The 42,698-nt window shown below is 70.7% G+C and carries 42 protein-coding genes and 7 pseudogenes (1 of these 49 cut by a window edge); 25 read left to right on the top strand and 24 right to left on the bottom strand.

Annotated features, from left to right (window positions below; translation table 11 throughout):
- Positions 1 to 470: 470 nt before the first annotated feature.
- The 3 genes and pseudogenes from ACZ6ZT_RS30485 to ACZ6ZT_RS30475 all read right to left on the bottom strand — a co-directional run bounded on the left by ACZ6ZT_RS30485 (position 471) and on the right by ACZ6ZT_RS30475 (position 3,003).
- Entirely contained in the window at positions 471 to 602 is a 132-nt protein-coding gene (locus ACZ6ZT_RS30485) for a hypothetical protein (protein ID WP_469723365.1), read from the bottom strand.
- Positions 603 to 700: 98 nt separating this feature from the next.
- Entirely contained in the window at positions 701 to 2,272 is a 1,572-nt protein-coding gene (locus tag ACZ6ZT_RS30480; RefSeq protein WP_469723364.1) for an alpha/beta hydrolase, read from the bottom strand.
- A gap of 354 nt (positions 2,273 to 2,626) precedes the next feature.
- Positions 2,627 to 3,003, bottom strand: a pseudogene (locus ACZ6ZT_RS30475) (hypothetical protein).
- A 170-nt stretch (positions 3,004 to 3,173) separates the two neighbouring features.
- Here ACZ6ZT_RS30475 and ACZ6ZT_RS30470 point away from each other — a divergent pair.
- Positions 3,174 to 3,272, top strand: a pseudogene (locus ACZ6ZT_RS30470) (RNA polymerase subunit sigma-24); the annotation flags it as partial.
- 237 nt (positions 3,273 to 3,509) lie between these two features.
- Here ACZ6ZT_RS30470 and ACZ6ZT_RS30465 read toward each other — a convergent pair.
- Positions 3,510 to 3,733: pseudogene (locus ACZ6ZT_RS30465) on the bottom strand (IS5/IS1182 family transposase); the annotation flags it as partial.
- Between the two features lie 154 nt (positions 3,734 to 3,887).
- Between ACZ6ZT_RS30465 and ACZ6ZT_RS30460 the strand changes: the two are divergent.
- The 7 genes from ACZ6ZT_RS30460 (at position 3,888) to ACZ6ZT_RS30430 (ending at position 12,988) form a co-directional block, all read left to right on the top strand.
- Complete coding sequence (locus tag ACZ6ZT_RS30460; RefSeq protein WP_469723363.1) at positions 3,888 to 4,628, top strand: DUF4097 family beta strand repeat-containing protein; 741 nt, start codon at positions 3,888 to 3,890, stop codon at positions 4,626 to 4,628.
- 46 nt (positions 4,629 to 4,674) lie between these two features.
- Complete coding sequence (locus tag ACZ6ZT_RS30455) at positions 4,675 to 4,842, top strand: hypothetical protein (RefSeq protein ID WP_469723362.1); 168 nt, start codon at positions 4,675 to 4,677, stop codon at positions 4,840 to 4,842.
- A gap of 824 nt (positions 4,843 to 5,666) precedes the next feature.
- Positions 5,667 to 7,649 (top strand): APC family permease, encoded by a 1,983-nt coding sequence (locus tag ACZ6ZT_RS30450; protein WP_469723361.1) that lies wholly within the window; start codon positions 5,667 to 5,669, stop codon positions 7,647 to 7,649.
- A 95-nt stretch (positions 7,650 to 7,744) separates the two neighbouring features.
- Positions 7,745 to 8,149 carry a LysE family translocator gene (locus tag ACZ6ZT_RS30445; RefSeq protein ID WP_469723360.1) on the top strand — a complete coding sequence of 135 codons (405 nt, stop codon included), beginning with the start codon at positions 7,745 to 7,747 and terminating at the stop codon, positions 8,147 to 8,149.
- 279 nt (positions 8,150 to 8,428) lie between these two features.
- Positions 8,429 to 9,988, top strand: a complete 1,560-nt coding sequence (locus ACZ6ZT_RS30440) for a tetratricopeptide repeat protein (protein ID WP_469723358.1) — start codon at positions 8,429 to 8,431, stop codon at positions 9,986 to 9,988.
- On the top strand, positions 9,985 to 11,229 hold the full coding sequence (locus ACZ6ZT_RS30435) for an MFS transporter (RefSeq protein WP_469723357.1): 1,245 nt from the start codon (positions 9,985 to 9,987) through the stop codon (positions 11,227 to 11,229). Before ACZ6ZT_RS30440 ends, ACZ6ZT_RS30435 begins: the two co-directional genes overlap by 4 nt.
- Complete coding sequence (locus tag ACZ6ZT_RS30430) at positions 11,216 to 12,988, top strand: alpha/beta hydrolase family protein (protein ID WP_469723356.1); 1,773 nt, start codon at positions 11,216 to 11,218, stop codon at positions 12,986 to 12,988. The genes ACZ6ZT_RS30435 and ACZ6ZT_RS30430 overlap by 14 nt, the downstream gene beginning before the upstream one ends.
- 238 nt (positions 12,989 to 13,226) lie before the next feature.
- On the opposite strand, the gene ACZ6ZT_RS30425 is transcribed toward ACZ6ZT_RS30430, so the two are convergent.
- On the bottom strand, positions 13,227 to 13,607 hold the full coding sequence (locus ACZ6ZT_RS30425; protein ID WP_469723355.1) for a hypothetical protein: 381 nt from the start codon (positions 13,605 to 13,607) through the stop codon (positions 13,227 to 13,229).
- Between the two features lie 59 nt (positions 13,608 to 13,666).
- A complete protein-coding gene (locus ACZ6ZT_RS30420; protein WP_469723354.1) occupies positions 13,667 to 14,653 on the bottom strand; it encodes a helix-turn-helix transcriptional regulator in 987 nt (328 codons plus the stop codon).
- A gap of 265 nt (positions 14,654 to 14,918) precedes the next feature.
- Here ACZ6ZT_RS30420 and ACZ6ZT_RS30415 point away from each other — a divergent pair, with 265 nt between their 5' ends.
- The 5 genes from ACZ6ZT_RS30415 to ACZ6ZT_RS30395 all read left to right on the top strand — a co-directional run bounded on the left by ACZ6ZT_RS30415 (position 14,919) and on the right by ACZ6ZT_RS30395 (position 18,377).
- A complete protein-coding gene (locus ACZ6ZT_RS30415; RefSeq protein WP_469723353.1) occupies positions 14,919 to 15,110 on the top strand; it encodes a hypothetical protein in 192 nt (63 codons plus the stop codon).
- A gap of 62 nt (positions 15,111 to 15,172) precedes the next feature.
- Positions 15,173 to 15,391 (top strand): hypothetical protein, encoded by a 219-nt coding sequence (locus tag ACZ6ZT_RS30410; protein WP_469723352.1) that lies wholly within the window; start codon positions 15,173 to 15,175, stop codon positions 15,389 to 15,391.
- Between the two features lie 68 nt (positions 15,392 to 15,459).
- A complete protein-coding gene (locus tag ACZ6ZT_RS30405; RefSeq protein WP_469723351.1) occupies positions 15,460 to 16,665 on the top strand; it encodes an aggregation-promoting factor C-terminal-like domain-containing protein in 1,206 nt (401 codons plus the stop codon).
- Between the two features lie 110 nt (positions 16,666 to 16,775).
- Positions 16,776 to 18,089, top strand: a complete 1,314-nt coding sequence (locus ACZ6ZT_RS30400) for a tachylectin-related carbohydrate-binding protein (RefSeq protein WP_469723349.1) — start codon at positions 16,776 to 16,778, stop codon at positions 18,087 to 18,089.
- A gap of 51 nt (positions 18,090 to 18,140) precedes the next feature.
- Positions 18,141 to 18,377, top strand: coding sequence for a hypothetical protein (locus tag ACZ6ZT_RS30395; RefSeq protein ID WP_469723348.1), 237 nt, complete (start codon positions 18,141 to 18,143; stop codon positions 18,375 to 18,377).
- A gap of 80 nt (positions 18,378 to 18,457) precedes the next feature.
- Here ACZ6ZT_RS30395 and ACZ6ZT_RS30390 read toward each other — a convergent pair whose 3' ends face one another.
- A complete protein-coding gene (locus tag ACZ6ZT_RS30390; RefSeq protein WP_469723347.1) occupies positions 18,458 to 18,709 on the bottom strand; it encodes a hypothetical protein in 252 nt (83 codons plus the stop codon).
- A gap of 262 nt (positions 18,710 to 18,971) precedes the next feature.
- On the opposite strand from ACZ6ZT_RS30390, the gene ACZ6ZT_RS30385 reads away from it, so the two are divergent.
- Entirely contained in the window at positions 18,972 to 20,222 is a 1,251-nt protein-coding gene (locus ACZ6ZT_RS30385; protein ID WP_469723345.1) for a glycosyltransferase, read from the top strand.
- Positions 20,223 to 20,464: 242 nt separating this feature from the next.
- On the opposite strand, the gene ACZ6ZT_RS30380 is transcribed toward ACZ6ZT_RS30385, so the two are convergent.
- Entirely contained in the window at positions 20,465 to 21,415 is a 951-nt protein-coding gene (locus ACZ6ZT_RS30380; protein WP_469723344.1) for an alpha/beta hydrolase, read from the bottom strand.
- Positions 21,416 to 21,555: 140 nt separating this feature from the next.
- Positions 21,556 to 21,921 (bottom strand): nuclear transport factor 2 family protein, encoded by a 366-nt coding sequence (locus ACZ6ZT_RS30375; RefSeq protein WP_469723343.1) that lies wholly within the window; start codon positions 21,919 to 21,921, stop codon positions 21,556 to 21,558.
- Positions 21,922 to 22,052: 131 nt separating this feature from the next.
- Here ACZ6ZT_RS30375 and ACZ6ZT_RS30370 point away from each other — a divergent pair, with 131 nt between their 5' ends.
- Positions 22,053 to 22,922 (top strand): MerR family transcriptional regulator, encoded by an 870-nt coding sequence (locus tag ACZ6ZT_RS30370; protein ID WP_469723342.1) that lies wholly within the window; start codon positions 22,053 to 22,055, stop codon positions 22,920 to 22,922.
- A 285-nt stretch (positions 22,923 to 23,207) separates the two neighbouring features.
- Here the strand turns inward: ACZ6ZT_RS30370 and ACZ6ZT_RS30365 are convergent, their stop codons facing one another.
- Complete coding sequence (locus ACZ6ZT_RS30365) at positions 23,208 to 24,044, bottom strand: helix-turn-helix domain-containing protein (RefSeq protein ID WP_469723341.1); 837 nt, start codon at positions 24,042 to 24,044, stop codon at positions 23,208 to 23,210.
- Between the two features lie 281 nt (positions 24,045 to 24,325).
- A complete protein-coding gene (locus ACZ6ZT_RS30360) occupies positions 24,326 to 24,469 on the bottom strand; it encodes a hypothetical protein (protein WP_469723340.1) in 144 nt (47 codons plus the stop codon).
- A 7-nt stretch (positions 24,470 to 24,476) separates the two neighbouring features.
- Here ACZ6ZT_RS30360 and ACZ6ZT_RS30355 point away from each other — a divergent pair, with 7 nt between their 5' ends.
- Positions 24,477 to 25,538, top strand: a complete 1,062-nt coding sequence (locus ACZ6ZT_RS30355; protein ID WP_469723339.1) for an MFS transporter — start codon at positions 24,477 to 24,479, stop codon at positions 25,536 to 25,538.
- Between the two features lie 390 nt (positions 25,539 to 25,928).
- Here ACZ6ZT_RS30355 and ACZ6ZT_RS30350 read toward each other — a convergent pair whose 3' ends face one another.
- Complete coding sequence (locus ACZ6ZT_RS30350) at positions 25,929 to 26,573, bottom strand: NADPH-dependent F420 reductase (RefSeq protein ID WP_469723338.1); 645 nt, start codon at positions 26,571 to 26,573, stop codon at positions 25,929 to 25,931.
- 103 nt (positions 26,574 to 26,676) lie between these two features.
- On the opposite strand from ACZ6ZT_RS30350, the gene ACZ6ZT_RS30345 reads away from it, so the two are divergent.
- Positions 26,677 to 27,063, top strand: a complete 387-nt coding sequence (locus ACZ6ZT_RS30345; protein ID WP_469723337.1) for a winged helix-turn-helix transcriptional regulator — start codon at positions 26,677 to 26,679, stop codon at positions 27,061 to 27,063.
- A gap of 257 nt (positions 27,064 to 27,320) precedes the next feature.
- On the opposite strand, the gene ACZ6ZT_RS30340 is transcribed toward ACZ6ZT_RS30345, so the two are convergent.
- Entirely contained in the window at positions 27,321 to 27,824 is a 504-nt protein-coding gene (locus ACZ6ZT_RS30340; protein WP_469723336.1) for a DUF1203 domain-containing protein, read from the bottom strand.
- Between the two features lie 887 nt (positions 27,825 to 28,711).
- Here ACZ6ZT_RS30340 and ACZ6ZT_RS30335 point away from each other — a divergent pair.
- Genes ACZ6ZT_RS30335 through ACZ6ZT_RS30325 form a run of 3 tightly spaced genes read left to right on the top strand, consistent with a single transcriptional unit; the run spans position 28,712 to position 30,687 of the window.
- A complete protein-coding gene (locus ACZ6ZT_RS30335) occupies positions 28,712 to 29,278 on the top strand; it encodes a CorA family divalent cation transporter (protein ID WP_469723335.1) in 567 nt (188 codons plus the stop codon).
- 38 nt (positions 29,279 to 29,316) lie between these two features.
- A complete protein-coding gene (locus ACZ6ZT_RS30330) occupies positions 29,317 to 29,667 on the top strand; it encodes a CorA family divalent cation transporter (RefSeq protein WP_469723334.1) in 351 nt (116 codons plus the stop codon).
- A gap of 39 nt (positions 29,668 to 29,706) precedes the next feature.
- Complete coding sequence (locus tag ACZ6ZT_RS30325; protein ID WP_469723332.1) at positions 29,707 to 30,687, top strand: endonuclease/exonuclease/phosphatase family protein; 981 nt, start codon at positions 29,707 to 29,709, stop codon at positions 30,685 to 30,687.
- A 667-nt stretch (positions 30,688 to 31,354) separates the two neighbouring features.
- Here the strand turns inward: ACZ6ZT_RS30325 and ACZ6ZT_RS30320 are convergent.
- Both ACZ6ZT_RS30320 and ACZ6ZT_RS30315 read right to left on the bottom strand, forming a co-directional pair.
- The gene (locus ACZ6ZT_RS30320) at positions 31,355 to 31,513 is read right to left on the bottom strand and encodes a hypothetical protein (protein ID WP_469723331.1); all 159 of its coding nucleotides are present in this window, start codon (positions 31,511 to 31,513) and stop codon (positions 31,355 to 31,357) included.
- Positions 31,514 to 32,159: 646 nt separating this feature from the next.
- Positions 32,160 to 32,750, bottom strand: a complete 591-nt coding sequence (locus ACZ6ZT_RS30315; RefSeq protein WP_469723330.1) for a YbhB/YbcL family Raf kinase inhibitor-like protein — start codon at positions 32,748 to 32,750, stop codon at positions 32,160 to 32,162.
- Between the two features lie 163 nt (positions 32,751 to 32,913).
- Here ACZ6ZT_RS30315 and ACZ6ZT_RS30310 point away from each other — a divergent pair, with 163 nt between their 5' ends.
- Both ACZ6ZT_RS30310 and ACZ6ZT_RS30305 read left to right on the top strand, forming a co-directional pair.
- The gene (locus ACZ6ZT_RS30310) at positions 32,914 to 33,618 is read left to right on the top strand and encodes a GntR family transcriptional regulator (protein ID WP_469723329.1); all 705 of its coding nucleotides are present in this window, start codon (positions 32,914 to 32,916) and stop codon (positions 33,616 to 33,618) included.
- A 58-nt stretch (positions 33,619 to 33,676) separates the two neighbouring features.
- Entirely contained in the window at positions 33,677 to 34,540 is an 864-nt protein-coding gene (locus tag ACZ6ZT_RS30305) for an SCO6745 family protein (RefSeq protein ID WP_469723327.1), read from the top strand.
- A gap of 88 nt (positions 34,541 to 34,628) precedes the next feature.
- On the opposite strand, the gene ACZ6ZT_RS30300 is transcribed toward ACZ6ZT_RS30305, so the two are convergent.
- From ACZ6ZT_RS30300 to ACZ6ZT_RS30280, 5 genes and pseudogenes are all read right to left on the bottom strand, one after another.
- On the bottom strand, positions 34,629 to 35,162 hold the full coding sequence (locus tag ACZ6ZT_RS30300) for a VOC family protein (protein ID WP_469723326.1): 534 nt from the start codon (positions 35,160 to 35,162) through the stop codon (positions 34,629 to 34,631).
- Between the two features lie 568 nt (positions 35,163 to 35,730).
- Positions 35,731 to 35,999 (bottom strand): annotated as a pseudogene (locus ACZ6ZT_RS30295) (helix-turn-helix domain-containing protein); the annotation flags it as partial.
- Positions 36,000 to 36,072: 73 nt separating this feature from the next.
- A complete protein-coding gene (locus ACZ6ZT_RS30290; RefSeq protein WP_469723325.1) occupies positions 36,073 to 36,801 on the bottom strand; it encodes an alpha/beta hydrolase family protein in 729 nt (242 codons plus the stop codon).
- A gap of 193 nt (positions 36,802 to 36,994) precedes the next feature.
- Positions 36,995 to 37,342, bottom strand: coding sequence for a VOC family protein (locus ACZ6ZT_RS30285; RefSeq protein WP_469723324.1), 348 nt, complete (start codon positions 37,340 to 37,342; stop codon positions 36,995 to 36,997).
- Positions 37,343 to 37,461: 119 nt separating this feature from the next.
- Positions 37,462 to 37,872: a VOC family protein gene (locus ACZ6ZT_RS30280; RefSeq protein ID WP_469723323.1), complete on the bottom strand. Its 411-nt coding sequence runs from the start codon at positions 37,870 to 37,872 to the stop codon at positions 37,462 to 37,464.
- A 79-nt stretch (positions 37,873 to 37,951) separates the two neighbouring features.
- Here ACZ6ZT_RS30280 and ACZ6ZT_RS30275 point away from each other — a divergent pair, with 79 nt between their 5' ends.
- Positions 37,952 to 38,830, top strand: coding sequence for a sigma-70 family RNA polymerase sigma factor (locus ACZ6ZT_RS30275; RefSeq protein ID WP_469723322.1), 879 nt, complete (start codon positions 37,952 to 37,954; stop codon positions 38,828 to 38,830).
- Between the two features lie 210 nt (positions 38,831 to 39,040).
- On the opposite strand, the pseudogene ACZ6ZT_RS30270 reads toward ACZ6ZT_RS30275, so the two are convergent.
- Both ACZ6ZT_RS30270 and ACZ6ZT_RS30265 read right to left on the bottom strand, forming a co-directional pair.
- Positions 39,041 to 39,157: pseudogene (locus tag ACZ6ZT_RS30270) on the bottom strand (IS5-like element ISMra2 family transposase); the annotation flags it as partial.
- Between the two features lie 37 nt (positions 39,158 to 39,194).
- Positions 39,195 to 40,133, bottom strand: a complete 939-nt coding sequence (locus ACZ6ZT_RS30265; RefSeq protein ID WP_469723321.1) for an NADP-dependent oxidoreductase — start codon at positions 40,131 to 40,133, stop codon at positions 39,195 to 39,197.
- 134 nt (positions 40,134 to 40,267) lie between these two features.
- Between ACZ6ZT_RS30265 and ACZ6ZT_RS30260 the strand changes: the two genes are divergently transcribed.
- Both ACZ6ZT_RS30260 and ACZ6ZT_RS30255 read left to right on the top strand, forming a co-directional pair.
- Entirely contained in the window at positions 40,268 to 40,570 is a 303-nt protein-coding gene (locus ACZ6ZT_RS30260) for a hypothetical protein (protein WP_469723319.1), read from the top strand.
- A 279-nt stretch (positions 40,571 to 40,849) separates the two neighbouring features.
- Positions 40,850 to 41,129 (top strand): annotated as a pseudogene (locus ACZ6ZT_RS30255) (transposase); the annotation flags it as partial.
- 188 nt (positions 41,130 to 41,317) lie between these two features.
- On the opposite strand, the gene ACZ6ZT_RS30250 reads toward ACZ6ZT_RS30255, so the two are convergent.
- Together ACZ6ZT_RS30250 and ACZ6ZT_RS30245 are read right to left on the bottom strand one after the other, a co-directional pair.
- Entirely contained in the window at positions 41,318 to 42,049 is a 732-nt protein-coding gene (locus ACZ6ZT_RS30250; protein ID WP_469723318.1) for an SDR family oxidoreductase, read from the bottom strand.
- Between the two features lie 460 nt (positions 42,050 to 42,509).
- A pseudogene (locus tag ACZ6ZT_RS30245) lies at positions 42,510 to 42,698 on the bottom strand (NF041680 family putative transposase); its annotated part runs 96 nt beyond the window's last position; the annotation flags it as partial.

Genomic DNA, 42,698 nt, shown 5'->3' with positions numbered 1-42,698 from the left:
GTGCTGGTTTCCGCCGCCCCCCCCCCGGGCGCCCGCGCCGGTGGGTCCCGGTGGTCCCCCGGGAACCGGGGGGGGGGGGGGGGGGTGGGCCCCCCCCCCGGGGGGGGCGCCCCAACGCCCATTCCCGTTCCCGTTTCCGTCCGCGGTCGCCGGAGCTGCCCGTGCTCCCGCACGGCGGTGTCCAGTGGTGGGAACCATTTGGATGAAGGGGTGTGCCGGGGGCACGGGGGAGTCAGCCGGGCTGGTCGTCGTGCCGCAGCAGGGAAACTGCTCACCTCCACGATCGGCGGCCGACCCGGTCCCGCACAACACCGACGGGTACTGGAACGGCCCTAGGCTCCGAGCGGGAGTGCGCCCTCCTTGTCAGCACCCGGGCCGCATGGTCGGCGCCACGCTGCGCGCCCTGACCACCCCGCCCAGCGCCCCGGTTCCCGACGGCCCCCACGTCTCAGCGGCCACGGCTCGCTCCGTCACCGCTCCCACCCGAGCAGCAGGCCATCGGGGCGCGGGCGGACCGCGTACCGGCGCGGGCGGCCGGTGGAGCTGACGGGCCGGGACCGGATCAGCACACCGGGGCCGGCCAGCTGTTCGCCTCCGAGCACACCGTGCAGGATCACCACAAGTCGGTGTTCACCGAGACCGCGACGAGCAACCGCAGAATGCTGCTGGCCCGCGCACCAGGAACGTGCAGCCTAGACCGCTACCCCGCCTGCTTGACGCAGGTCCGGTCCCTCGCCGGCAGCTTGCCGGTGGCCAGGTACCGGTTGACCTGGTCGTCCACGCACGCGTTGCCGTAGCGCCCGAAGAGGGCGTGCCGGTTGGCGCCCTCGAGGGTGACCAGCCTGGAGCTCGGCAGCTGCTTGTGCAGCTCGACGCTTCCCTTGTACGTCGTACGGGGATCACCGGTGGCGGCGACGATCAGGGCAGGGGCATCGCGCCGCACCCGGGTGGGCTCTTCGCGCGGCGCGTCCCAGAAGGCGCACGGGTTGATGTTGTTGGTCAGAGCCCCGAACAGCGGGTGCGCGACGCGGTTGCGCTCGATGTCCCGCCAGTAGAGCTCGGGATCGCGCGCGGCGGCCACGTCCCCGCAGATGACGGCGGACTGCGCGCCGGTGGGCTCGCCCTCACCGCGCAGCACGTACCGGAGCTCCGGGACGAGCATCGGCGGCACCGTCGTCGGCCGGCCCTCCGCGGCTTTGACCAGTACGGAAACCAGCTCGCCGAACGACGCCCGCGCCGGGGCACTGTCGTCCGCGATGCCCGAGAAGAGGAGGAGCGGCACCTGGCTGTCATCGATCCGGAAGGCATCGGCGCCGGCGCCGATGGTCAGCGGACCGCGCGCGGCCGCCGCGGCGGTGCGGTCGACGGCGGCGAGCACCTCGGCGCGGCTGCGGCCGAGACCGTAGGTGTCGTGGCGCTCCGCGGCCCAGGCGGCCCAGTCGGACAACGCCTTCTCGTTCTCGCGCTCGGTGCCCTTCAGCAGCCGGGGGCGGTAGTCGCTCGGGTTGATCGCCCCGTCCAGCACCATCCGGTCGTGCCGGCCGGGGAACATCTGCGTGTAGACCGTGCCCAGGTAGGTGCCGTACGAGTAGCCCAGGAACGAGATCTTCCGCTCGCCGAGCGTGCCGCGGATGACGTCCATGTCGCGGGCCGTGTTGCGGGTGGTGATGTGCGGGAGCGCCGCGGCGTCGGTGGCCCGGCACTTGTCGGCCAGGCTCTTCTGCAGGGCGACCTGGCGGTCGAAGCCCGCCCGGCCGGTGCCGGCCGACAGCCAGGTCATGCCGACGGGCAGGCCGCAGTCCAGCGCGGTGCTGCGCCCGATGAAACGCGGGTCGAAGCCGACGATGTCGTAGCGCGCGCCGACCTCCTTCATCGACGCCCGGGCCTGCGGCGGGGACTGGAGCGCGGGACCGCCCGGACCGCCGTTGTTGAGGAGGATCGCGCCGATGCGGTGGCGGGTGTCGGTGGCCTTGAGCCGGGAGACCGCCACGGTGATCGTGCGCCCCCGGGGGGCGGCGTAGTCCAGGGGCACGGTCACGTCGGCGCACTGCACGCCTGCCCGGTCCAGATCGCGGCCCGTGGTGTCGTCGGGGCCCTTGATGCAGCTGCCCCAGCCGAGGTGCTGGCGGTAGTACCGGTCCAGTCCGGCCCCGGAGCTGTCCTGGGCGGGGGCCTCGGCGGCCGTGGCCAGGACGGGGGAGGACGTGAGGCATGCGGCGAGGGTGAGGCCTACGGCCAAGGCGCGGCGTGCGGCGGGGCTGACAGTGGTCATGGGGGCTTCTTGAGCAGCGTCCGCTTCGTGTGATCGCATGATCCGAGGCTAGGAACCCGCCCTGGTACGGCACATCGCCCAAGGGCACGAGGACCCCGGCCCCGTCCACCCCCTGGTCCGGGACCTGCGGCCCGGCCCTGCCTCCTCCTCCGGAAGGAGACCGTCGGCCTTGGCACCTCCTACTCGGGGACGAATCGAGAAGCATGCGCGGTCGAGACCTGGACCCGGCAGCGTCGACGCGCTCCGCTGACGACTGGGCAACAGGGCAGCTTGTCCTTCTCCCCGCCAGGTCAAGCGAGTGCGGCGGCCGGCCCGCGGCCGGGGTGGCAGGTCACATGGGCGGCGCCTCGGACCTCAGCGCCGGGCCGGCGCCAGCATGCTCAGGCCGAACATCAGCACGCCCAGGGGGAGATGGACCGACGGGACGTGTGCGATGCCGAACACGGCCTGGACCGAGGCGAGCACCAGGAACCCCGCCGCGCACCCGACGGGCCGGGCCGAGCCGCCGCCGGGCTTCCGTGCCAGTACGGCCGCGAGCAGGTACAGAGCATCGACACCCCGTACATCACGCGGGCCCCGACATCGTGCAGCGTCGCTCCGTAGGATTCGGTCAGCAGCAGTCCGGCGGAGACCGCCTGGAGGAAGATGGTCAGGGTCTGCAGGGCGATCGCGATCCGCAGGAACGAGGAGCCGCGGTGTGCGGTCGCCGTCGCCGTCATCTGAGTGGCCATGTCACAGTCCCCATTTCCGCCCTCGGGCAGCAGGTCGACAAGGTCTCACCAGGCCGACGACACAGGGCTGCGAAAGGTAAGGCGGGGGGCACCGGAGGCATGGGACTGTCGGGGGCGGCACGGACGGGATAGCCGGCGAGCGCGGCCGACTGATCAACGTGGCCTACCGGATGCTCGGCTCGGTGACCGAGGCCGAGGACGCCGTGCAGGACGCCTACGCACGCTGGTACGGGCTGCCCCGGAGCCGGCAGGAGGAGATCCTTTTCCCCGGCGCCTGGCTGACGACGGTGACCGGCCGCATCTGTCTGGACCTGCTCGGCTCGGCGCGGGCCCGCCGGGAACGCTACGTCGGCGCGTGGCTGCCCGAGCCGCTGCCCGACCGCTCCGAGTGGGACCACGCTGGCGGCGGTACCGCCGGACCCGGCAGCCCCGCGGACCCCGCCCACCAGATCGTGCTGGGCGAGTCGGTGGCCATGGCCTTCCTCGTCGTCCTGGAGTCGATGACGCCGGCCGAGCGGGTCGTCGGAGCGGTGCTGCCGCGGAGTCGATCTCCGTTTCGGGATCGGCGGTGTTCTGCGCGGTGCACCAGCGGCGTGCTGGTGGGCCCGGCACGAGGCGGAGTCGACGCTCACCATGCTCCAGTCGATGCGCCCCTGGGAGTCGGCCTTGGCCTGGACGGCCCGGAAGATCTTTCCCAGGTGCCGTCCGCCGACCACCGGCGATGTCTCTCCAAGTCACGCGAGCTCCTCACGGCGGCTGTGGCCGCCGTGAGGGTCGTCCCAGTCCCGGCATTGGGGGGTTTTCCCCATCGTGGGCGGGGCTGTGGCTGCATAAATTCGCAGTGACTGATCACCGATCCAACTCGCTCCATACGGGGGAACTTCATGCGACGCCTACAGACGCGCCTCCTTGCAGCAGGGGCTCTGGCTGCTCTCACCGTCGGCGGGCTCTCCGCGTGCTCGGCCCTCGGCCAGAAGACCTTCGAGGACGACGCCAAGATGCCCCAGAAAATCACCTCGATCCGTCTCGACAGCGGGAACGGCGGGGTGAAGGTGGACGCCTCGACGGACACCTCAACGACCTCCGTGCACCGCAAGGTCAACTATCGTGGCGCCAAGCCGACTGGCACGTCCTTCAGCGTCGAGAACGGCGTCCTGACGCTCTCCGGCTGCGGCAAGAACTGCGGGGTCGACTACGTCGTCAAGGTGCCCGCCGGTCTTCCGGTGACGGGAGGCACGTCCGACGGCAGCCTCACACTGACCGATGTCGGCACGGTCGACGTGCACACAAGCAACGGCAAGATCGTAGTGAACAGCCCGACGGGCCCGGTGAAGCTGCGCACGTCCAACGGTGACGTCAACGTCAAGGACGCCAAGGGCGGCGACATCGACACGCAGACGTCGAACGGCGAGGTGACGATCCGGACGGCCACCCCACAGAACATCAAGGCCCGCACGACCAGCGGCAGCCTCACGATCACGGCCCCGCCCGCCAAGTACCAGATCTCGGCGAACGACTCCCACGGCGACAAGAAGGTGGCGTTCAAGAACGACCCGTCGGGCGAGTACCACTTGGATCTGTCCACAACCAATGGTGACCTGACCGTGGAGTCGGCAGGCTCATGACCTTCTTCAGAGCGGCCACTGATCAGGCAGCTTGGAGGTTCCCGCGGTGTACGGGATGAAGGGCGACGCCACCCACGAGGCCGACGTGACGCTGACCGCCGAGGGCAGCAAGCAGAACGTGACGGTAGCCCCGAACGAGTGGAAGGGCGGGGGAGAAGCAGCCGACCCCGAGCGCCGCGATCACGTCCTCGTCGAGATCACCGTCTCCTCCTAGCCCTGCGCCGACGGCCGGTGGGGAGATCCCGCCGGACCGCCGCATTCGACCACCTTTCCGTCCGCCGTGTCGCGCGGCCGGAACATCCTGACTCGATTTTCGGAGAACGTCAGTCGAACGTACGTAGAGGCAGAGCATGGATCGGCAGCGCCGCCGACGTCGCAGCAGTGGCCGGAGACCTGCTGGCGTCGCCTGCGCATGCCCTCCAGAGAACCCCGACCGACGCGGCCGCCCACTCCCACACCGCCAGCATCGTCATCGGCAACGCCGAACGCGCCTGCACGGGCACCCTCGTCGCCCCCCCAGTGGGTCCTGTCCGCCGCGAGCTGTTTCGCCGACGCGACCGGAGCCGTTCAGGCCGGCGCTCCCAAGACCGCCACCACGGTCACCGTCGGCAGGACGGTCAGTCCACGCGAGTCAGTCCGATGGTCGGCGCCGGCGCGGTGTGATGAGCATGCCGTCGATCCTGCCAGCGCGGCCCCCGGGTATGCCGCCGGATTCCCGGCGTCGCTGCCCTCCAACCGCATGGCGGCCCGCCGGTGCACCATGCGGCAGCCGCCTCCGCCGGCACCGCCCAAGCCGGGCCTGGCTCTGTCCACCCGGCACGGACATCGTGACGGGCGCGGGGCCAGCACTGCCCGGGGCGGGAATGGCGGTCCTTCGGACCGCACCACTCCGCCCGCGCTCCGGAATTCCCGGAGAAGTGACGCCCCCGGCGGGGCCGTCGAGGGCGGCAGGCCGCATACTCGGTGATCGTCGTCGTGGGTACGTGGCCGCGACGACGGTCACGCCCGGCGCTCCGGGCCGGAAGGTTGATGGGGGACATGAAGGACACGAACGAACTGGCCGTGCCGGAGGCTGTGGACAGCCCCGCTCTGCGACCGCAGCCCAGCGGAGGGCTGGCGCAGTGGCTGCTGCGACACCGGGTGCAGCCGGTCGGGCCGGCGGCCGGTGAAGGGCACTCCGAACCCCACGCCTGGTGGAAGGTGATGTGCCTGACCGGCGTCGACTACTTCTCCAGCCTCGCCTACGTACCGGCGATCGCCGCGCTCGCCGCCGGCGCCGTCTCCCCGCTGGCCACGCTGGTCATCGTCGCGCTGACCCTCCTCGGCATGCTGCCGATGTACCGGCGCGTGACGCGCGAAAGCCCGCACGGCGCCGGCTCGGTGGCGATGCTGGAAGATCTGCTGCCCTTTTGGCGGGGCAAGTTGTTCGTCCTCGTCCTGCTGGGCTTCGTCGCGACCTCTTGGATCATCACCATCACCTTGTCGGCGGCGGACGCCTCCGTGCACGTCGTCGAGAACCCGTTCTTCCCGCAAGCCCTGCACGGCCACGAAGTGGCCATCACGGTCGCGATGCTGCTGCTCCTCGGCGGGGTGTTCCTGCTCGGGTTCAGCGAGGCGGTCAGCGTGGCCATCCCCTTGGTCGCCGTCTTCCTGCTGCTGAACGCGGTGACCATCGGCGTCGGAGTGTTCGACGTGTTCACCACCCCCGGCGCCTGGTCCGCGTGGACGGACGCCCTCGCCGAAGGCGGAGGCGGCCTCGGCGACCTCGCGGGCCCGGCACTGCTGGCGTTCCCCCTCCTCGTCCTCGGCCTGTCCGGGTTCGAGACCGGGGTGAGCATGATGCCGCTCGTCGCCGCCGAGGGCGACGACCCCGAAGAGCGCCTGCAGTCCCGGATCCGCAACACCCGCAAACTCCTGACCACCGCCGCGCTCGTGATGAGCGTCTACCTGCTGGCCGCGAGTTTCGTCACCACGGTCCTCATCCCGCACAAGGAGTTCGAAGCCGGCGGCGCGGCGAACGGCCGTGCGCTGGCCTGGCTGGCCCACGAACACGTCGGGGAAGCCTTCGGCACCGTCTACGACATCAGCACCATCCTCATCCTCTGGTTCGCGGGCGCCTCCGCCATGGCGGGCCTGATCAACATCGTGCCCCGCTACCTGCCCGACTACGGCATGGCCCCCGAATGGGGGCGGGCGGTACGGCCCGTCGTACTCGTCTACACCGCCCTGTGCGTGGGCATCACCATCGGCTTCGACGCCGACGTCAACGCCCAGGCCGGCGCCTACGCCACCGGGATCCTCGCCATGATGGTCTCCGGAGCCTTCGCCGTCACCGTCTCCGCCCTGCGCCGCCGCCAGCGCGCCACGACCGCCGGGTTCGCGGTACTCACCGCCGTCCTGCTCTACGCGCTGATCGCCAACATCGTCGACAAGCCCGACGGCATCACCATCTCGGGGATGTTCATCGCCGGCATCATCGTCGTATCCCTGATCTCGCGCGTCTCGCGCACCACCGAACTGCGGGCCGACCGGATCGTCTTCGACGAGGCAGCGCGCCGGTTCGTCACCGATACCCTCGCCCACGACAACTCCATCAACATCATCGCCAACCGCCGCGAGACGGGGGACCGGGCCGAGTACGCCGGCAAGGAACTCGAACAGCGCGGCTCCAACCCCGTCCCCGGACCGGCCGACGTCATCTTCTTGGAGATCGATGTCGTGGACCCCTCCGATTTCAGCGAGACCCTCACCGTGCGCGGCGTCGAGGTCGACGGCTACCGGATCCTGCGCGCCGAGGCGCCGGCCGCGCCGAACGCGATCGCCGCGGTCCTCCTCGCCCTGCGCGACACCACGGGAGTCAGGCCGCACTGCTACTTCGCCTGGGCTGAGGGCAGCCCACTGCGGCACATGTTCCGCTACTTCCTGCTCGGCCGGGGCGACACCGCACCCGTCACCCGCGAGATCATCCGCAAGCACGAGCCGGACCCGGACCGGCGCCCGGGCATCCACGTCGGCGACTGAGGAGTCGGCCGAGTCTGCCCGGGGCGCTTGCGGAGGCCGCCGCAGGGGCGTGTCGCCGCCGCCACCGGGCTCTCCCTGATCGCCGCCCGTTCCCGGTGGTCTACGACGCCGTCAAGTTCCTCGGCGCGGCCTACCTCGGCTACCTCGGGGTCAGGGCCGTCCTGGCCGCCCGGCGGTCCGCCCGCGAGCGGACCGCCGGGCGGCAGGAGGACGCCGCCCCCGCGCCCGAGGACCCGGCGCAGCCCGGTCCCGCCCGGGGCCGCCGACGGGCCGGCTTCAGCCAGGGCTTCTTCACCAACGTGCTCAATCCCAAGGCGGCCCTGTTCTTCATCAGCATCCTGCCGCAGTTCGTCCACGGCGGCGGATCCATGACCCGTCAGATCTTCTACCTCGGAACCGGCTGGCTCTTCATCGCCATCGGCTTTTTCGGCCAGTTGGTCCTGGGTATTTTTCGGTCGTGCGAGGGCCCCCATATGGGCGACAAAGCGGACATACCGTGAATCCTTTCACCGCGGACGGGACAGTTCAAGCCGAAGATCGCCTTGCGGTGTGTCGCATATCGCTCGCAGCCTCAATGTTTCTGTTGCATGGGCCATGCGTCGCGGTTAGCTTCATGGTAGCCCGGCAAACATTGCTGGTTTACAAGAGGAGTTAGAGATGAAGCTCGTAAAGGCTGCTCCGAAGGCCAAGAAGGTCGTCTTCTCTGTCATGTACAACGCCTCCTGATTCACCCAGCGCGCAAGTTGATTCCGGCGGGGGTGCCTGGCACCCCCGCCGGTGTGATTAATGAAGGCGTACGGGAGAAATCGATGCGAAAATTCGTGGTAGCGGCCGACCGGCACACCGTCGGTTTCGGTCCCGTCAAGGCTTTGATCGGGCAGGCCGACAAGAGCGGGTGGCCGCGCGAGGCGCTCATCGGGTTGAAGCTCATCGCGCCGGATTCCCCCGAGTGTGAATCCGTGCAGACCGAGAGCAGCCTGACCGACGCGGCGCAGGCCCACGACCGCATCCGCTTCTTCCTCAAGGGGCGTCTCCTTCGGAACTTCCGCGACGTGGCCCGCGCCTTCCTTGACGGGGCCGGCCCGTGCACCGTCGAGGTGACCTCGGCCGAGATCCTCGACGAGGGGAGCCGCGCGTTCTTCGAGGCCCTCGCGGGAATGCCGCGCGGCGAGGTCACGGTGACCATGGCGCCGGGGTCGTCCGGCACCGGGGCCGTGGTGCACACGCTCTCCGATGCCGAGCGGCGGATCGACGACACCGTCCGTCGAGCCGCGCCCTCCGCCGGTGACCTTGACTTCCTGTACGAGCAGGCAATCCGCTACCTCAGCGTCGGCGACAGCTGGACCGCCGTCCGCATCCTCGAAGCCCTCCTTCCCCACCGCGCGAACCCCGCCGTCTGGGGCCGCCTCGGGCTCGGCCACGCCATGCTCGGCCACAGCCTGCAGGCCGAGTTCTGTTACCTGCGCTGGCGCGAGGACCCGGACCCGGTGAGCTCGGCGGGGGCCTGCTACGCACTCTCCATGCTCTACGCCCGCCACCACCCGGCGTACCTCCGCTCCCTCGACCGCACGGCCCGGTTCCTGGAAGAGGGATACGCCGTACTGGAGGAGGCGGACGAAGCCACCGAAGACCTCGAATTCCACAAGGTGTTCAACCGGAACGGTTACGCCCTCGTCGAGTTCCGCCGCGGCCGGGTGGACGAGGCGGTGGCTCACCTGACCGACGGCATCGAAAAACTGCGCAACGGTTCAGCGAAGAACCACATGCACCAGACGGTGCTCATCTACAACCTGGCCCAGTGCTACAGGAGAATCGGCGACAACGCAGCGGCCATAGAGACGTACCGGCAGCTCATCGAGCTTGATGGAAAGATGCCCGAGTATCACATGGAACTCGCCCATTGCCATATGGATGCCGGGAATGCGGAAGAGGCTTTGCAATGTCTTCTCACGGCACGGGAACTCGGCCCTTCCATCCCCGAGGTGCATTCGCTGTTGGGATACATGTATTTGCAGTCGGGTGACGTCGAGAACGCGGAGGTCTCCTACCGGACGGCATACGAGTACGACGGTCGTGACTTCGACGCCGTCTACGACTACGCCTACGTCCTGGCCGAGACGGACCGCCCCCAGGAGGCGCTGACCGTGGTCGAAGGCCGAGGCCTGGAAGGTCTCGACGCGGAGCAACAGGCCAGGCTGCTCACGCTGGCGGCGGAGCAGCACGCCGGGCTCGGCGACCTGCCGGCTGCCCGCGCCGCCCTGGAACGGGTGCTGCTCCTCACCCCGGAGGATCCCGACGCCCGCGCCAACCTCGACCAGGTACTCAAGGCCTGCGCGTGACCGCTGCCCCGCTCACAGCCTCCGCTCCCGCTCGGGTTCCCGGCACCCGCCGGGTCGCGGCGTTCACGCTGTTGTTCTTCACCGGCATGTGGCTGTCGAAGACCGTCCACCCCCTGTACTTCGAACGCCACGGTCACCTCGTGGCGTTCGGCCTCTCGTACACCGCGATGGCGGTCGCCGGGACCATGTCGGTATTCGTGGGCCGGCTGGCCGATCGCTGGGGTCCCCGGCCGGTGATGGCGCTCGGTTCGGTCCTGTACTCCGGCGGCATGGCGCTGCGCGTCTTCCACGACGCTCCCGCGCTCGCCGTCGTCTCCGGCGTGGTGGGAGGCCTGGGCGCTTCCTCGGTCTTCATCGCCCTGCGCACCTGGACCCTCCTCAACGCGGACGAGTCCCAGCGCCCCGCCGTCATCTCGCGCAGGGAGTTCATGAACCAGGCCGGAATGGCGCTCGGCACCGGCTCCGCGGGCGCTCTCGTCACCGTGATCGGCTCCGGGGACCGCGGGTACGTCGGTGTCCTCCTCCTCGCGGCCGGTTTCGTCCTGGTGACCCTGGCGTTCATCCCGCCCAGCAAGCCGCACGTGCACGCGGGCGCCGCAAAGGACTCCCCGGACCGCCCCAGACTGCGGGACGTGGTCACCCGGCACCGAGGCCTGGCCCTCGGGGTCGCCGGGCTCGGCCTCCTCATGGGCTTCTACGTCAGCCTGCTCAGCCCGTACCTGCCACTCCTCCTCAGAGCCAGGGGCGTGCCCCTGGCCTGGGTCGGCGTCGTCCTCGCCGTCGCGAGCACCGTGCGCCTGGCCGCCGCCTCCCTCGCCGGCCGCCACCTGCGCGAACGCTCGCCCCTGGCCGTGTTCCTGATCTCGGAGGCGTGCTGCGCGCTGACCACCCTGGTCCTGGCGGTAGCCACCGGGCCGTGGATCGCGGCGGTGGCCCTGGCCCTGCGCGGAGCCTTCCTGCTCGGTGCGACGGTCTCCCAGGAGCTGCTCCAGCTGGGTGCCTTCCCCACCACGCTCGCGGGCGTCTTCTTCGGCCTGACACAGAGCGCCTTCCTGGCCGGCGACTCCCTCGGCGGCGCGCTGGGCGGCCTGCTGTACCACCGACTCGGCAGCTCGACCACCGTGCTCATCGCGACCGCCCTCACCGCCGCCAACGCCGTCCTCGTCCCCCTCTTCTACCGGCGCGTCCGCACCTCCTCGGTGGCCGACCTGCGGAAGGAAACCGAGAGTGTCGCTTCCTGAACGGTTCTTCGAGGAACGCCGCAAACACCTCCTGGGCTGGGAGGACGGACCCGTTCTCGCGCACGTGGAAAACGACGGGAGGCTGCGGGTCGCCTTCCCGCCCCGCAACGGCGAACCCCGCGCGCCCCGGGACGTCGAGGTGAGCGGCGACGCCCTCCTCCACTCGCCGGCGACCGACTCCTTCGTGTCCTTCGCCCTCGACGGCGACCGCCTCGAAGTGACCCGGCACACGCTTGACGGCACGCTCCACGTCTGGAGCACCGGTCTGCCGTCGGCCCCCCGGAGCCGGTGGACGCTCCACGACGTCATCGAGACGGGATCCGGCGCGTACGGCACCGGTTACGTGCTGACCGTAGCGGACGCGGACGGTGAGGACGACGGGAGTGATGAGGGCGCGACCGTTCTGTTCCGGGTAGCCGAAGGTGCCGAAACGGTCGTCCACCGTCCCCGCGCCGCCGGGCGGGTGGTGCAATGGGACGAGGACGATGCCGTCGTCGTCCTCCAGGAGGACCGCGGCCCCCTCCGGCCCCTGCTGCACGCGGAACCGCTGGGCAACCGTCCGGCCCCGCCCGTGTCAGCCGTTGAGGGTCGGTGGCTTGATGGCCGCGCCGGCCGGGCCCTCGTCCTCACCGACGCGCCGGACGCGCCCCGGCTCGGCCTGTGGAGCTTGAGCGACGCGACCTTCCGGCATCTCGACTTCGGCCCCGGGCCGGTCGACGACGGCCGCTTCACCGGCGACGGCGCCTCCTCCGCGCTGATCGTCAGCACGTACCAGGGCATCGACCGCCTCGATCTTCTCCACCTCGACTCCGGTGACGCGCACCCCCTGGAGACGCCCGGTGCCGGACGGCTCCTCCTCAGAGTGGCGTCGCCCCGCGGCACGGGCCTGTACGGCTTCTCAACCGCCGCAGGCACCTCGTTCTGGTGGATCGACCCCGACGCGACCGTGCGGACCGCGCCCGGAGCCGTCCCGCCCGATCCCGCGCTGCCCCGGCCCGACCACACGTACTTCGCGGACACCCCCGCTCTGGTCCACCGGCCGCCAGGCCAGGCGACCGCAGCCGTGATCGCCCTGCACGGCGGCCCGGAGTCCCAGGAACGCGACGAGCTGCGCTGGGACGGCCTCTACCGGGAGCTCCTGCACCGCGGCGTGCTCGTCGTCGGCCTCGACTACACGGGGTCCAGTGGCTACGGCCGCGCATTCCTGCGCAGGCCGTGGAAGGACTGGGAGTCCTCGTTCCAGCGGGACCTCGATGCCTGTCTCGCCGGCCTCCGGGACATGGGGGTCGCTCCCGGCCGCACGGCCCTCCTCGGAGGGAGCTTCGGCGGGTCCCTGGCGTTGCTCGGCTGCCGCCTCGTGAAGGACCTCGCGGGGGCCGTCGCGAGCGCGCCGCTCAGCGACGTCCGGAGGCAGGCCGCCCGCGCCGCCGCCGAGGACGAGCGGTACGCGGAGTGGTTCGCCTTGCGCTACGACGTCACGTCGCCGCTACCGCACGAGCGGGTCTTCGACCCCGAGCATCTGGCCGCGACCGGCCAGGAGCAGCGCGTCGTGGTCGTCCACGGGAGGAACGACCCTGTGACGAGCTTCGAGGACAGTGGCACCGTCGTGGCCCGCGCGCTGGAACGCGGCCTGCCCTGGACCCTGGTGTCGGACGAGTCGGGGCATGTCCCCGAGGACGCGGACGAGGCCCGTTTCCGCTACGAGCGGGTGCGGGACGCCCTCGTCGCCGTACTGGACATACCCGGGTCCGAGCGGTAGCCGAGCAGGAGGGCGGGATGCCGTGACCCAGCGGGGTACCCGGGTGAGCGGAAGAGCTGAGCCGAAGCCCTGGCGGACCCTCCGCCGAGCATGCTGCCGCACCCGCCGCATCAGCCGAGCGGTCCACATGGAAACGCCCCAGCGCGTCACGGCTCAAGGGGGCGGCTTAGAGCGAGCCCCCCGCGACGACTCCGGAAGCCTTCACTAGGCTGCATCACCATGACCGGCGATTTCGGCTTCACCTGTTCGTGCCTGATTTCAGTTTGCGGCGAGCAGGTATGTCTGCCGGGCCTGGACCAGGTCGCGCCAGGCGGAGTGGACGTCGTGGTCGCTCGTGATCCAGCGGGTGTTCGAGGGCTGCGTGAGGCAGGCCGGCCATGAAGTAGGCGATGTCGGTGAAGTAGGCGAAGTCGCCGGTGGCGGTAAGCGCGCGCAGCCGGCCGATGGTGGCGGCCAGGTCCTGGCCCTCGCCGCGGACGGCGTGGTGAAAGGCGAGGACGAGCTCCACGAACCGGTGGAGGAAAGGAAGCCCCGCAGCCTCGATCTCGGCGTTCAGGCTCTGGGCACGGGCGGTGACGCCGCTGGTTCCGGCGTTTGGCTCGTTGACGCGCCTGGTCACATGGCTGCCGGATCGCGGACCTGTCTGCGTGCCGATGCCGTTACGCCCGCAGGGGTGGTTCAGAGCCAGCCCTGCTGGGCGGCTTTGAGGCCGGCTTCGAAGCGGCTCGTGGCATGGAGGCGTTCCATGAGGGCGGACATCTGGCGTCTGACGGTACGCAAGGACACCCCGAGGCGTTTGCCGGCTGCCTCGTCGGTCATCCCCGAAGCCAGGAGTTTCAGCAGTTCGAGTTCGGTCGCGCTGGGGCGGCTGTCGCTGGGGCGGGTGCGGTCGGCGCCGAGAGGTACGGCGGCGTCCCACGTCTGCTCGAACAGGGTGGTGAGGAAGGCTACGATTCCCGGCGCACTGGTGCACAGAGCGCCCAGCCGGGAATTGTCAGGGTCGATGGGAACGACCGCCACGGTGCGGTCGAACACCAGGAGGCGTGGCGGAAGGAGCGGGCTGGTGCGCACCTGGCCGCCCTGCTCGGTCAGCCACCGGGCGTAGGCCAGCGTCGTCGGATCGTTGCGGGCGCTGTCCTGGTACACCGAGCGCATCTCGATGCCACGGGCCAGCGCCCGTTGGTCCAGCGGCCGGGAAGCCTCCAGGCTTGCCTCGGACAGTGCGCCGCCCGGCAGGATCGCCAGGCATTCCCGGACCAGTCCATGGGCGAGTTGCTCAAGTCGGCTCTGGATGGCGTCCATCCCGACGAGCCGTTCCGCGCCGTCGACCTCGGTGTTCGGGGAGAGCTCCGCGAATTCGGAGACCACCTGTGCCGCGGCCGCCTTGCTGCGGGCCAACTCCTGCTGCTGCCGGGCCAGCTCCTCCTCCTGCCGGCGCAACAGCAACTCCAGGCCCAGTTCGGGTCTCACCGCTCGCAGCGCGCCCGGACTGTCCCGTGACGGTCTGAGCAGGTCGAGGTCGACGAGCCTGTCCAGGCCCTCCCGGACCTGCGCCTGGGTGAGGCCGAGGCGGGCACTCAGCTCGGCGACCCCTCCCGAGGGGTCGGCCAGCATTCCCCGGTACACGGCTTCCACGTCGGCTCCGAGACCCAGTGTTTGCAGCATGTCCCAGCCCCCCAGCTGAACTTCGGCCGCCCCCCGCGAGCGCCGCCTCCGTGATCGTAGGGGAAGTCTGGCACCAAGGTGCCAGACCTTTTGGTGCCAGACCGAACCTCTTTTTCACAGTCCGCGAGGGCAGCAACATGGTGTCACCGGGACGGCGGGGACGAAGATCCCCGACTCAGGCCAGAGCCGCAAGGACGCTCCGGAACAGCGCGCAGCACACCGCACGAACGAATCGCCCGTCCGGCTTCAGACCTTGGGGGAATCCATGTCCCGCACCGCCCGCACCGCCCGCTTCGCCGCTGTCGCCGCCGCCTTTGCCGCCCTCTGCGCCGGGGCCGTCACCACCCTCTCGGTGACCGCTTCCGCCGAAGGCCACCACATCAGTGCCTCCGCCGATGACAGCATCAACTGGGACACGGCACCCACGTCCGCCACGGACAGCATCAACTGGGACTAGAGGGGATGCGTGTGATCCGGGCTTCCCTCTCCGGACATTGTCATGATCCTGACGAGAAGAGGGTGCTCGCGCTCGTCACCGATCTGATCTGGGCCCACACTTCCACAGCGCACGGACTCGAGCACTTGCGGACCAAGACCGCCGACGACGGCGTGGATGTCTACCTCTTTCTGCGGGCCCCCTCGGAAGCCGAAGCCCTCCATCAGGCCCACGCCATCCTCGACCGTGCCCGTTCCCCTCTGCGGGAGCACGGATTCAGCACCCCCGGGCCGCACCACTGACGGCGGCGTGACGATCCCGCCACCGACCGGTGCCTCCCCGCCCCGCGCATGTTCCCAAGGAGAACGCAGTGTCCCGTACCCTCCGTCAGGCTGCCCGTAAGAGCGCGGTGGCCGCCCTCTCCAGTGTCATCGGTGCCGGACTGCTCACCGCCGCGGCCGTCGCCACCGCCCCGGCCGCACAAGCCGCGACGACCTGCACCGGAACCGCCTCGATCTACGGCATCCTGCCCGACGGCCGCCTGACCTTCAGCACCATCACCCCGGCCACGGGCGAGTTGAAGAAGGTGCTCGTCGGAGCAGACCTGGGATTCGAGCCCAGAGCGATGGCCACCCTCAACTTCAACACCGTCCTCGTCACCTCGACCACCGGCGCGCTCTACCGCCTCGACGTCCTCACCAACAACACGTCGCTCGTCCTGGAGCGCCCGCCCGTCAAGATCTTCGAGAGCGGCTGGACCCACGACAAGCTCGCCTACGACGGGCACGGCCACCTGTACGGCACGGCGGGCGGCGTCCTCCTCCAGTACCTGGTCTCGCAGCCCAAGCCGACCGGCTCGGCGCACATCGGCCAGCGCAAGGAGATCGGCAGCGGCTTCGTCCTGAAGACCCTCACTGCCGCCGGCGATGACCGGCTGCTCGCCACCACCTCGACCGGTGCGCTCTTCTCCTACAAGATCAGCGACGACGGCACCTGGGACCGCGACGACCTCAAGACCTCCGGCTGGTCCGGCTTCGACCATGTCGTATCCCCCGGTGGCGGCCTCTACTACGGCCGGATCGAAACCACGGGCGCCATGTACTGGTACAAGGACGCCAACCCGGCCGACGGCACCGGCACCGACATCGCGTACCACAACGACACGCCCGTCAACACCGGAGGCTGGACGCAGGAGCTGCTCTCCGCCCAGCCGGAGACATTCAGCTGCACCACCGCCGCGGACCCGCTCGACGGTACGGACATACCCGCGGTGAAGGCGGCCGGCCGCGACCTGATGAACAAGCACGACGACGGCGCCTGGAACAACTCCACCCAGTGGAACTGCCTGGAGCAGCTCTGGGACAAGGAGAGCGGCTGGCGCTACTGGGCCGACAACCCGAACTCCACGGCATACGGCATCCCCCAGGCCCTGCCCGGTTCCAAGATGGACGCCTTCGGTGACGACTGGCGTACCAACCCCCTCACTCAGATCAAGTGGGGCCTGTCCTACATCGACGGCCGGTACAACACCCCGTGCGGCGCCTGGAACCACTTCCTGAACAACAACTGGTACTGAGCCGCCCGCCTCCTCCCGGCACACGCTCACAGCGCCCCCTCTTCCTTCCCCTTCACGCTTCCGGCCCGACGCGCGTACGTCAGGGCTGCCCCGAATCCGGAGAGACACCCATGTTCTCGTCGTCCCGCAAGCTCCGCCTGGCCGCCAGCACCCTCGCCGTCGCTGCCACCACCCTCGGCATGGTCACCCTCAGCTCGGCGCCGGCGCAGGCCGCCGCGATCTGCGGCGGCGACGTGTCGATCTACGGCACTCTCCCCGACGGACGCCTCACCTACACGGCGATATCCCCCGACAACGGCGACCGGGTCAAGACCCTGATCGGCGCGAACCTGGGGTTCACGCCCAAGGCGATGGCCACCCTCAACTTCAACACGGTCCTCGTGACGTCGACGGCCGGGGACCTGTACCGCGTCGACATCCAGACCAACGACAACGCCTTGACCCTGGCCGGGATCACCAAGATCTGGGACGGCGGCTGGACCTTCGACAAGATGACCTACGACGGCGCCGGTCACCTCTACGGGACGGTCGCCGGCCAGCTCCACCGGTACAACGTGTCCCAGGCCAAGCCCAGCGGCCCCGCCCACATCGCCAAGCACGCGGTGATCGACGACGGCTTCGTCCTCAAGACCCTCGCCGCCGCCGGCGACGACGTCCTCATCGCCAGCACGGCCGACGGCAGGCTGCTCTCCTACCAGATCAACGGCGTGGGCGACTGGGAGAGTTCGGAGCTCAAGAGCGACGGCTGGTCGGCGGTCGACAACCTGGTCTCGCCCGGCGGCGGCCTCTACTACGGCCGTACCAACGGAGGGATGTACTGGTACCACGACGCCGACCCCACCGACGGCAAGGGCGGCGACATCGCCTACCACCCCAGCGACCCGGTCGACGCGAGCGGCTGGACCCAGACCCTGCTCTCCGCCTTCGCCAACGACTGCACCTACCAGCCGCCGGCGCCCCCGGCGCCCAACCCCTCGACCAAGGGCGGCCAGATCGCCCGCAGCGAGATCATGAGCCGCGCCGTGAACTGGCTGAACCGTGACATCTCCTACAACCAGGGCGCCTACGCCTCCGACCCCGACGGCGACCACACCTACCGCACCGACTGCTCCGGCTTCGTCTCCATGGCCTGGCACGCCGCCAGCAGCTACACGACCCACAGCCTGCCGAGCGCCGGCACCGCCATCTCCAAGTCCGACCTCCAGCCCGGCGACGCGCTGAACACCCAGGACGGGCACGTGGTGCTCTTCGAGAAGTGGGTCGACAAGGCGGCCGGCAAGTTCTCCTACATCCACGAGGCCAACACCACCGACGACATGATGCGAGGCCAGGACTACCTCAACGGCGGCACCGACGGGCGCATCGCCGGTCACGCCGCCTCGGGCTACGTCGCCCTGCGCTACGACAACGTCGTCAACGGATAGGAGGTCTCGGACGATGCCCGTCCCGTACCCCCCCGGTTCTCAGACGCCCGCGTGCCCGAGCCCATCGCCCACAGCGAACTCGCTGCCATGACCCGCCGCTTCGAAGAGGTCTCGGAGAAGCATGACCGCGAGTTCGGGATCATCAAGTCCGACCTCACCGCGGTACGCCTCCAGATCGGCAACCTGGACCAGAAGGTCGAGGCGCTCGACAAGAAGATCGACCGGAACCAGGCCCAGATCATCGAGCTGCTCACCCAGCTCGTGCGACAGCACCCAGACGCCGGCTGATTTCCCCGGGCCGGTGCCCGGCCGTACATGACGACAGCCCCGACCTGCGGTCTCCGGTCGGGGCTGTGGTGTGTCCGGAGTCAGTTTCCGGCGAGGAGATGTTCCTGTCGGCCCCGGACCACGTCGCGCCAGGCGGAGCGGACGTCGGCTTCGTTCACGGTCCAGCGGGTAGTCGACGGCTCCGAGAGCGGCAGGCCGGCCATGAAGTGGGCGATGTCGGTGAAGTGGGCGAAGTCGCCGGTGGCGGTGAGCGCGCGCAGTCGGTCGACGGTGGCGGCCCGGTCCTGGTCTTCGCCGCGGACGGCGTGGTGGAAGGCGAGGGCGAGCTCCACGAACCGGTGGAGGAAAGGGGGAGCCCTGCGGCCGCGGCTTCGATATCGGTCCGCAGGCCGGGCTGAGCGGGACCGCCGCCCCCGGCGAGGGGAGAGCGGGACACGGAAATCGGCGAGGAGTTCCGACCTCCTCGCCCCCTTCACCGTACCGCGCGCCGGGGGGCTTGCGGCAAGGCCCCCTCCGTACCGCAGAATCGGCGGCCCGGGGCCCGGACCGACAGCGGATCCGAGGCCTGGACCTGCGGAAACGAGGAGTCACGCCATGCGTGTGCTGTTGTCTGCCTGGGGCTCGCGCGGGGACGTGGAGCCGCTGGCCGCCCTGGCGGTAGCGCTGCGGGAACAAGGCGCCGAGGCGGTCGTCTGCGCCCCGCCGGACGAGGAGTTCGCGGCCCTGCTGGCGCGGGTCGGCGTACCGCTGGTGCCGCTCGGCCCGTCCGTGCGCTCGGTGGTCTCCGGCCCCAAGCCGCCGACGGCGAAGGACGCCTTCCGGCTCGCCCCCGAACTGGTCGCCGCGCGCTTCGAGACGCTCACGGCGGCGGCCGAGGGGTGCGACGTGCTGCTGGCGACCGGCCTGATGCCGGCGGGCGCACGGGACGTGGCCGAGCAGCTGGGCATCGGCTACGTGTACGCCTGCTTCCACACCAGCGGGCTGCCCTCGCGGGAGTTCCTCCCCGCCGCCCGGCCGGGCCATGCGTCCGCGGGGGACGAGAGCGGCCACCGCGCGCTGTGGGAGGAGGACGCCCGGCGGGTGGACGCGCTGTACCGCGAGGCGCTGAACGGCCACCGCGCCGCGATCGGCCTGCCGCCGGTCGCCGGCGTCCGCGACCACGTCTTCGGCGACCGGCCGTGGCTGGCGGCGGACCCGACGCTCTGGCCGGCGCACGACACGATGGACCTCGACCTCGTGCGCACCGGTGCGTGGATCCTGCCCGACGACCGCCCGCTGCCCGCCGACCTGGAGGCGTTCCTGGCCGCTGGCCCCCCACCGGTGTACGTCGGCTTCGGCAGCATGGCAGCCCACGCCCCCCAGGACATCGCCCGGGTCGCCCTGGAGACGGGCCGCGCCCTCGGCCACCGCGTCCTGCTCGCCCGCGGCTGGGCCGACCTGGCCCCGGCCGCCGACCCCGCGCGGGACCCCGCAGCACACACTCCCACCGACTGCTTCGTCGTGGGCGACGTGAACCACCAGGCCCTCTTCCGCCGGGTGGCCGCCGTCGTGCACCACGGCGGCGCGGGCACGACGACGACGGCCGCCCGGGCCGGCGCCCCCCAGGTCGTCCTGCCCCGGATCGTGGACCAGCCCCGCTGGGCCGCCCGGGTGGCCGAGCTGGGCATCGGCGCGGCACACCACGCGCCGGACCCGACCACCGACTCCCTGTCCGCCGCCCTCCGCACGGCCCTGGCCCCCGAAACCCTGGCCCGGGCCCGTTCCGTCGCCGCCACGATCCGCACCGACGGCGCCGCCACGGCCGCTCGCCTGCTGCTCGACGCGGACGGCTGCCGGCCCCACTAACCGTCAGAAACCCCGTCGGGCCGGCTCATTCGCGGGGTGCGTGCAGCCCCGAGACGACCAAGTGCACCAGCAGGTCGTACGTCTCGTCCAGCTTCTCCGGCAGTTCGAACGCGCCCCCGGTCTCCTGGACCTTGAGTTCGACCTGTAGGGCCGTACCCGAAGGAGAGCGAGCCCGGACCTGTGACTGAGCGCTTCAGTTGGCGGATGAGCGCTTGACCTGGCGGTTCTGCGAAGGCCCGGCTTCAGAGGGCGGTGAGGGTGCGGAGGTGGTCGACGAGGGTGCGCCGGGCGGCGCGGGACTGGGGCGCGATGCGGTCCCATCCGTGAGGTACGCCGGGGTGGACATGGAGTTCGACCGGGACGCCGGCGGCGGCGAGGCGGGCTGCGTAGGAGATGTCCTCGTCGCGGAAGATGTCCAGGTCGCCGGTGTCGATGTAGGCGGGGGCCAGGCCGGTGAAGTCCTGCAGGCGGGCCGGTGCGGCGATCGGCGAGACGGCAGTGGTGCCGAGCGCGTCGCCGAGGACCGTCGTCCAGGCGGTGTGGTTGTCGTCGTAGGTCCAGGTCAGGAAGGGCTCGCGGGTCGGGTCGGGCGTCTGGTTGCGGTCGTCGAGCATCGGATAGACCAGGATCTGGCGGGCCAGGGGTATCTGCCGGTCGCGGGCGAGGATGGCGGCGGCGGCAGCGGGTGCGCCGCCGCCGCTGTCGCCCATCACCGCGATGCGGCCGGTGTCCGCGTGCAACTCGTGGGCGTGGGCGACGAGCCAGGTCAGGCCGGCGAACACGTCCTCGGCGAGCATGGTGCCGCTCGCCTCGGGGGCCAGGCGGTAGCCGACGGACAGGAACGGCACCCGGCTGTGGGCGACGTACCAGGACAGCAGGGTGTCGTAGGTGTCCAGGCTGCCCAGGACCATGCCGCCGCCGTGGGCGTAGACCACGGCGGGGCCGGGCCCGGTCTGTTCGGCGGTGGTGTACCAGCGCAGTTCGATCCGGGCCCCGTCGGGTGCCGTGGCGAAATGGGTAGTGGTCTTGATCCCGCTGACCGGGGGGACCAGGGCGGCCATGGCCGCCTGGCCGAGGTTGCCGGCCTCGCGCATCGCCCGCCAGTCCCCGCGCTCGCGGGCGGGCCGGTCCGCGCTCTGGGCAGCCAGGGCGGCCATGATCGGGACGAGCTCCGGGTCGAGGGTGTAGCTCATTGTCAGGTTCTCGCTTTTTATAGGTGGGCGGAGCTTGTCGGGAGGTCGTGCCGGTGCACGCAGGCCGGGCGGCCTCACGTGCACCGCGGGGCTCCGGCGGGGCCGGGGGCGGAGTCGGGTGCTGTGCGGCGCGAGCTCGCTCAGTACGGCGAAGGCTGGTTGCGGATCAACGCGAGGCTGACGATCTTTCCGTCGCGGACGCTGAAGTAGTCCGACGTGACCAGCTCGGCGGGAAGGTTGGTCTTGTCGTAGGTGCCGTCGTAGCGGGAGCGGACGATGGTGTCGCCGTGGTGGTCGAGGACCTCGCGGACCTCCATCGTCACGTGGTCGCCGATCATCTCTTTCTCAGCCCAGCGCCGGATGGCGTCCACGCCGTTGATCTCGCGGCGTGCGTCGTTGACGTAGGCGTCCGGGGCGAAGGCCGCCACGATCCGGTCGAGGTCGAATGCGTTGACTGCCGCCAGGTATTCGGCGACGACGGGCGGCAGGGAAGCCGTCACGGTCATGGTCTTGCTCCTTCCGGGCCGGCGGTCCGGTTGACCGCCTTGACGCAAGACTGCGAGGTGCCCGAAAGGGAGGGTCAAGCACCGCGCCCAACCGTGACCCTCCCCCCAGGGGAGGTGGCACAGTGACGGGTATGGACGCCACCCTGCCGATCGGGGACTTCGCCCGAGCCACGCATCTGAGCGTGAAGACGCTGCGCTACTACCACCGGGTGGGCCTGCTGGAGCCCGACGAGGTCGACCGGCACACCGGCTACCGGCACTACACCACCGCACAGATCCCGACCGCGCAGATCATCCGCCGCTTCCGCGCCCTCGACATGCCCGTCGAGCAGGTGGCCAAGGTGCTGGCCACCGACGACCTGGCCACCCGCAACGCGCTCATCGCCGCCCACCTGAACCAGATGGAACAGCAACTGACCCGCGCCCAGAACGCCGTCGCCTCGCTGCGTGACCTGCTCACACTTCCGCCGGGCGGTGCGCGCGCCGAAATCGGGCGCCGCCGCGTCCCGGCTACGCCCGCGGCCGCGATCACCGAGACGGTCGACGTCGGCGAGGCACTGACCTGGTACCAGGGCGCACTCGGCGAGATCTACGCGACGCTCGACGCCCAGGGCCTGACCGCCGACGGACCGGCCGGCGGGATCTTCAGCAACGACCTGTTCACCCACGAACACGGCCCGGCGACGATCTTCGTGCCGTGCGCCGGACCGCTACGCCCCATGGGCCGGGTCACTGCGCTCGTCGTCCCCCCGGTCGAGCTGGCCACGATCGTCCACCGTGGCCCGCACACGAACATCGACCTCGCCTACGGAACCCTCGGCGCCTACGTCGCCGACCACGCCCTCGCCGTGGACGGCCCGATCCGCGAGTACTACCCCGTCGGACGCCACGAGAGCACGGACCCGGCCGAGTGGCGCACCGTGATCTGCTGGCCGGTCTTCCACACCGGGCCGGCCTCCGACACCTCCGAGGCGCTCGGCGACGGCGCCAACGGTCAGTAGATGACCTGCACCCACGGTGACTCCTGCTGGCAGGCCCCGGCGTCTGCTCGGTAGAGCCCGCCGACCGGAACGCTCAGACGCGCCGACTGAAGCGCTCAGCCACACGCACAGTGGAACGAGCCGGGCGTCTTCAGCCGGTGGATCGTCGCCTACGGCATCCCCCAGTTCCTGGTCTGGGGAATCGGCCTTCTCATCGCCGCGCCCTCCTACCGCAGCCGGACGACACCGCACCACTGACCCGAACCTACGGGCGCCAGCGGCCCACGGCTGAGGAGTCCGACAGGCTCATCCGCCTGCCTGCAGGCGAATCAGGGCGTCCCCGGAGTCCCGGTCACCGGGCAGGTAGGCCAGGAAGTGGTGACCGGGCTCGTCCACGGCGGCCAGTTTCACGTACCGCAGGCGCAGTTCGCCGACGGCTGGGTGCCGGAAACGGCGGACCGAGGGCTGGAATCCGGCTGTCTCCCGGCGTTCGTACCAGCGGGCCGCGTCGCCGTCGGACAGCAGCTCGCCGATGAGTTCGGCGAACCGCGGGTCGTTCGGCCGGCGAGCCGCCCGGGACCGGAACTGGCCGAGCAGGGCGCGAGCCTCGTGTTCCCAGTCGGCGAGCAGGGTGCGTGCCGGCGGCCAGCGGAACACCAGCCAGAGCAGGTTGCGCTGCTTGGGATGCAACCGCGCCGGATCGGTCAGCAGCGCGGCGTAGCCGGAGTTCCATGCCAGCAGGTCCCAGTGCGGGTCGAGCACCACGGCGGGGTGTGGAGTCATGGCCTGTACCAGACTGAGCAGGTTGCGCGACACCCAGGTGGGAGCATCGGCGGGCGGCCTGCTCTCCTCCGTGAAGGACAGGACGTGCGCGGTTTCCGCGGCGTCCAGTCGCAGCACCCGCGTCACCGCGCGCAGCACCTGCTCCGAGGTGCGTACCCGGCCCTGCTCCAGCCACGTGTACCAGGAGACGCTGATGCCCGCGAGTTCGGCGACCTCGGCTCGCCGCAGCCCCGGTGTCCGGCGGCCCGGGGCGTCCGGCAGGCCCACGTCCCTCGGCGTCAGCCGTTCGCGGCGGGACCGCAGGAAGGCCCCCAGTTCACGGCGGAAGGACTCGCCCCGCGGTGCGGGGGCGGTGCTCATCGGCCACCGCCCCCGCGGCCGGCCGTGCCCGGTGAGGAACCGTGGTCCGCAGCGGGCGGTGCGCAGGTGTCCGTCGGCGACAGCCGGCCGCGCGTCATGGTGCCCCTCCTCCGGACGGAGGGCGCCGCCCGGCCGCGGGTGCCCTCTTGTGATGCTGCCGTCATCAGGCGCGATGCCGGACCGGCAGGCTGTGAGTGATGGTAATAGCCAGCCCTCTCCGCCCAGCAGGTCCCGGTGCTGAACTGGTGACAGATCGCGTCCGCCAAGGATCGGTCCCTCTGTCACCCGTTCTCGTCGAACCATTCGGAAGGGAGCGTCCACCCCGTGACCACCACCGCGCCGACACCGGTGGCGACCTTGCCCGCGTCCTCCTTGCGGCTGTTGCGCACCGCTGGATTCGTCAGCAACTTCGACCGCTTCTGCATCGCGCCCATGCTGGTTCTCATCGGCCCCCGGCTCGGGGCCCCGCTCCCCACCGTGGTGCTGGCCGCCAGCGGTTACTACCTCACCTACGGGCTCATGCAGCCGGTGTGGGGGCTGGCCAGCGACCGATGGGGTCGCGTGCGGGTGATGCGGGTGTCGCTCACCGGCGCCGCGCTTGCCGCCCTGGCCTCGGCCCTCGCTCCCGACGCTCCCGTGCTGATCGGGGCCCGCGCCCTGGCCGGCGCGTTCTTCGCCGCCTCCATCGCCGCCTCCTTGACGTACGTGGGCGACACGGTGCCCGCCGCGATACGGCAGCACCCGCTCAGCCAACTGATGACGGCGTTCGCGCTGGGCACCGCCGTGGCCACGGTCGTCGCCGGGGCGCTGGCGCACTACCTCAGCTGGCGACTGGTGTTCGCGCTGCCGGGTGTCCTCGCCGTCTACCTGGCGGTGGCCCTGCGCCGCCTGCCCGAGCCCGAGCGAGCCCCCTCCGGATCACTGCTGGCACCCTTCCGCGTGGTCCTGTCCTCGCCGTGGCAGTGGTACGTGATGGCGGTGGCGATGCTGGAGGGGGCGGTGCTCCTCGGCTTCCTGACCTACCTGGCCCCGGCCCTGGAGGCGCGTGGAGTTCCCACCACCCTGGCCGGCGCGGTCGCGGCCCTGTACGGGGTCGGTTCCATGGCGGCCGCGCAGGCGGTCAAACGGCTCGTCGGCCGCTGGTCCCCGGTAAGCCTGATCGTGGCCGGCGGCGCGCAGATGGGTGTGGCGTACCTTCTCGCCGGCTTCAGCCAGTCCACCGGGACGCTCGTCGTGGTCGCCCTGCTCCTCGGGGGTGGTTGGTCCTTCATGCACTCCACCATCCAGTCGTGGGCGACGGCGCTGTCCCCGACGGCCCGCGCAACGAGCGTGGCCATGTTCGGCGTCGCCCTGTACGTGGGCAGCGCCGTGGCCAGCGGATTGGCGGCCTCCACCGTCCAGGCGTACGACTACCGGCCCCTTTTCTGGCTGGCGGCGCTCCTCACCGTGCCGCTGACGGTGGCCGCGGCGGTGGGCCGGGCGCGCTATCGCTGACGGGCGGTCCGGTACGCCGGCCATGCAGGCCGAGGGTTCGAGGACGCGTCCGAAATATGAGGCCGGTTACCGCCCTCTACCTGGCCGTCGCCCGCCGCCACCAGCTCACCCTCGCGCCCCGCGCCGCCGACGGAAAGCCAGCGGACAACACGCCTGGGCCGAGCCCGCCGGTGGCTGGGACCGCTCGCCAACCCAACCGACGGCGGTCAGGGCGGTGGTCCAGTCGGTGGCCATGGCCGGCTGCGCCGGGGCCAGGTCGACGGTGCCGGCGCAAACCGCCTTGTCCAGCTTGTACTCGACGGTGTCCTTGCCGACGGCGGTCGAGCCGCAGGCAGCCCCGGACAGACCCGGCGGTTTCCAGGGGCCCTGGCAGACGGGAGCCGGCGCCCCTCAGGCGGCCTTGGGAGGCTCCGGGAAGGCAAGTGCGGGTGCGCCGCCCGCCCACCACACGCCGATCACGAACGCGGCCGTGGCCTCCATGTATGCCGCCCGGTCCAGCCCGCCGACCGGCAACGGGCTCCACCCCATGGCGGTGATCAGCTCCGTCACGTGCTCGGCAGCCCTCGGGGCGTCCGCGCAGAACGGCACCGCAGGCGGGGTCGCGCCGAAGGCGGCCGCCGGGTGCTCCCACATGCCCGCGTGGACCAGATTGAAGGCCTTCGCCACATGAGCGCCCGGCGCCGCAGCCCCGATCAGGCCGGCCACGCTCTCCCCGGCACCGGTCGTCAGCATCACCCCGCCAGGCCCGGGGGCGAGGGGGTTGGTGCAGTCCACGACCGTCCGCCCGGCCAGTACCTTGGCGTGCTCCCGCGCCAGCGCCGGCGCCACCGCCGCCGGTACGGCGAGCAACACCACCTCCTCCCCAAACGCCGCTGCCTGCCCGGGCGTCCCGTGTCCGGCCGCCCCGATCCGCCCGGCGAGCGCCTCGGCAGCGGCCATGTGCCGCCCGCCGATGAACACCTCGTGCCCCGCCCGCGCCCACGCGCCGCCCAGCGCCGCCGCCATGTCCCCCGTACCCAGTACGCCTATGCGCATCGTCGTGATTCCCTCTCGTCCTGCTCGTTCCATCCTGGGGGTCGACGCTACGCACGCAGACGTGCACCGTTCGGTGTCCATCAGGAGAGGCAGGATGGGCGGTATGGAGAAGCTGACCGATCCGGTCGCGGGGCTGCCGGACCTCGAATACACGGCGGACTGTCGGGCGCGCGTTGCCTTCGAGGTGCTGGCCAACCGTTGGGACAGCGTCGTGGTCTTCACGCTCGGGGTGACCGGCCCCATGCGGCCGCGCGCGCTGGCGGTGCGTATCGGCGGGGTCAGCCCGAAGGTGTTGAACGAGGCGCTGCGACGGCTGGAGTACAACGGCCTCGTCGAACGCCACGCCTACCCCGAGGCCCCGCCGCGCGTGGACTACGCCCTGACCGAGGCCGGAACGGCCTTGCTCACGCCGATGCGGGCGATGGGCGCGTGGGCCGCGCGATACGCGGACGATGTACTTGACGCACAGGACCGGTACGAGACCCGCTGAGCCGGCCCACGCCAAGGCACAGCCGCCCCAAGTGCGTGCATCTTTCCTGTTGCGGCCGGAGAAGCGTCACCCGGCACCCCCGGCCGCCCTGGTCTCCTCCGGGGCTGGGAGGAGATTAAGGCGAGTGCGCGGTACGGAGGATGGGAGCCCTGTCGGCCGCGTGACGCGCGCGTTCAGGGGCGGCGTCCGGCCGACAGTCAGCCGGCCCGGTGCACCTCGAATCCCCCTCCTGCCTCCTCCTGCTCTTTTCCGGGCCTTCAGGGCCGTTCGACGCGGAAGTGGTAGCAGCCGTAGTCGACCGCTCGTACGTGGACTTGCGCGGTCTCCGGGTCGGCGAAGGCCCGGCCGAGAGCCTGGTCGAAGGCCTCGGTTGCGTCCTGTGACACCTCCAGCAACTGCCCGCCGATGATGCGGCCCCGGCCGTCGTAGCGGCGCAGCACCCGCAGGGCACCGGGCCGGGCCCAGGGGTAGCCGGTGGCCCCGGCATCGGGCCCGCCGCAGTCCTCGGCGTGAATGAAGACCGGCCCCTGCTCGTCGTACGCACCGGGGTCGGCGCCCGTCCCGGCCGCCCAGCGGCGCAGGGGCGCGTAGGAGACGAGGGCGATGCGCTCGCCCATGGCCCCGGGCCGCAGGCAGCAGCGCAGCGGATCACCGCCCTCCGGGGCCGTGTACGGGGACATCGGGCGCCCGGCGTCGTCGAGCACGCGGAGCTCGGCCAGGGCTGAGGGGTCGATGGGCAGAGGCTGGTAAGTGCGTGTCATGCCCGCCAGCCTGGCGTCGACCGGGCCGCCGTGCTGGCCGGAATCCGACGTGTAGCTCCGCCGCGGGCGCGCGCACCGTGAACCACCACCCGGTCACGGGATCAGGATGGGCGGCTAAAGAGTGTTGCGGAAGGGCCTTTTCGGGCAGACCGGGGTGCTATCTGGTGCTTTACCCGGCCATGACGAGGTTGGGCTCGTGTCCGGGGACAGCCCCTGCGCGGCACCGTTGTCACCGACATGCAGGTGCTGATGAAGCGCTGCGCGCGGGCCGGCCACCGGTGACCCCCGCCGGTACGCGCTCGGGCAGCGGGGGTCTTCGACCGCGACCGCCAGGCCACGGGTGCATCGTCCGCGTCTACCCCTCCCCGCTCGTGCTGCGCCTCGGGGACTGGGCGGGGGTTCGAGTGGATCGCGCGCCCGGTCGCGTGCGGGCCGGCCGCGCCACCGCCAGCCGCCGACGGCGGGGACGCCGCCGCCCCGGCGGGGTGGATCCCGCCCCGCACCCGGACTGCTTCACAGAATTGACGCGTGCGTAGGGACAGACGCGGCAGCACTGACCACCTGGGAGATGAACGCCGACTCCACGATCTGCCGGGCTCTCAACACGCGGTCTCGGCCCGGCGGGGACGGACAAGCCGGGCACGGTCCAGTGGCGGCTGGCCCACGAAGATTCAATTGGCCGGTGCACAACGACAGCCACCGCACCGGCCGATACGGAATTCCGGGCGATTTTGTCATCGCATTGCCTTTAGTTTACGGTGGACGAAACGCGGGACGAACCGCGTTCCGATGTTCGGGAGGTGATCAGCGTGCCTGGTGGCAGTAGTCCCGAGGCGTATGCGCCACCGATCCCGCTTGACGCACCGAAGTAACATCCCGCAGGGGAAATGTCTTTCCCCGACGGCTGCGTCTTCTCTTATGCGTCTCCTACGAATCCGACGCCGCACCGGCGCACGGCCTACCGCCGCGCGCTGCGTCTCCGGATCCTTCTCAAACACCTTCACCACACGTTCACCACCAAGGCACGTCCGGGCTTCGCCGGGCGGCACGCCGAGTGCTGCCCAGGACGTGCCGTGACGGGAGTCTTTGCCATGTCCCACCTGACGCCGACACACCACGACGACACGCTCATGCCTGCCGAAACGGTCGCCGAGCACACCCAGAAGGTCGAACTGCTTCGCGAGATCAATACGGAGATCCGCGGCCTGAACAAAGAAATGGAAGACATTCGGGAAATTACTGAAGACCAGCTGAAGGTCACCGTGGAAACCCGCAAGGTGAGCGCCTGGACGGCCATAGCCGTCGTGCCCGGCGCCCTGGCGTCCCTTTACGGATCCAACTTCGAGCACATGCCGGAGCTCCAGTTCAAGTACGGCTGGCCGCTGTTCCTCGCCGCTCTGGCGTCCACCGCGTTCGCCACCTATGTCGCAGTCAAGCGCAAGGGCTGGCTGTAGGACGCGCGGAAGCGCGCCGAACGGAGGACGGATACATCATGTCGGACGATTCCATGCGCTCCCCACTGACCGGGCTCACCCCGGGGGACCTCGACGCGTACTCGAAGGACGAACTGCGGACCTTCCTGCGAGGGGTCCGCCGCTACCGGAAGGAGATGGTGCTCCTGCACCGCAAGTCGGTCGACCTCCACCGCGGCACCCAGGTGGCCCGGAGGGTCTCGTCATGGCTCGTGGTGTTCATGATCCCCACGTTGTTGGGCGGCATCTACTCGGCGAACTTCCACCAGCCCGAGACGGCGTTCGTCTGGGCCTGGCCCGCCTTCCTCGCCCTGGTCACGGGTTCGGGCATCGCCATGTTCACCCACCTGCGACGCCGGGGCTGCCTCTAGGCCGTGCAGCGCCGTCTCCCGAAGTGAAAGTGAGGGTCCATGACCCGCAGCACACGGCGGGGCCGTCCCGGCCACCGGCCCCGCCGCACCGCGCTCATCGTCATCCCGGCGTCCCTGCTCACCGGAGCGCTGCTCTTCCCGCAGCTCGTGCCCGACCGGCCCGGTCACCTCGGCAGCCTCATCGAGACCGTCCTGCCATGGTCGGGCATCGCGGTGGCAGTCCTCCTGCTGGGAGCCGTTGCAAGGGGCACCACCATGGCGGCAGCCGCAGCCCTGGTGCCCCTCGCCGCCTGGTGCCACCTCTTCGTCCCCACCCTGACACCGCCGCCCCGGGCCGGACCCAGCGAGTTCGAGGCCCTGTCCTTCAACGTCGGCGGAGCCCGTACCACCCCGGAGGCCGTCGCCCGCCAGGTGATCGCCACCGGCGCCGATGTCGTCGCCCTGGAGAAAGTCCCCCTGCCGGCCGTGCCCGCCTACGAGAAGGCGCTCGCGGCGGCCTACCCCCACCACACCACCCACAACACACTCGGCCTGTGGTCACGCCACCCCCTGCGCCAGGTCGAGGCCATGGACCTGGGCGGTCCCTGGCCGCACGCAATCCGGGCCGTAGCCGCCACCCCCGGCGCAGACACCTCCGTATACGCGGTGCGCCTGCCCTCCGTACGCGTCCGGGCAAGCGAAGGCTTCGCCGTCGGTGCCCGTGACGCGGCCGCAGCCCAGCTGGCCGACCGCGTGGCCCGCGACCCGCAACCGCGCGTGCTCCTGCTCGGCGACCTCAACGGCAGCCTCGCCGACCGCGGCCTGGCCCCCCTCACCCGACACCTCGCCCCCGCCCAGGAACACGCGGGCCAGGGCTTCGGATTCACCTGGCCGGCAGCCTTCCCCATGGTCCGGATCGACCACGCACTGCTACGCGGCCTGGAGGCCACCCACACCCGCGTCCTGCCCGACCTGGGCAGCGACCACCGCCCCGTCCTCACCGGACTGAAGTCTTCCAACTCCGCGCCGGAGGGGAATTAGTTTTTTAACCTCGGGACCTTCTTGATGCCCCCATTGATCGTCAAGCCGTTGAGGCGGGCTGTGCGTCGTAGGGGGGTCGGGTGCGGTACTTGGCAGAGTCGTTCATCCTTGGGTCCTTGCGGCGGGGCCGTTCGGTCGAGCAGTTCCTTTGGGCCGTACGGCTCGGCAGAGCGCCCGGGTGTGCGCTGTGTCGAGGTTCGTCCGACGAAGAGGCCGACGAGTTCGGTCGGCTCCTGGGCATGGCAGAAGACCCTCTGGCCGCGCTGATCGTTGCTGAGGATCGCACTGGAGCCGAGCGGGATCGGTGGGTCAACGAGAACGTCGTCCAGGACGAGTACGGCGACTTCGTGCGCGCGGGCCGGCCGTCGGGTGCTTCGTCTGACGGCCACCCGTGGCCTGACGTGCCAGACGTTCCATGAACTCTCAGGCGGCACGGAGCCAGTCCCGGTAAGTGTGGGCGAGGTCGTCGTCTCGGCGGATACCGCGTTCGAGGGCGGAGATCGTGGCTGTCCAGAGGCCGAAGTGCCGTGCGGCGGTGGTGAGGGTGATGTTCTTGGACTGCCGCCGAGGTCGCAGGCCGGCAATGCCGGGGGCAGTGACCGTGGTGGTCAGGCAGGCGGAACATCTCCCGGGCGGTGGCCCGTTTCAGGAGCCGGATGATCTCCTTCTACGTGCGGCCGACGGCGGTCTGTCGGGCCACGTATGCGCGGGTGCGGGAGTCTGCGGCCACGCGAACGAGTGCGATGCGGTGCCGGTACGTGCGACCGCTGGAGGCAGGTACCGGTGCGGCTCCGCACAGGACGGCGAAGGAGGCCTCGGTCCGCATGCGTTCGGGGTTGCCGCCCGCCGTGATCAGCAGCTGGGGCCGCGGTGTCGGGGCCGACTCCGTAGGTGGCTCGCAGGCCGGGGTTTTGGACGGTGACCTCGCTGTCCAGGGCTTTGGCCAGGGTCGCGTGCTCAGCAGTCAGCTCTTTGACGAGCTCCTATCGGGTCGTGTTCCGCCCGGCCGGAGCCGTGAGAACAGGTTCCGGCCGGGCGGACAGAACAACCGGAGGACCACGCCGGTGGACGTCCTTGCGGCGGAACCCCGCCGTGCCTCGTCCGAATTCAACGACTGCGCGCACTCCGGCCTCGCCCTGCGCCTCCCTCGCCTGCTCTCCGCCGGGCACCAGGCCACCAGCCGCAACTTGGCTGGATGGCAGCCGACCGCGCCCGGCACTTCGCCGCCGCCGCGGGGGCGCCCGTGGCGGTCGCGGAGGCGGCCCGCCAGCAAGCTGCCCTCGCCCGCAAGGCCGGCTGGCACGACCGGGCCCTCACCCTCGCCCTAGTCATCCAGCAGGACGGTCTCCAGCTCCTTCTCCCACTGACTGCGCAGACCGAACGCGGGGTAGGGGTCTCCATCCATCCGCTCCACGATGGCCAGGGTCTCGGGCTGTCCGATCAGCGCGTACCGACCGTGCGAGGTGGCGGGCCTATTGCCCGGCCCCTACGCCCGCAACAGCTCCTCCTCCAAGCGGGCGCGGTGCCGCGGGAGTCTCGGCGGTGGCGGTCAGGATTGCGCGGCCGAGGGTGTGGCCGGCCATGGTGAAGCCGAGGGCGGCCGGGGTGGCGTCGGCGGGGACGCCGATGGTGTCGACGTCGAGGGCGTGCACCACGGTGAAGTAGCGGTGCGGGCCGTGTCCGGCCGGCGGGGCGGCGCCGATGAAGCGGGCCGCGCGGGTGTCGTTGGGCAGTTGGAACGCGCCCCCGGGCAGCCCCGAGCCGGTGTCGTCGCCGGCGCCTTCGGGCAGCTCGGTGACGGTGGCGGGGATGTCGGCGACCGCCCAGTGCCAGAAGCCGGACCCGGTGGGGGCGTCGGGGTCGTAGACCGTGACCGCGTAGCTCCTGGTGCCCTGCGGGGCGCCGCTCCAGGAAAGCTGCGGGGAGACGTCCTTCCCGCCGGGAACGCCGGCGAGGCCGGAGAACTGCTCGATCGACCAGGCGGCGCCGTCGGTGACGGTGGTGCTGACAACGGTGAAAGAGGCCGCCTCGGGGAGACGGGCAAAGGGGTCGTTGGCGCTCAAGGTGTCGTACCTCTCAGGTGGGCCGTGGGGTGGTGGTGATGCGGCCGACGGAGGGCCCGCCGTGGCAGCGCCGGGAGGGCGATGCGGTCGCGCTTCTGCTCACCACCGAGATCGACCATAGCACCGATAATCGATTATTCGCCTGATCGTCTATTGTGTAGACATGACCCAGACGACCCACCCCTCAGCCTCGGCGGGGAAGCAGATGCTCTCCGAGCAGGTCTACACACACCTGCGGGAGGCGATCATGCGCGGGGATCACGCCCCCGGTGACGCCCTCAAACCCCAAGACCTCGCGAAAGAGCAGGGCGTGAGCCTGGCCGTCGTGCGCGAGGCGCTCGTACGGGTGGTCGGTGAGGGCCTCGCCGACCGGCTGCCCAACCGCGGCTTCGCCGTCCCGGCCTTCTCCGACCGTCGCTGGCAGGACATCGCGGAGGCCCGCCGGAGCATCGAACCGGTCATGCTGCGCATGTCCGTCGAACGCGGTGACATCGACTGGGAAGCCCGCGTACGAGCCGCCCACCACCGTCTGGCCCGCACCCCGGCGTACGTAGCGGGGGAGGGCGAGCACTACAGCGGCACATGGGCCGAAGCCCACCGGGTCTTCCACCGCACCCTGCTGGAGGGATGCGGCAACCTCGTCCTGCTGGAGACCTTCGACCGCATGTGGACCGCGAGCGAGCTGGCCCGCCGCTGGTCGGCGCACCGCAACCCCGGCCGGGACGGCGCCTTGGAACATCGCCGGCTGGAAGAGGCGGCCCTCGCCCGCGACGCCGACACCGCGGCCGAGGTCCTGACCCGGCACCTCACCCAGACCGCGGCCGGACTGACCGACTGCCCCCACCACGAACCCGCGGACGAAGCCTGACGCGCACCGCCCGCCTGGCCGCACGACCGCACCCGATCACCGAGACCGGAGTCCCAGCATGACCAGTTTCGAGGCGAGCACGAGCCGCCACTGCCACAACGCCGTCAGCCCTCTGCACGCATCCGTGTACTTCGCGCCAGAGCAGGAGAGCGAACTCGCCGCACTTGGGCTGGAGCGCGGACCCATGGTCTACCTCGCGAGCCGCGCGGCACCGCTCGGGGCCGTCGACGCGGGCACCGTCACAGCCACGTTCTACAACTTCAACCACCAGCACGTGCAGCGGTACATCCCCGCCGCATGGGCCGTCACCACACCGGAGAAGGTGATCACGGCACGCCTGCGCGGCGCCGGCCGAACGCTGCAGCGGATGCTCGGGAAGGAAGCCCTGATCTCAAAGGAGATGACCGAGGCGGCCGAACTGGCGCTGCACGCCACCGAAGCCTGCCGCCGGGAGGCACGCCCGCTGTACGCCGCCAACGCCGACCTGCCCGTACCCGAAGAACCGCACCTGGCCCTGTGGCACGCCGCGACACTGCTGCGCGAACACCGGGGTGACGGTCACCTCGCCGCCCTGGCGATAGCCGGCCTGTCCGGCATCGAGGCGCTGGTCCTGCACAACGCCACCGGCACGGCACCGACGTCGGCACTGTTCATGCGGACCCGCGGGTGGTCCGCGCAGCAATGGGACATCGCCCGGAACCAGCTGCGTGAACGCGGCCTGCTGGACGAGGCAGGCAACCTCACGCGGGCGGGCACGGCCCTGCGTGGCGAGACCGAGGTGCTCACCGACCGCCTCGGCGCCGCCCCGTACGACCACCTTGGCCCGGCCGCCACCGCACGCCTCACCGAACTGGCCGGCGGCTTCTCAGAAACCCTCAGGGCGGCGGGCGCCTTCCCCGCCGTGCACTTCGGCAAGGGCTGAGGGCGGGGGGTCCGGCGCCTCACGGTAACCACGGTCAGGTGGACGTTCAGTTCTGCGATGGCTGTGACGGCGGTTGCCGTGCTGTCGGTCAGGCGTACTGGCCGAGGTCGCTGTTTTCGAGGGCGGCCTTGTCGTTGAAACCGATGATGTAGCCGTCGGGGTCGCGGAAGTAGAACTCGCGCTGGCCGTTGTGGTCCCTGGTCAGGGGCTTGACGATCTCCGCGTGCCGGGAGACGTGCTCGTGGGCGGCTTCGAGGTCGTCGACGGGGAGGTAGAACATGCCGACGAACCCCACGGGTGTCTCCGCGAGGACGGGCAGCCAGTTCTTGAGATCGGCGTCGCGGTAGAGCATCGCGCAGAACTGTCCCTGGTGGAGGAGCATGTGGATGTCGTCGCCGTCGCGGGCCGTGCTGGAGTCGATGTCGAAACCGATCGACTTGTAGAAGGCGATGCTGGCGGCAGTGTCCTTGACGCTGATGCAGGGGCGAAAGGCATGAGGGTCTCCTGTTCGTGGAGCGGTGGTGCACGAGGTCCGCGAAAGTACTCGTCCTACTCTCCCGGCCCGGGCCCCGCCCGGCCGCCGGGGTGGGGCCGGACGCGGCAGGTCGGTCCCGGGGGCCATGAGACCGGTCGGCTCAGGCTCCTGTGAGGCGTTGGTGGACGTCGAGGGTGAGGCGCAGGGCGTTCAGGGCGCTGTCGGGGGTGATGCGGTTCTCGGCGCGGCCGGCCAGGACGTCCAGGACGTGGTCGATCATCGCCGCGTACGGGCTGGTGTCCGGCAGGTCGATGACACTCGCCGTTGCGGGGGTGTGGGCGATGAGGGTTCCGGTGGACGGGCCGGTGAAGTCGGTGCCCATGCTGTGCTCCAGCACGGCGCCGGTGAAGGTGGCACGGTAGCCGCCGCGCATCCCGTACGGCTTCGGCATGAGCGAGGAGGACGTGAGACGGGCGGCGGCGCCGGGAAAGGCGAGGAGCACCTCGGCCGCCGAGCCGCGCCCCTCGGACCCCTCGGTGGCGGTGACGTGCACGGTGTCCGGGGTGCCCAGGAGGCTGGTGGCCAGGTCGAAGTCTGCGTGCATCATGTCGAGTGCCAGGGTGTCCAGGCCCAGGGCGTAGCCCTCCCACATCAGCGCGGTACGCCCCTCGATCTCCAGGTGCTTCAGCTGCCCGAACCGGCCGTCGGCCACAGCCTCCCGCAGGTGGACGTTGGCGGGGCGTTTGTACTTCGGATACAGGGAATCGAAGCCGTCGGCGTTGAAGTTGTGGATCACATACCGGACCCGGTCGTCGCTGGTGAACGACACCTCGGCGACCCTCGCTGCCGGCATGCCCTGCGCGGTCAGCCGGACCATTTGGGCCCGCCGCCAGTCACCACCGGCCCGGTGCCCCTGCGGATGATCCGCAGCAGCCGCCGTCCCTCGTCATCATCGATCGCGCGCGCCTGCACCCGCTCGGCCATGTCGAAGAGCCTGGACCGAACGCGCTGGCCGGGAACGAGTTCCGGCCAGCGCGCCGGGCACTGCGATCTCGTGTCAGCTCAGATGCCGGGCGAAGAACCTCAGCGAATTGTCCACTTCGAACGACGGCACATCCCCGTGCTTGCCGGGGTTGGCATGCAGCGTCTTCTCAGCCGAGGCCAGGGCATCGAACAAGGCCAGGCTCTGGTCCCGCGCCACCATCTGGTCGTCCCACTGGACCAGGAACTGCACCGGCACGGTGATCCGCGCGGCGTCCTCGGCCAGCCCGTGGACGCCGAGCAGGCCCAGCACCGCGGCGCGGATCCGGGGCTCTGCGGCAATGAGCGGGATGCCGAGCCCGCACCCCATCGACATGCCGCAATAACCCACCGGGCCGACGCCGACCTGATCGAGGCGCTGGACCGCGGTCAGGACCGTCTGCCAGTCCGCGACGGCCTGACCGGCCAGATAGCCATGCATGCCGGCGACCAGCACGCCCGGATTCTCACCGGCGGCCATGCTAGCCCGCATCCCGGCCGCGATCCGGCCGAATTTCTCGTCCTTGGGCCGGTCACCGTGGTTGGGCGCGTCGATTGAGACGACTGCGAAACCCTCGGCGGCGTAGCCGCGCGCGCGGGCCACGGTGCCAGGGGTCATCTTGTGCTGCCCGCCGCCGTGGCCCAGCAGAATCAGGGGACGAGTACCGCAGGCGTCTTCCGGCGTCCACAGCACGCCGGGGATCTCGTCAAGGATGAAGAACTGTTCGGTGACGCCGTCTGACGACGTCTGGGAGGTGAAGCGCATCAGCGTTTCAAGCCTTTCGGGATGCCTTGTGCGGGCGCTCCCTAGGCCATGCAAAGGAGGGAGGCCCGACCTGTGACAGTGTTGATCGGTCTCACCTCCTCGATTTCGCAGTGGTGCACGGCGGCGCCGAAGGTATCACGAAGATCATCACTCGTGCTTTGCCCGAGTGAACGTTGCCTGCTGCGGCACTAGCTCAGGGGCCGACGTATTCGTACACGCCCCCGTGAGGGTGCCGCAGCACCGCTCGGTGGCCGTTGGGGGTGGGTTGCGCCGGCATCACCACGGTGGCACCGGCTGCAATGCCTTCTTCGACGGCGGCGGCCAGATCTGAGACCGCCAGGGTGGCACTCACCTGGGCGACCCTGCGCGCTGCCTCGTCCGGACCGCAGAACAGAAGGAAGGGCCCGACGCTCGCCAGGCACACACCGGCGAAGCCGAAGCGGTCGGCCGCCTCGCCGGTCAACCGCTCGTAGAAGGGGATGGCCGCCTCCAGGTCGTCGACGCGCTGTCGCGCGACCACTGAGTTGATCGTCATCGGCATGCTGCAGTACCTCGTCCGTCAGGGTCTGTGGTCAACACCGTTGGGCCTCTCGCAGTCGTTGTTCTGAGCCCGGCGTGGCCGGCGCCGTCCGGCGCCGGCCACGCCGAGTCCACGAACGGTCAGCCATCGCCGCGGCTCTGCCAGGCTGCGCGCTGGCGCAGCGAGATCCGGTTGCCGTCGGGGTCCACCGCCTCGATGCGGACCCCGTACCCGTAGTCCTCCGGTTCGGGCTGGTCGAACGTCACACCGCACTCACGGAGCACCTCGAAGTCCGCGCGCAGGTCGTCCGACTCGAGGAAGACCGGGCCGGGTGTGGTGCCGGGCTGAAGCTCGGCGGGCTGCCCGGCGGCCGCGGTGTGAGGCCAGAGGATGATTTCGAGCGGGCTGCCGGGGACGCCTATGGTGAGGAAGCGTCCGTCAGGTCCCGGGTAGTCGATGCGTTTCTCCAGGCCGAGCTGGTCCGTGTAGAACCTCAGCGCGCGCTCCTGATCGGTGACATAGAGCGTCACGTACATGATGTTCGTCAGCATGGTGCTCCTTCAGCGGTTACCTGAGCCCCTCCGGGCCCGTCATCACTCATGACGGAGCGGGTTCAGGGAAGGTAACAACATGTTCGATACCGGCTCGGCGGACCCGGTGGCGCAGGCGTTCGAAGCCCAGCGCGACCGGCTGCGTGCGGTCGCCCAGCGCGTGCTCGGATCGCACGCGGACGCCGAGGACGTGGTCCAGGAAGCCTGGCTGCGGCTCTCCCGCCAGGACACGGCCACCATCGACAACCTCTCCGGCTGGCTCACCACCGTGGTCGGCCGGATCAGCCTCGACGTCCTCCGGTCACGCCAGACCCGCCCCGAGGCACCCCTGGACGACCGTCTGCCCGACCTCGTGGTGACGCTCGACGACGCTCCCGCCCCGGACGACGACGCGGTGCTCGCCGACTCGGTCGGACTCGCGCTCCTCGTCGTCCTCGAATCGCTCCGGCCCGGCGAGCGGATGGCGTTCGTTCTGCACGACCTGTTCGCGGTGCCCTTCGACGAGATCGGCCGCATCCTCGGCAAATCCACCGACGCCGCCAAGATGCTCGCCAGCCGCGCCCGCAGAAAGGTCCAGGCAGCCGAGCAGCCGGCCAGCGCACGCCGGGAACAGCGCCAAGTGGTTTCCGCCTTCCTGGCGGCCGCCCGCGGTGGAGACTTCGAGGGTCTGCTGCGCGTGCTCGACCCCGAGGTGCGGCTCACCGTCGATACCCCCGGCGGCTTGGTCGTCACCCTCGGCGCCACCAAGGTCGCCGCCGGCGCGCAGCTGGCCGCCAGCGCGGCCACCCAGGGCCGGGCAGCCCTCGTGGGCGGCCTTCCCGGAGTTATCTCCTGGCGCGAGGACGGGACCCCTCTCTCCGTCCTCGCGTTCACCGTCACAGACGGCCGCATCACCGCCATCGGCGCCGTGGTCGACCCGGCCAAGCTCGCGCGGATGAACCTGCCGGGCCCGACGTGAGCAGCTGTGCCCCGCCGCCCCTGTGACGCTCGACCAGGGCACCGCGTCCGGCTTCGCGCATGATCGGCCGGACAGCTCCTGAACGCGCACTCGTCGAACCCGCAGCGCCCGCAGCACGGCGCAGGTGACAACGACCCGCGACATCGTGCGCGCGGCTCCGGAGCCGGTCCCGCGGGTGCAGGCCCGGTGGTATTACTTCCCAAGCACACACAGGATCCCGTTCAAGACCTGACGCCGGCCCCGCACCGGACGACCCATCCGGGGCGGAGCCAGCAACGGCCCGATCGCGTCCCAGGCCTGATCAGTCAGTTCATGACGTCGCACCACGAACGGCGTAACGGCAAATCGACATCGCGGACACGCCCTAGGGCACGAGGACGATCTTGCCCTGTACCCGGCTGGTTTCGCTGAGGTCGTGGGCCTTCGCGGCCTCGGTGAGCGGGAAGGTCTCGGAGATCGTGGGACGTACGCCGTGGGTGTCGACGAGTTCGGCGAAGGCGGTCAGCACGGCGGGTGTCGGCTCCAGGAAGAACTCTATGAACCGCACGCCGAGTTCGGCGGCGCGGGCTGTCACCTCGCTGCGGTCCACGCCGACGCCGACGACGTCGACCAGGATGCCGCCCGGCTTGAGGGTGGGCAGTGAGCGCGGGCCGTAATCGTTGCTGATGGTGTCCAGCACCGCGTCGATGCCGCGTAGGGCCGAGAAGTCATCCACCGTGTAGTCGATCAGTTCGTCGGCGCCGAGACCGCGCAGGTATTCGTGCTTGGCGGCGCGGGCCGTGCCGACCACGTACGCGCCCCGAGCCTTGGCGATCTGTACGCCGAGGTGGCCGACCCCGCCGGCCGCGCCGTGGATCAGCACTCGCTGCCCGGGCTGTACGTCGGAAAGGGTGACCAGGGCCTGGTAGGCGGTGAAACCGGAGATCGGCAGGGCGGCAGCGCCGACGTGGTCGAGGGTGCGCGGCTTGGGCGCGATCCGGTCCTCGCTGACCACCACGTGGTCGGCGTGGCTGCCGTGGGGCGGGACGGTCCAGCCGTAGACCTCCTCGCCCGCCGCGAAGCGGGTTACGCCTTCGCCGACGGCCTCCACCGTGCCGCTGAATTCGTGGCCGAGCACGAACGGCGGCGGGCCGAAGAAGTCCACCTTGCCGGCGCGGACCTTCCAGTCCGCGGGATTCATGCCGGTGGCCCGTACCCGGATCAGGGCCTCGCCGGGGCCCGGCGAGGGGAGGGGTATCTCGGCGATTTCCAGCACGTCGGAGCGGCCGATGGCCTGCTGTGTGATCACCCGTGTCGTAGTCATGCGGATCATTCTGAGTCCGATGATCATGGGAGGAAAGCGGTTTCGCCTGCAGCCGAGTGCTGTTGCTGCCGCGTTCGACCACATTGCGCTGCCGTCGGGCCGCGGCAGAACGTATCGCGGCAGACGACGCCGCAGTGCTGGCGGACCGGAGCGCGCCGGCATCGGGGCTGACCATCGAGCGGCTGACCGTGCCCGTGCCCGGCGTGGAGCCGCTCGCCGTAGTGGGCGGTCTGCGGCTGGTGGAGCGGGATCAGGCCGTGCGGGGGTGGGCGTACGTCGCCTTGTCCTGGCCGGCCGGGCTGCGGGGCGGCGCCAACCTCTCCGGGGACGGCGTCATCCGCCACGGCGTGCCCCACGCCGCACCCGGGGAGGAGCGCGGATGCGTACGGCATGGACCTGGCGCGCAGCCCGTGCGGGGGTGGCCGTCTGATCCGTAGTGGGTTCAGCCCGGGCGGGGGTCCGCCGCCGCGAAACGCTGGCGGCGGGATCCCGCTGGGGCCTGTCTGACAAATGATCACCTGGCTGGTTCGCGGGGCCGGGGGATTGGAACGCCGCCTTCAACACCGACGACACCGAACTGCTCCGCGAGGACACAGCCGCAGCAGCCGCAGAACCAAGCACCAACTGAACCAGTCGTTCCGGTCCAGTTTCCTTGGCCGGATCGCCCTTGAAGCGTGAGCGCCGTAGTCGGCCAGACCGGCCAACTACGGCGCTTAGTCATCTACGTGCTGGTCAGCGGCTGTGCCTGGCGGGCGCTGCCGCCATGCTTCGGGATATCGAAGTCCACCGCGCACCGCAGGTTCCTGATCTGGTCGCGGGCAGGAGTGTGGGGCCGGCTCCACGAGGAGATCTTGCACCGGCTTGACGATGCCGGCCTGCTCGAAACCTCTCCCGCGTGGTCCTCGACTGCGCCCACGTCAGGGCTAAAAGAGGGGCGAACTCACAGGTCCGAGCCCCGTGCAAAAGGCGCAGGGACAGCCTGGGACCCCACGCCATGCGCACCGACCCCGCGCTCCGACCGGCTATCGCCCCACCCGACCGTCAAGCGCGCGGGCGTGACGCCGTACGGGAGCCGCCTCGCCGCAGTGCCCGCTCCGGTGGCGGGGTAGTGCGGGCACTTTTCGGCGTGCCAGTGACGGTTAAACGCCCGCCCCTGCCCGGCGATGTCGGGCAGGGGCGGGCGGTCAGGCGGCGTGGCCGCCGTCGACGGAGAACTCGGAGCCGGTGATGTACGCGGCTTCGTCTCCGGCGAGGAAGACGACCGTGTCGGCGATCTCCCGCGGACGGCCGAACCGCCCCAGTGCCGTCATCGCGGCCTGCGGAGCCGCGTAGGGCCCATCGGCCGGGTTCATGTCCGTGTCCACCGGCCCGGGGTGAACGATGTTGGCGGTGATGCCCCGTCCACCGAGCTCACGGGCGAGGGCCCTGTTCAGTCCGGTCAGCGCGGACTTGCTCATCGCATACAGGCTCCCCCCGGGACCCGGCACGCGGCGGGTCATGCAGGAGCCGATGGTGATGATCCTGCCTCCCTGACCCATGTGGCCCGCTGCCGCCTGAGAAGCGAGAAAGACACCCCGTACGTTGACCCCGAGCACGCGGTCGACATCGGCCAGGGTGAGCTGCTCCAGCGGGGCGAGGACGCCGACACCCGCGTTGTTGACCAGTACGTCGAGCCGGCCCAGTGAGTCCTTCGCCCAGTCCACGGCGCCCGCAACGTCACCGGCGTCACCCGCGTCCGCCTTCACGGCGATGCCCCGACGGCCGAGCGCCTCGACCTTGCCGATCACTTCTGCCGCCGCCGTTTCGTCGGCCGCATAGGTGATGGCGACATCGGCTCCCGCCTCGGCCATCGCCACTGCGATCGCCGCACCGATACCCCGGCTACCACCCGTCACCAGTACCGCCTTGCCGTTCATGCATCCTCCTCGTTTGGTTGCTGATTCAATGAAACGGGAAGGTGCCCGCAGGCACTGGCAGGAATCCGACCTGGCGTTCCGCCGTGCCCGGGTCCATCTCGCTCAGGTACCGCCGAGAGGGAGTACGCCGAGGTCACTGCGTCTCGGCGCCCGCGACGTGCGCGCTGTCTGACCGCTTCGTCCAGTATCCCGAGGTCCAGGCCACCGGCTACCGGGACGTGGAGGACGCGCCTGTGATCCCCGGGACCGACGGCTTCCAGGCGCTGATGGACGTGCGGGGTCGGTCTCCGGTCATGTCAGGAACGTACGAGACCGGCGAAGTCCGGGCGCGGCAGGCTGGTGACGCCGGCCGAGGGCCTGAGAGGCCGCTCCTGGTTGCCCGGCCTTGAGAGACGATCAACAGCTCCGACCTCGCCCTGGAGACCGCCGACGCCGTCGTGGTCCACGGGGTCGGCGGTTCTTGGCCCCCGGGCGGTAGTCCGGGACCGGTGCCACGAGGTTGGGGAACACGGGCGGGACAGGTGAGGTGGGCGCGGATGTTCCTGAACCGGCGGCGGACCCGGGCCGGGGTGAGGCGTTCGGGCTTGGCCGGCTTCTCCCAGGGGCGGCGGAGGTCGGCGGCCAGCGGCCGGGCGGGGCGGAGCTGGGT

This window comes from Streptomyces sp. NPDC102258 (assembly GCF_055584685.1).
Note: the sequence above shows the minus strand (reverse complement) of the source record. Positions and strands in the feature narration are given on the sequence as shown.

What these genes read in the sequence shown, in the direction of transcription:
- ACZ6ZT_RS30480 (WP_469723364.1), bottom strand. Translation starts at nt 2,272, where the DNA reads ATGACCACTGTCAGCCCCGCCGCACGCCGCGCCTTGGCCGTAGGCCTC.
- ACZ6ZT_RS30460 (WP_469723363.1), top strand. Translation starts at nt 3,888, where the DNA reads ATGCGACGCCTACAGACGCGCCTCCTTGCAGCAGGGGCTCTGGCTGCT.
- ACZ6ZT_RS30450 (WP_469723361.1), top strand. Translation starts at nt 5,667, where the DNA reads ATGAAGGACACGAACGAACTGGCCGTGCCGGAGGCTGTGGACAGCCCC.
- ACZ6ZT_RS30420 (WP_469723354.1), bottom strand. Translation starts at nt 14,653, where the DNA reads ATGCTGCAAACACTGGGTCTCGGAGCCGACGTGGAAGCCGTGTACCGG.
- ACZ6ZT_RS30415 (WP_469723353.1), top strand. Translation starts at nt 14,919, where the DNA reads ATGTCCCGCACCGCCCGCACCGCCCGCTTCGCCGCTGTCGCCGCCGCC.
- ACZ6ZT_RS30400 (WP_469723349.1), top strand. Translation starts at nt 16,776, where the DNA reads ATGTTCTCGTCGTCCCGCAAGCTCCGCCTGGCCGCCAGCACCCTCGCC.
- ACZ6ZT_RS30385 (WP_469723345.1), top strand. Translation starts at nt 18,972, where the DNA reads ATGCGTGTGCTGTTGTCTGCCTGGGGCTCGCGCGGGGACGTGGAGCCG.
- ACZ6ZT_RS30380 (WP_469723344.1), bottom strand. Translation starts at nt 21,415, where the DNA reads ATGAGCTACACCCTCGACCCGGAGCTCGTCCCGATCATGGCCGCCCTG.
- ACZ6ZT_RS30375 (WP_469723343.1), bottom strand. Translation starts at nt 21,921, where the DNA reads ATGACCGTGACGGCTTCCCTGCCGCCCGTCGTCGCCGAATACCTGGCG.
- ACZ6ZT_RS30370 (WP_469723342.1), top strand. Translation starts at nt 22,053, where the DNA reads ATGGACGCCACCCTGCCGATCGGGGACTTCGCCCGAGCCACGCATCTG.
- ACZ6ZT_RS30365 (WP_469723341.1), bottom strand. Translation starts at nt 24,044, where the DNA reads ATGAGCACCGCCCCCGCACCGCGGGGCGAGTCCTTCCGCCGTGAACTG.
- ACZ6ZT_RS30360 (WP_469723340.1), bottom strand. Translation starts at nt 24,469, where the DNA reads ATGCAGAAGCGGTCGAAGTTGCTGACGAATCCAGCGGTGCGCAACAGC.
- ACZ6ZT_RS30355 (WP_469723339.1), top strand. Translation starts at nt 24,477, where the DNA reads ATGCTGGTTCTCATCGGCCCCCGGCTCGGGGCCCCGCTCCCCACCGTG.
- ACZ6ZT_RS30350 (WP_469723338.1), bottom strand. Translation starts at nt 26,573, where the DNA reads ATGCGCATAGGCGTACTGGGTACGGGGGACATGGCGGCGGCGCTGGGC.
- ACZ6ZT_RS30345 (WP_469723337.1), top strand. Translation starts at nt 26,677, where the DNA reads ATGGAGAAGCTGACCGATCCGGTCGCGGGGCTGCCGGACCTCGAATAC.
- ACZ6ZT_RS30340 (WP_469723336.1), bottom strand. Translation starts at nt 27,824, where the DNA reads ATGACACGCACTTACCAGCCTCTGCCCATCGACCCCTCAGCCCTGGCC.
- ACZ6ZT_RS30335 (WP_469723335.1), top strand. Translation starts at nt 28,712, where the DNA reads ATGTCTTTCCCCGACGGCTGCGTCTTCTCTTATGCGTCTCCTACGAAT.
- ACZ6ZT_RS30330 (WP_469723334.1), top strand. Translation starts at nt 29,317, where the DNA reads ATGTCGGACGATTCCATGCGCTCCCCACTGACCGGGCTCACCCCGGGG.
- ACZ6ZT_RS30325 (WP_469723332.1), top strand. Translation starts at nt 29,707, where the DNA reads ATGACCCGCAGCACACGGCGGGGCCGTCCCGGCCACCGGCCCCGCCGC.
- ACZ6ZT_RS30320 (WP_469723331.1), bottom strand. Translation starts at nt 31,513, where the DNA reads ATGCGGACCGAGGCCTCCTTCGCCGTCCTGTGCGGAGCCGCACCGGTA.
- ACZ6ZT_RS30310 (WP_469723329.1), top strand. Translation starts at nt 32,914, where the DNA reads ATGACCCAGACGACCCACCCCTCAGCCTCGGCGGGGAAGCAGATGCTC.
- ACZ6ZT_RS30305 (WP_469723327.1), top strand. Translation starts at nt 33,677, where the DNA reads ATGACCAGTTTCGAGGCGAGCACGAGCCGCCACTGCCACAACGCCGTC.
- ACZ6ZT_RS30300 (WP_469723326.1), bottom strand. Translation starts at nt 35,162, where the DNA reads ATGGCCCCCGGGACCGACCTGCCGCGTCCGGCCCCACCCCGGCGGCCG.
- ACZ6ZT_RS30290 (WP_469723325.1), bottom strand. Translation starts at nt 36,801, where the DNA reads ATGCGCTTCACCTCCCAGACGTCGTCAGACGGCGTCACCGAACAGTTC.
- ACZ6ZT_RS30285 (WP_469723324.1), bottom strand. Translation starts at nt 37,342, where the DNA reads ATGCCGATGACGATCAACTCAGTGGTCGCGCGACAGCGCGTCGACGAC.
- ACZ6ZT_RS30280 (WP_469723323.1), bottom strand. Translation starts at nt 37,872, where the DNA reads ATGCTGACGAACATCATGTACGTGACGCTCTATGTCACCGATCAGGAG.
- ACZ6ZT_RS30275 (WP_469723322.1), top strand. Translation starts at nt 37,952, where the DNA reads ATGTTCGATACCGGCTCGGCGGACCCGGTGGCGCAGGCGTTCGAAGCC.
- ACZ6ZT_RS30265 (WP_469723321.1), bottom strand. Translation starts at nt 40,133, where the DNA reads ATGACTACGACACGGGTGATCACACAGCAGGCCATCGGCCGCTCCGAC.
- ACZ6ZT_RS30250 (WP_469723318.1), bottom strand. Translation starts at nt 42,049, where the DNA reads ATGAACGGCAAGGCGGTACTGGTGACGGGTGGTAGCCGGGGTATCGGT.